The sequence below is a fragment of the Cyclobacterium plantarum genome (assembly GCF_011290685.1).
Classification (GTDB): Bacteria; Bacteroidota; Bacteroidia; order Cytophagales; family Cyclobacteriaceae; genus Cyclobacterium; species Cyclobacterium plantarum.
The window spans coordinates 57,672-115,342 of sequence record NZ_JAANYN010000010.1; the positions used below are offsets into that span (position 1 = coordinate 57,672).

Below are 57,671 nucleotides of genomic sequence, written 5' to 3' on the forward strand. Positions count from 1 at the left end.
GATGGATATGCATCCATAGCTGCGCTACGGGAAGTAACCAATGCCATTCTGGCCAGAAACAATGCCTATCTGGAGGACTGGGAAGGTGTTTTGGCCGCCTTGAACAATTCCTTTATGGATCTGGAAGGTGATTTAGATGTAGGACCGGCTCACCCCTACAATGGTCCACCTGATGAATTTAATCCTTTATTTTACATCAGGGATGCGGCTATCAATACCATTATCGTGGTTCACCCTTCCGTGCTGGAAGATGCGACCGAAGGTGATGCCAGGGTAGCTGAAAAATTCTATGAGCGTGAAGATCCTGTCGTGGTTACAACGGATGCCACTCCCCTGGTAGGTACGCACCAGGACAACCGCTGGCCAAACAATACCACGCCTATTCCATTTATCAGAAATGAGGAATTGGTATTGCTAAAAGCTGAAGCCCATGCCCAACTGGGAGAATCAGACCTGGCTGTTGCTGCCATCAATGTGATCCGAAACGCAGCCGAAATAGGTGATTATACCGGTGGAACTGATCTGGAGAGCCTGATAGATGAAATACTGTATCAAAGAAGGTATTCCTTATGGGCAGAACCCTGGGGACATCGTTGGATTGACGCCAGAAGGTATGACCGTTTGGATGAGATCAATACTTCTTTTGACCAGGGATCCGTATTCAGGCAGTTTCCGCATCCACAATCAGAAGTGAATTGGGACATATATGTTGAAGATTGATGTCAATAAATAAGTGCTAATGGATAGAAAGCCATTTCTGATAATCAGAAATGGCTTTTTTTTGTTAGGGTGAGAAAGTATTATTATGAATTACCGGAATGGATGTAGCAAAAACCTTATCTATTGAAGTACCCTGAAAAGATAGGCCAGTGAAAATTCCAATTGGGTGAAGTTAATGTCAAATATCCTTTCTTGGGATTCCGGCCTTCCGAATTCATAGGAATAGCGGACTTCTCCCTGAAGGGTATGCTTGCCAAATAATTTAGACAATCCTACGCCGGCAGTCAGCCCATACATGATTTTTCTGGGTTGGTCAGCTGCCTGCCCATAGGTGGGTATTACCAACTCACCTTCCACTACCCTGTTTACATCCCTGGCTTCAAGCAAATATCCCAAATGTGGTCCAAGCTTGATGTGAAACCTCCCCGAATTCCCCAAATAAAAATTAGATAAAATCGGGATTTTCAGGTAATCAAATTGGGTTTCATTTCCCATGTTGATGGTATCCGTGGCAGCATAACCTGTTGTCAGGAATTGGAATTCAATCTGGGCTCCCGCATTTTTTTCAAAAAATTGTTCAATGACCAGACTGTAGGAAGGAGCGGAAATTCCGGTCACACTTCTTGGAAAACTGCCCAAAGTAACCCTATAGGAGGCACTGGAGCTGGTATATCCCGCTTTTATCCCTACACTGGTTTGGGCACTGAGCCCGCTGCAGGACAAAAAAATAATACAAAATAGAAACCCCCAGATTTTCATAGAAAAAAAGAAAAATAGTTTTCGTTTTTTAACCTTCCTTTTTTTCCTCTTTTCCTTCCTCTCTATCCCTCAATTTTTTATCATCAACATTTTTATTAAGGAATTCATTGATCTTGTCAATAGAAAATGAACTGGAAATTTCACCAAAAGAATTGATATTCATATTGAATCCCTCCAATTCTTCATTCACCCTTGGTGTCTCTTTCTTTTTTGTCTTTTTAGCCATAACACTGTTCGTTTAATCATGATTTCATCATCGCCACAATAACCATTAGCTGGCTACTATATTGTCTAACGCAAAATCAATTCTTTTGATCAGTTCTTCTTTGCCTAATATCTCAAAAATCTGCATCAGATCAGGTCCTGCACCAACTCCGGTAATCGCCAGCCTTACAGCTTGCATCACCTTTCCCAATTTAATACCTTCAGCGGCAGCGGCTTCTCCCAGCATTTCTCTGGCCAGATCGGCTGTTAACACTGCATCAATTGCTGCCAACTTAACGCTAAAAGCTGTCAATACCTTAATGGCATCCTGGTTCCATTTTTTGGCAGCCACCTGCTCATCAAATTTTTTGGGTGCAAATACCATAAACCTCCCCTCCTGCCATAAATCTGAAGGAAAAGTAGCCCTTTCTTTCATTACAGCGACGATTTTCTCTGCTTTTTCCTGGGAAACGGAAATATTTTCTTTTTTCAGATCTGCCAACAGGTATTCAGCTAAAACTTTATCGCTCTTATTTCTCAGGTATTGCTCGTTGTACCATTTGGCTTTATTGATATCAAATTTGGTCCCGGATTTTCCAATTCTTTCAATGGAAAACGCTTCAACCAGCTCGTCCAAAGTAAAAAGCTCCCGTTGATCTCCCGGGTTCCAGCCCAAAAATGCAAGGAAATTAAGGAAAGCTTCCGGAAGGTAACCGGATTCTCTAAACCCATCTACCAATTCTCCCGAAATGGGATCGGTCCAGTTTAACGGAAAAATAGGAAAACCGTGCTTTTCTGCATCCCGCTTGGAAAGTTTACCGTTCCCGTCAGGTTTTAACAAAAGGGGCAGGTGAGCAAACTGGGGCATGCTGTCCTCCCATCCAAGATATTTGTATAAAAGCACGTGAAGGGGTGCCGAGGGCAACCATTCCTCGCCCCGGATCACATGGGTAATGCCCATCAGGTGATCATCCACTATGTTGGCCAGATGGTAAGTGGGCATACCGTCTGACTTCATCAACACCTTGTCATCCAATGAATTGGAATGTACCATCACCCATCCTCTGACCATATCGTTTAGCCGAACTTCCTCTTTTCGGGGTATCTTGATTCGAATCACATAGGGATCTCCGGAATCAAGCCTTGCTTTCACCTCATCTGCGGGTAAGGTGAGTGAATTCTTCATTTGCGTACGGGTAATGGAATTGTATTGGGGAGAAACCACCCTGGCCGCAGTCAGGCGTTGCCGCATGGCTTCCAGCTCCTCTGAAGTATCAAAGGCATAATAGGCATGACCCTGCTCCAAAAGATACCTGGCGTATTCCATGTACATGGGCTTTCGCTCGGACTGCCTGTAAGGACCACAATCACCTGGATTCCAAGGGCTTTCGTCCGGGGTAATTCCGATCCAATCCAAAGAACTTTTGATGTAAGCCTCCGCTCCGGGTACAAAACGGTTTTGATCTGTATCTTCGATTCTCAACAAAAACTTTCCACCCTTCTTGCGGGCAAAAAGGTAATTGTACAAAGCAGTTCTTACACCACCAATATGTAAAGCTCCCGTAGGGGAAGGGGCAAATCTTACGCGTACTTCTTTACTCATAAATAGGCATCAATTTCATTTAAGAGGGCAAAGATAAGCAATAAATAAGGAATTCGATGGTTTCCGGGACAAAGTCTTGGGCTTTTTAAGGCAAACCAAACGGGCCTGAATGCTGTTAAATATACCTGATGGTAAATGGTTCCCCAGCTAATAAAGACCAAATGGGTCAGGAAATGTTCCGGCTACTGAAAATATTCGGTCTGGCTTCCCTGGGATTGGTACTCCTGCTCTCTTTTTTTAACGAACGCAGGGCCAATAACACAGGAGAAGACCCCACATTCAGACTTAGTGATGCCGGCATGCTTTTTTTTAAAAATATACGGAGAATCGACTATGCCAAGAGGGGAATGGCTGAAGCCAATATCGACATCTATACCCATAAGGGTTTTGAAATAGACAGTAGTAAAAATGCCCTGATCCTGGAAATAATCGTCCACAAAAATAAAAATGCTGCCTCTCTATATCTGCTGCAACAGGGACAACTTGAAACGCAGCAACCCCTAATACTAAAATCAGTAACAAAGGAAAAAGTTAACGATAAGTTGGAAATTACTCCGGGCAACCGCTACGAACACCTGAATAAGGCAAAAAAATTATTTAATTGGCTGAGTAGCGAAATGATTACTATTGAGGCCAAAGTAAATGGGGCTTGGATCCCCATTCTGGAGGAGAAAAAAGAAAAGGAGGCATTTGTAAATACCTACGAGGACTTTCTCAAAATCACATCCGCTCAATAACCTTTATAAGAGAAAAATAAAGTAATAAATAATAACCGATGAAACAGCAGGCTACGATTCAATCTCCAGTTTATTACCCTTAAATTAAAATAATAAAACCTATATTGTCAGAGGTACCCGATAAAAATAGGTTTTAAATCCGATTGCACCCAAAATAATGCTGCCATGGAACTCAAAAGAATCGATACAATTTGGCATTTTTTTGCTACCCAGAACCATGTATTTCTAAAAAAGCAAGTTGAACAGGAAGTTCTTTATTCATTCACCAAAAACAATATCAAACTGATTCATTCCTTTAATCCCAAATTTACCGGGCAATCAAGCCTCAGTTTGGGGCCAGCCGATTTTGAAATGGCTGTTAAGACCTATGCTGCAGGTCAAAAGAAATTCGGAATCCCCTCTCCAATAATTAAAGTCCACCAAAAACTGTTTTTTCCGAGAGAATTACTCAAACTGACCGCTAACTTTACCCTTTACGTGGAAAAAGACAGGTTCAACCATTTTAGGGTGACACTGGAGGGTTTTATTCCCAGAACCATCCGGCAGACCTATCAACCCATCAATTTTATCAGCGAAACACTCTGGAAATTCAGGTATTTTTCCGAAACCATAAAAAATTAAATTCAACCAAACTTTTTTCAAGTCTATCTGATTGATAATTGTATGAAATCGACACGATTAAAATCATCATTAAACTCACAGGGCAATGATTATTTTAATCGTCAAAGATTCCACCCCGATAAATCGGGGCAAGTTATGACATCTAAGAAACAATTATTAACATATGAAAAAACAACCGGTAACGGAGACCTTTCCAAAATTCACCATGCCCCACAGAGGGCTATTGCTGCTTTCCGGAATATATGCGATCCTTTGGGGAGCTTTTTTCAGGTGGTTTGGCCCTGCTGTTCTGGGCTGGTTATCCATGGAAAATAGCTTTTCAGGTGGAACAGACACCTTGTTTTATGGAAGCATTGGCATGGTAACTGGGTTATTGCTGTTCTTATCTGCCTTTTATCCTATCAGCTGGATTTACCTGATTGGCATGGGTATCCTGGGAAAAATAGTTTCTCTGATAAGTTTTCTGGGCCTTTACATGGGAAGTTTAGAATGGAATAAGCGGGTTGCCTTTCATTTGCTTTTCAATGAAGGCATTTGGTTAGTTCCTCTGGCCATAATCCTCTGGAGAGCCCTGAAAGTAAAAAAGTTTTTAAAAACACAACCCTGATCGGCAGGTTAAGTAAAAAGGATTAATCCACAAGGCAATCTTACCCCATTTTGTTGCTTGTGGATCACCGCACGAAAATAAACAACCCCAATCCCTTTTTGAGAGATTGGGGTGATTTTTATTAAGTCAAAATGATTAGTAAAATCAGAATGACAATCAGGGCACCAGCGGAGATGTAAACACCACCTCCCAGCGCTTTTGCCTCTTTGTTGATTTCCCTCAGTTCGTTGCGGATCTCCTTTCGCTCTTCCTTGTCCATGGCCTTAAAATCCATGGCCTTTATTTCCAAAACCCGTTCATCCAATTGTTCTAAACGTGCCTGCTCTTCAGGACTGGGTTCTTTTTCTGCCGGTTTTTCTTTTGCCATGGCCGCAGGCGCAATGGCTGTCAATAACATCAGCATGGATAAAAAGTATGCGATCTTTTTCATAAGGATTAGAATTTAAGGTTAAACATATTGTTAAATTACTTCAAAATAAAGGTCAGAATTCAAACTGATAATTTCCCGAAATATACCAATAATCTTACCAAAAAATGGAAAAGGAAAGGAATCCAGGAAAAATAACCGACATAGGTACTTTCCTTGTACCTGAAAAATGGGTTCTTTCAATTGAAAAAAATATACACGTTCAAGGAGGTATACCTATAGGGATTTCTGCAATTTTCAAGCATGACTCTGGAAAATTACAGGAGAGATAATTAGACAATTATATTACTTTTAATTTTGATTTATTAATTTTAATTTCTACCTTATATTGTATTTTGCTACTTTTGCAATTAAAGAAATGGTTGAACTACGCAAGGAGTTATGGCTACTGAATTAAATGTGATTGCTCCCTACACAAAAGGTTGGGACTCACAAAATCAATACGATCATAATGAGGCCCGCATTGTCCGCAACGCACCGAATACCTGGGAAGTAATATTAGGTTACGATGATCTTCCGGATCTAATAAATAAAATCAATCAATTACTTACTATAGATCCCGATCATCCTTGTTTGAAAACTTTGGAGATTTACGCTCACGGCAACCCTACCGCAATCAATGACTTGTCACGGTCTGATGTCAATTCCTGGGCTAGCCAATTGAAAACCCTTACCTGGTGTGATGAGGCCAGTATTTATCTTTCAGGGTGCAACACTGGACTGAAGCGTACAACACGAATAACAAACCCTCTTGTTACGGGACCTATCGCTAAGCTGCTAGCTGATGCACTACAATTCAATGCTGCTTCGTTTGCCCATAAAATTTGGGTTTATGGATCCAAAGGATATTTATCCGGGTCCCATGTAGAAGGGAGTGAAAAAACTGTCGATACCTTCACCGAGCGAGAATTGGCCTGGTCAATCCCACCCTGGACGACAACGATTTGGGAAAAGTTTCCTGGAGGATCAAATGCGACTGGAAATGCTTGCTGGTTAGGATTTAAAAATGGGAATTGGTGATGGCTACTACTGTTAAAATAATTGAATATGGCACCCCAAACGAACTTACATTGGATTCGTTCCAACGCAAGTTGTTTTTAAACGAACTCAGGCGTGTACAGGGATCTGGTATTTCAGTTTTTTTTAAAAATCTCTTTGCCCAAATGCGTAAAAGCACAAGACCAATACTTATTCGACCGGACTGTCAGATCATAATAGACACCAACGGTCAGGTAACCGAATATTTTTTACAGGGAAAGTTTGTATTGTGCAAAAAAGGAAGCCGTTTAAACCATCAATTCTATATGGGAGTACTGCTGGAGCATTGGCTTGGAATGCTGCCATAATGTGATCGGGTTTGGTTGAAATATATCAATTGTAATCATTACAATTTAGAAACCGGATAAGCAACAGCGGTTGTCTGATAATTTTTCACAAAGATTCCGATTTAAAAAAACCAAGCCCAAAAGGGGTCAAACCATCGAACACATTTCCCCTGTTCTGTCCCTCCATTCTCATATGCTGCCATGAAAATAAATGCAAATGGGAATCGCTCTGCTAACAGGAGAGGGAATCCTGGAATTAATCTTTTGTTTTTTGTAGGCAATTACCTGAGGAGGTTTCAGGAATTAATGAAGCCAAAGATGTTTGGACAAATTCTTCTATTTTTCCATCCGAAGCATTGCTCAAAAATCACTAACTTGGGCTGAATTTAGCAGAAATAATCTGCGAGCAATTCCTATAAGTACCTCAAAAACCAGATCTACAAATGGCTAAAGGCAGTAAAAAACTTTTTCTTCTGGACGCAATGGCCCTGATTTACAGGGCTCATTTTGCCTTCAGCAAAAACCCCAGAATCAACAGCAAAGGGCTCAACACGGGAGTCATGCTGGGATTTACCAATACCTTGCTGGAGGTTCTGGAAAAGGAAAACCCCTCACACATCGCCGTGGTATTCGACACCAAGGCCCCCACTTTTCGCCACAAACAGTTTGAAGCCTACAAGGCCAACAGGCAGGAACAACCTGAAGACATTGAGGTGGGCATTCCCTGGGTCAAACAAATTGTACAGGCATTTAACATTCCCACTCTTGAGCTTGATGGTTACGAAGCCGATGATATCATAGGCACATTGGCCAAAAAAGCGGAGAGAACCAGTTTTACCGTGTACATGATGACTCCGGATAAAGACTACGGGCAGTTGGTGGAAGACCACATTTACCTGTATAAACCTGCCTTTATGGGCAATGCGGTAGATATTATGGGTCCGAAAGAGATATGTGAAAAATGGGACATAGAAAATGTAGATCAGGTAAGGGATATACTGGGCCTCATGGGAGATGCTGTGGACAACATCCCAGGAATACCCGGAATTGGTGCCAAAACCGCCGTTAAACTTTTGAAAGAATATGGGTCCGTTGAGGAACTGGTAAAAAACACCGATCAGCTGAAGGGCAAGCAAAAGGAAAATGTGGAAAATTATGCCCAACAAGGCATTTTATCCAAGGAGCTGGCCACGATCATGCAGGATGTCCCCATTGAATTCGATGAGAAATCCCTGACACGGGATCCTCCCAATGAAGAAAAACTGAAAGCACTTTTTGCTGAGCTGGAATTCAGGACATTGACCAAGAGAGTTTTTGGAGAAGCCCTCAAAAAGCCGGCATTGAAAGTGGATGAGCAATTGGGTTTATTTACCGGGCAGGACACTGCAGAAAGCAATGAAATTGCAACACCGGAACCCCCTATTCCAGCCACAAACAGTCTGGGCAGCCTTTTTACCCGGGACCATGATTACCATAAGGTGTCCGGAGAGCAGGCCATTAAAGATTTGGTGCGCTACTTACTGATGCAAAAAGAGATTTGTTTCGATACGGAAACTACCTCCATTAATCCCAATGAAGCAGAATTGGTGGGGATTTCCTTTGCCTACCTCCCCGGTGAAGCCTACTACATCCCTTTTCCGGGAGAAATGAAGGCTGCAAAAGAAATCCTATCCCTGTTAAAGCCGGTTTTTGAATCCGTTGAAATCCTGAAAATAGGTCAAAACATCAAATACGATATCCTGGTCTTGATGAATTACGGCATGGAAGTGAAAGGAAAGCTTTATGATACCATGCTGGCCCATTACCTGATCGAACCGGAAGGCAAACACTCCATGGATTGGATGGCAGAGCAGTACCTCAATTATAAGCCTGTATCCATAGAGACCCTTATTGGTAAAAAAGGTAAAAACCAGGGCAACATGAAGGATGTGGATCCAGATGAAGTGGTAGATTATGCCGCAGAAGATGCGGATATTACCCTCTTGTTGAAAAAATCCCTGGATCCCATCATTAAGGAAAACAAACTCGATCATTTACTTCATGAAGTGGAAAGTCCATTGATTGAAGTACTGGCAGCCATGGAATTTGAAGGTGTCAGGATCGATACGGATAGTTTGGCAGAGATGTCCAAAGAACTGGAAACAGAAAGCCGGGAAATAGAAAAAAAGGTTTACGAACTGGCGGGAGAACAGTTTAACCTCAGCTCCCCCAAGCAGCTGGGCGAGATCCTCTTTAACAAACTCCAACTGGATCCCAAGGCAAAGAAAACAAAAACGGGGCAATATGCTACCGGAGAAGAAGTACTGAGCAAGCTTGCCGTAGAACACGAGATAGCCCAGGCCATCCTGGATTTCAGGCAAATGGTCAAGCTCAAATCTACCTATGTGGATGCCCTTCCCAGCCTGATCAATCCAAAAACCGGCCGGATCCATACCACCTACAATCAATTTGTAGCTGCCACAGGCAGGCTCTCCTCCATCAATCCCAACCTGCAGAACATTCCAATCCGAACCGAAAGGGGAAGGGAAATAAGAAAGGCTTTTGTCCCCAGGGATGAAAACCATTTAATTCTTGCAGCAGATTATAGCCAGATAGAACTGCGAATCATGGCCGCATTCTCTCAGGACACTTCCATGATAGAGGCCTTTAAAAACGGCAGGGACATTCATGCCACCACGGCCGCAAAAATTTTCCAGGTTCCTTTGGCGGAAGTGACAGGGGATATGCGCCGAAAAGCCAAGACGGCCAATTTCGGGATCATCTATGGTATTTCTGCTTTCGGGCTATCCCAAAGGTTGAAAATCCCCAGGGGGGAAGCCAAAGACATCATCGAAGCCTATTTCAAAGAATTCCCCTCTGTTAAAGCCTATATGGATGAAAGCATAGAAAAAGCCCGGAAGAATGAATATGTGGAAACCATTTTGGGAAGAAGACGCTACTTGCGGGACATCAACAGCCGGAATGCCACCATGAGGGGATTCGCAGAACGAAATGCCATCAATGCGCCTATTCAGGGTTCAGCAGCCGATATGATCAAAGTGGCCATGATCCATGTTCACGAATGGATGCTCCAAAACAAGCTCAAATCCAAAATGATATTGCAGGTACACGATGAACTGGTATTTGATGCCTACAAGGAAGAAACGGAATTGTTAAAACAGGAAATCCCGAAACTCATGGGCGATGCCATCAAAATAGCGGTACCGCTGGAGGTGGAGATAGGCATGGGCAAAGATTGGCTGGAAGCCCATTGAGATTTCTGATCCTGACAAAACCAACGCCCGATTAATAGTTACATTCCTTAAAAAAGCATCCAAATATTTATCATGGCCAAAATTAAAACTGCTTATTTCTGTCAAAACTGTGGGGTGGAAAGTGCCAAATGGGTAGGAAAATGTCCTTCCTGTGGGGAGTGGAACACCTATATGGAGGAAGTGGTCCAGAAAGAAGATGGCCAAAGGGGTGCCTGGAAGTCTGGCAACTCAGACCCCAAAAAAGCCAATAAACCAAAAAAGTTGAAAGAAATCAACTATGAGGAACAATCCAGGCTGGTGACAGGGGATGAGGAACTGGATAGGGTTTTGGGAGGGGGTATCGTGCCCGGATCCCTTGTATTAATTGGCGGAGAACCGGGAATAGGGAAATCCACTTTAATGCTTCAGATCGCCCTGATGCTTGCCCAGACAAAAATCCTTTACGTTTCCGGAGAAGAAAGTGAAAATCAGATTAAAATGCGCAGTGAGCGCATGAAATACCAATCTGACCAATGCTATGTACTTTCAGAAACCAATACCCAACAGATTTTCCAACAGATAGAATTGTTAAAGCCAGAATTACTTGTCATAGACTCCATCCAAACCCTGCACAGCCAGTATGTGGCTTCAGCTGCCGGCTCGGTCAGCCAGGTCCGGGAATGCACGGCTGAATTGATGAAATTTGCCAAGCAAACAGGTACTCCGGTTTTTCTTATCGGTCATATCACCAAGGATGGCTCCATAGCAGGGCCGAAGATCCTCGAGCACATGGTGGATACGGTATTGCAATTTGAAGGTGACCGGCACCTGAGTTACCGTATTCTGCGAACCTCCAAAAATCGCTTTGGCTCCACCAATGAACTTGGAATCTACGAAATGCATGCCGATGGCCTGAAGGCGGTAAACAATCCATCTGAAATTCTACTGACCCAGCGGGAAGAACAGCTCAACGGGGTGGCCATAGGGGCCATGCTGGAAGGTAACCGCCCTCTTTTGATAGAAATCCAGTCTCTCGTCAGCCCTGCTACTTATGGAACACCTCAGAGAAGCAGCACCGGACATGATGCCAAAAGACTCAACATGCTGCTCGCAGTCCTGGAAAAACGAGGGGGAATGCGCTTGGGGCAACAGGATGTTTTCCTCAACGTAGCCGGTGGGCTTAGGGTAGATGACCCGGGACTAGACCTTTCTGTCTGCGCCTCTATCATTTCATCCCATGAAGACAGTCCCATCGATCCGGGTACTTGTTTTGCGGGGGAAATCGGCCTTGGAGGAGAAATCAGGGCTGTAAACCGCATTGAAAGCCGCATAGCCGAAGCCGCGAAAATGGGATTCAAAAGGATCATTTTGTCCAAGTATGCCATCAAAGGACTGGACCCGCGAAAATTTGCTATTGAAATTTTACCGGTTGGAAAATTGGAAGAAATGTACCGCCACCTGTTTTTATAAGTCCTTATTCCGAAAGGTCTTCCAATGGCTTTTTACCCCCGAAAGCAGCAAAACAACAATTCTTATGCAGGACATCCAATTGGGTAAAACCTACCTTCTCCATCAGCCTGAGCTGGAAGGTCATTGAACGGGGGCTGTCTTCCTTTTCAATATAATCGAATACTTTCTTCCTGTATTTGAGGCCTCCAATGCTCTCCAGGTAGCGGGCATACCTGTTCCACATCATTTCCTGGACTTTTGGATCATCATGCGCCACCAAATCAGAAACCCAAAATGATCCACCCGGTGCCAAAAGCTCGAAAATTTTTCTGAAAACATCTTCCCAGTCCTGCTCATCCCTAAGGTGATGCAATACGGCGGCAGCCACAATAACATCATATTTATTGGCAGTCAATTCAGCATCCCTGATATCTGCCTGGATCGTATTTACCTTACCGGTAGTCGCCCAGGAAACCCGATCCTGGGCCTTTACCAACATGGGTTTGCTCAGATCAAGTAAATCACAATCTATTTGTGGGAGGTATTGTAATATTTTTAAGGAAAGATTTCCTGCTCCGGAGCCAATATCCAATAAAGTCTTAGCTTGTGGACTGGAAACCACCACCGCATTGGCAATCAGCTCCATGGAAAGGGGGGCATCCATGGTGGCCTCCTGCCCGGTATCCAGGTTAGAAAAACGTTCCACATCCCGATCGAATCTTTTTCTGATTTCCTCAGTTGTCGATTTATTTTGCATAGGGTTATCTAAGGTTTAAATAAAAACAAATTCGATTTTAACCATTTTTCTGTACAAATACAATTATTAGGCATTCATACCGGAAAATAGCAGTGTAACACCAGGATGGTTTTTCTGTTTTTAAGGTGGTTTGGTTTTACTGTACCTTTTGCAAAAACGGAGCCGATGCTTGCTTTTCCAGATCAATCAAAAACCCATTAACCACCGCATACCGCAGTTTCCCGTCTTTTTCCAGGTAAAAATCAGGGTTGTTGTCTAATCCCGCCTTCATGGCTGGCTTCATGTCACCTGAATATAAAAGGAGTGGCCATTCATGAATTTTTCCTTTGTCGGCTTCTGTGGTTTTTACGGCCATATACCCATTTTTGAGCATACCCCAGGCCAGGCTATCTGTCAAATCCTCCAAAGCAACTTCTTCATCCCAAACTTTACCGGGGCTCAGTACCATCCCTTCAGCATCCAGTTCCTGATAGCCATAATAAACCGAAAGATCACCCCAATCCGAAACATTGCCCCTGGTATAACGGATGCCTTCCTGGTACAGGTCAGATCTCCGGATACCAATATCAGTCCGGTAGCTGTAGTCATTGGTTTCCGTGCCTACATTTTTAATCAGTAGATCCATCAATTTGGAATCATTATCAGGGATAGCGAAATAATCATCCTCATTAAAGTTTTCATATCCACCGCTTGCAATTTCATACAAGGCATTGAGAATAATCATGAAATTGAGCTTCCTGATATATTGCTTCTCCGGATCATCCGGATACCCTCCCGACTCTATCAAAATGGTGCTGGTTCCCCACTTTTGAAAATTATCTCCAAATGCCCGGGGTTCAAAAGTGTCGTTGTATTTGCCTACGTGCCCGGGGACCTCTTCCTGAAGCACCCTGTTCATTCCTGCAATCAGCTTCATGGCCCTGCTTCTGACAGGATTGATTTCCCTGGCTTCATTATAGGCCGGGGCCAATACGGAAATTGTGGCAGGCAGAGCAGTTCCCTGGGCATTGTAGTACACATTTTGGTCATGCAGGTTAAACCCAAATTCAGGCTCAAACTCATCTCTTGCCTCTTTCAGAATGATGCCTTCCGGACTGCTTTGTCTGATTGCATCCCTATTGAGATCAATGTCCTGCACATTCCTTCTCTGAAATCTTTCCGCGCCGTCAGGGTTGACCATGGGGATGAACCGCAGCAGTAAATTCTCCCGTATGGTGGAACGCAAATCGGCGAATTTGTCAGTTGATGATCCCTCCAAAAAATTAAAAAGATCGAATAATGCCATTGTGGCTGTGCTTTCATTGCCATGCATCTGGGACCAAAGCAATACCTTTATTTCCCCTTCCCCAAATGTCAGGGAATGAATGGGCCTCCCCTCTACGGAATATCCCAGCACCTGATTTTCAAAGGCAGAGCTACGGTTGTTGATTAATGGGGCTATTTTATTGTATCCAAACCTTCGTTCGGTAATGCTATTTTCCTGAAACCCGGCATAAGCCTCTGCCAAATCGGCGGTTTCCATCAAGGCTGTATTTTGAGGCTCCCGGCAAGCCTGGAAAAGAATCAAACAAATCAAAAGCATCAATCGGAATAGGTAGTAAGTGGTCATTTCCTGCTTGTAGGTTGGTTTTCCTGTAAATATGCGTAATTTAGATTAGATTTTTAATAAAGAAAATAAAAGCTTATTGGCTTTGCCTATCTTTGGGGCATAGAAAACACCACATTATTTTTATGAAACTTGAATTACTACCTTATAAGTTACCTCTTAAGCATACCTTTACTATAGCCCACCAAAGCCGGGATGTTCAGGATACCCTGATCGTAAAATTGATAGACAAAGATGGCCTTTATGGACTTGGGGAGTCCACAACCAATCCCTTTTATGGTATCAGCCTGGAAAATATGCAGGCTTGTCTGGGAGATGTTGCAGGGATGCTGGCTGAATTGGAGCCCATCCATCCGGAAGCCCTATGGGACAAAACCAGGTCGTATTTTAAAGGAAATCCCTTTGCCCAATGTGCCCTTGACATGGCAGCCTGGGATCTGTATGCGAAAAAACAGGGCAAAAAATTATACGAATTGCTTCATTTAAATCCTAACAATATCCCGCTCACCAACTTCACCATAGGCATAGCTCCCATCCCAAAAATGATCGAAAAAATGAAGGAGCTTGATTGGCCGATCTATAAAATAAAACTGGGAACGGACCATGACCTTGACATTGTCAAGGCACTGAGAAAACATACCGATGCCGTTTTCAGAATTGATGCCAATTGCGCCTGGACGGCAGATCAGGCCATTGCCTTTTCCAAAGAACTTGCAGCACTTAATGTAGCGTTTATGGAACAGCCATTACCAAAAGATGATTTTCAGGGAATGAAAAAAGTGTATGCCAATAGTGCCCTTCCTGTGATTGCAGATGAAAGTTGTATCATAGAAGCCGACGTAAAGAAATGTTATGGCCATTTTCATGGGATCAATGTAAAATTGGTAAAAGCAGGAGGCATCAGCCCCGGGTTGAGGATGCTTCAGGAGGCCAAAACCCTGGGCATGAAGACCATGGTGGGCTGCATGACAGAGTCATCGGTGGGGATTTCTGCCATTGCCCATATTGCGGGCATGCTTGATTACGTGGACATGGACGGAGCCATGCTGTTGGCCAGCGATATTGCAAAGGGAGTGACCATTTCTCCGGAACGGGTGACCTTTCCGGACAGGCCTGGAACAGGTGCCTTACTGATTTAATTGCCTTACTTATGAGCCACAAATACTTGACCCGGCAATTGGGTAGAGAAATCGTATATAACGAAAAAACCTACCTGCATTTCAGCGGAACGGCATATTTGGGAATTGGGGCCTTGCCGGAATTCAAAAACCTGCTCATAGAAGGCATCAAAAAGCATGGTCCCAACCACGGATCCAGCAGAACCAGTAATGTTCAGCTTCCCATATACGAGCAATTTGAAACCGAATTCGCTAAAAATGCCGGTGCACCGGAAGCCTTATTGCTCAGCAGCGGCTATATGGCAGGACAACTGGCCCTTGAAACCTTAAAAAAGCAAACAGACCTGACCTGGGTGGCACCGGACACGCATCCTGCCATATTACCGTCCCGGTTCAAGCCCTATAGCGATACCTTTTCAGCCTGGACCAGGCATTGTATACAGAAGTCCAGGGAATTGATGGGGCAAAATATATTGATGCTGTCCAATGCGGTAAACCCCCTGAAGCCGGAAGTTCACGACTTCCGGTGGACCAAAAACCTATCGCCTGCCAACAGATACTTTTTACTAGTGGATGATAGCCATGCCTTTGGGATTTTGGGTGAGAATCTGTTCGGCACTTATGCCAGCTGGAAGGACCTGCCCGTAAATCTAACGGTTTGCGGATCTCTGGGAAAAGCACTTTCTTTACCGGCAGGGATTATTCTGGGGGATGGTTTGTTAATGGAAAATGCAAAAAATAGTCCGGTTTTCAGGTCTTCCTCCCCCCCGGCACCGGCCTTTCTGGATGCTTTTTTACAAGGCATACCCATGTATTTGAAGCAAAGAAAAAAGCTTTTGGCCAATATGGATTATATGTACGGAAAACTGTCGGGCCAGGAAAGCTTTCAATTTTTACCTGACTATCCGGTCATTACTTTTGAGAATACCGCATGGGTAGACCAACTGCACCGTATGGGTTTTATTTTGTCTTCCTTCCCTTATCCAGGTCCTGAGGACAGGCCGGTCAACAGGATTGTGGTTTCGGCCTGGCATAAGAAGGAAGACCTGAATCTCCTGCTGCAAGCACTGATGAAGCTACAATAGAATTCACTCCACCTCTCCTGCCTGCTGGGTTTGTTTCTCATAAAGTTCCGCGTAGGTCCCTTTGGCTTGCATCAATTCCTCATGATTTCCTTTTTCCACTACCCTTCCATCGTCCAAAACAATGATCTGGTCTGCCAGCTTTGCAGAAGATACCCGGTGAGAAATGATAATGGAAGTCCTGCCTTTCATGATTTTTTCCAATGCATTCAATATGGCATTTTCGGTTTTGGTGTCTACAGCGGAAAGGCAGTCATCCAAAAGCAATATTCTTGGGGATTTGGCCACAGCTCTGGCAATGGAAACCCTTTGTTTTTGCCCTCCTGATAAGGTAATACCCCTTTCTCCAAGGCGGGTATCAAAGCCATTTGGAAACTCGATGATGTTTTGGTAAACATCCGCATCTTTTGCTGCCTGCTCAATGCTTTCCCTATCCAGTTCCCTTCCCAGGCCAAACCCAATATTATTGGTAATTGTATCACTAAAAAGGAAAACGTCCTGCGGCACATAGCCAATTTGCTCTCTTAGGTTTGCAATATCAAACGCGCGTATGTCATGACCATCAATCAACAGTTTGCCTTCCGTAGCATCATACATGCGCATGAGCAGGTTCGCCACTGTAGATTTTCCCGAACCTGTGGTACCGATAATTGCAAGAGACTGGCCAGCAGAAATTTTGAAGCTTACTTTATCCAGGGCTTTGATGCCTGAATCAGGATAGACAAAAGATAGGTTTTCTACTTCAATATCACCTTTAATGTCCAGACATAAATTTTCTGAACTGAGTATTTCGTTCTTCTGATCCATAAACTCATTGATTCTGGCCTGAGAAGCGGCTGCTCTTTGCACGATGCTGGTTACCCAACCCAGAGAGGTCACCGGCCAGGTGAGCATATTCACATATAAAATAAATTCCGCAATGACACCATAACCTATGGCACCTTCAATTACCTGAATTCCGCCAACATAAACTGTTATGATGGTACTCAGGCCAATCAATGCCAGTATCAATGGAAAAAAAAGGGATTGAACCCTGGTAAGGGAAATGGATTTTTCTTTGTAATCTTCGCTGGCATTTTCAAATTTCCTGGCACTGTCCTCCTCTCTAACGAAAGATTTGATCACCCGGATACCCGAAAAGGCTTCTTGTACAAAAGTACTTAAGCCTGAAAGGCTCCTTTGTATTTTTTCCGACCTTTCATTGATCATGTTGTTTACCACGTAAATACTCAAGGACAAAACGGGAAGCGGCAATAGGGAATAAAGGGTCAGCGGGACATTCACGGTAAGCATATAACCTATGACCATCGGAAATAAAATAACCAGGTTGATGCCGTACATCAGGGCCGGACCGAGGTACATCCTCACCTTGGAAACATCTTCGGTAATCCTGGCCATAAGGTCACCAGTGCTGTTTTGCCTGAAAAAACTTAAGGGCAAGCTTTGGTAATGCCTGAAAATTTCATTTTTGATGTCGTATTCTATTAACCTGGACATGGCAATGATGGTCTGCCGAATCAGGAAGAGAAAAAGACCACGCAATAAGGCCATTCCCAGGATCAGCAAGCCAAATATCAAAATGTATTTCAGAAAAAAACTCCTTGAGAGCTCTTTTACCAAACCACCTTCCTCAAATACCTGATAATAGCTAAAACTTTCCACCACATAATCAATGGCAATTCGAACCAGTTGGGCCGGAATAATGACAAAAATATTGGAAATAAAAGTGAAAACTATTCCTAAAAAAAGATATAGCTTATATTTATACAGATATTTATTTAATCTCCAGAGGGGCTTCACAAAATAAAAATCTTTAGAATTAACAATATCTTTTACAAGATATGTTACTTTGCGGTGTTTGAATGAATGAAATGTAATTAATTTTGCAGGGTTTTAAAATTACCTGGACTCAAATATAACGTTTTCTAAATGCCAAAGTTCAATGGCAGGTATCAAAACAGGAGAAAAAATGGGAATGACTGAAATCTAAGGGCTAATAGTAGCTAATAATGGACTTGAAAAATCCCCAGCGACGGCCGAACTGAGATGTCGCGTCCGGAAATCGGATACAAAAAAAGGTAAGCCCGCATATCATATGGCTTCAGAAAGAAACAGCTCTTTGGCCATGTGAATACTGTGCGGTAATCGTTAAAAAAAATTTTAAAGGCCTGAACAATTATTTATTTGCCCTTTGCAGGTACATTTATTAATTTGCAGGAATTTTCAGTATGATAAGCAAATTTACGTTGAATGCAACTGATAACGTTGAATTCATCACGTTCTTTAATTTTAGTTAATGTTAAACAGGAGAATCTTAAGAGTAAAAGCATTTCAGACACTTTATGCTTATCAGCAGTGTAAGTATTCCAACGCTAATCTGGCACAAGATTTTATTAAAGAATCTTTTCTGCCTGACCTCAACACCATGGAAATTCAGGACCGAGGTCAATTAAAAAAAGAGGCCGAGAGATGTGTCACCCTTTTTATAAAAAACCTTGATAAGGACGAATTAATTGCTGCAAATGAGAACAGCGAAAAAATAAGACATACTGCAATCAAAGCCATAGATCTTTACCACAAATACAATCAAAAAGACAGGGAATTTTTGAAGAACAATATGTTGACTGCTGTGGAGAATATTCCGGGGCTATACTTGTTTGCCATCAGCATGTTGTTGGGTTTCGGAACCCATGTCAGGAAGGAAAAAGCGAAAAAAAGGATTTTGGAAGATCAGCCTATCATCCAACCTCCTTCGGTTTATAACCTGGGAAACAATAAAGTCCTTGAAATCATTGCAGCGAACCACTCCTTTAAGCGAGAATGCCTTAGGTTTCAGGTTGATTTAGAAGATTTGGAACAGGAAATCAAAGAATGGTACAGGGAATTGGTAAAGCCTCAGGAGGATTACCAAAAATACATGCATACAGAAAACCCTACTTTTGAGCAAGACAAGGAGGTGCTTCAATCCATTTTGAAAAAAGTCTTGTTCAAAAGTGAAGCACCGCTCAGTTTTTTTCAGGACAGGGATTTGAATTGGTCCGAAAACAAACCAATTGTCAGAAGTTTGGCATCGAAAGTGCTTAAGAATCTTACAGGCAATGAAGAAAGTTCGGATGAAATACTTCCGGAGTTGGCACTTAACTGGGAAGAGGACAAGGAATTCTTCCAAAATATATTTAACTTGACCATTACATCAGGCCAGGATTTCAGCACCTTGATCGCTGAAAAAGCGAAAAATTGGGATGTGGAAAGGATAGCCTTAACGGACAGGGTGATACTTATTATGGCACTGACGGAAATGGTAAATTTTCCAAGTATTCCGACCAAGGTAACTATAAACGAGTACATAGATATATCCAAAACATACAGTACGCCCAAAAGCAAGCAGTTTGTGAATGGAATATTAGATACTTTGTCGAAAGAATTAACCGATAGCGGAAAAATCCGTAAAAGTGGTAGAGGACTTATTGATAATAAATGACACAGAAAATGAGCAAAAAAACAAATTCAATATTCGTTTTTGCCTTGGGAGCAGGTATCGGGGCTGTTCTGGGGGTGCTTTATGCACCTGATTCAGGTAACAACACCAGAGATAAATTATCTTACCGACTGGGTAAGTACAGAAATGAATTGGAAGATCTTATCGATGATCTGGTAGAAGGGAAAAGTCTGCCCGATAACCTGGCCAAATCCGAAGGGGACAAAGTGATCACTGAGGCCAAATCAAAAGCAGAAAACCTGCTCAATGATGTGAATAAGCTAATTGATCAAATCAATAAAGAAAACAATAACAATTAAAGTATTCATTTATGAATTATTCAAAAATTCCAGTTTGGCTTTTGGGGGCTTCCCTATTGTTTACTGCAGCTTGTAGCCAGAGCGAAAAGGATGACCGGATTGAGGCTTTAGAGCAAAAAATATCTCAGCTGGAGCAAAATCAGGTCGTAACACCCAGCAATACACAAAATGTAACACCTGCTGACCCCTCCTCCATTGCAGCCTTTAGCTTTGAGGAAGAGGTATTTGATTTCGGAACAATCCAGGAAGGCAAGGTAATTGAGCATCTTTTTACCTTTGAAAACTCAGGTCAGGCTCCCCTGGTAATTTCCAATATTCAGGCTTCCTGTGGCTGTACCACGCCTGAATGGACGAAAACCCCTATCAAGCCAGGAGAAGAAGGTTTTGTTAAAGTAGCTTTCAACTCAACAGGGAAATCAGGTGTTCAAAGTCCAACAGTAACAATTCAGGCCAATACCTCACCAAACGTAACTCGTTTAAGACTTAAAGGAACAGTAAATAGAAATTCGGCTTCAGCATCACAACCTGCTGCAGGCCCCGTTAAAAGATAAAAATGTACAACCAAATATTGCTTCAATTAGATGGTGCCGGATCTGGCATCATGGGTCAGGTATTTCTGTTCGGCAGTATCATTCTGATCATGTACTTTTTCATGATCAGGCCCCAACAAAAAAAACAAAAAGAAACCACCAGGTTTATCTCTGAAATTAAAAAAGGAGATCATGTTGTAACGGTAGGAGGAATCCATGGAAAAGTTTTTTCTGTGGAAGGTGACATCGTGCAGATAGAATTGGATAAAGGCATTAAATTGAAAGTAGAAAAATCTGCCCTATCGCTGGATTACTCTAAAAAGCTAAATAATGGTAAATAATTCCCTGTACAATTGAGTACATTAGGTAAATATTTCAGGAAGCTGAAACCTGAAAAAACATCAAACCTGAAAGTGGTAGTCCTATGTGTTTTCACGGCTTCCACTTTTTGGCTTTTGAATGCATTAAACAAAGACAACTACACGACAACAGTAACCCAACCCGTAGTCATTGACTATGATAAGGAAGAATACATGGCTGTTTCCGGGGTTCCCAGGGAAATCAGGATTTCTATAAACGGCAATGGATGGGACCTGCTAAAGAGACATTTTAAAATGGGTGTAACCGAATTTGAAATCTGGCTTGAGGAACCATCCAGACAACCCTACCTGCTTACATCCGATATTGAAAGCCAACTCTCAGAACATATTGCCAGCACAAACCTGGTAGATATTGTCCAGGATACCTTGTTTTATCAAATTGATAAAATTGTATCTAAACGAATTCAGTTGGTAGCTGACACGACTGAAAACACACTGGCTGAAAACCATGCCTTTGCCTCAGCCATTGAGATAGAACCTAAAACAGTTATGGTAACAGGACCCATTTCCATAATTGAACAATTGGAGGGCAAACTCAGGGTCCCTTTGGGTGAGCGGAATATTGAAGATGATTTTTCCAGGCTCCTTCCTCTGGAATTGGATAGGGAGTTGGACAGGTACCTTTCCCTCGATGAAGAAACAGCTCAGATATCCTTTATGGTGGAAGAATTCCTGGAAAATACCCTGCAATTGGAAATCAATAAACTTTATTTTCCAAATAATGTTGATATCAACAGTGACATCACTGAGGTGAGGGTGAATCTTTATGTCAAAGAAAGCCGTCTGGAGGATTTTCAAAACCTGGAACTTGCTGCAACGCTAAATTATAACAACAGAAACCGGGAAGACAGCACCATTTCAGTATCCTTGAATACCGCACCGGACTACATCCGGGACGTTTCCTTTGAACCTGAAAGTTTCAAGTTGACCTATGAATAACCCCAAACCAGTTTTGGTAGGAATCAGTGGGGGCATTGGAGCGGGAAAAACCTTGGTGACCAAAATTTTTACCCTCCTGGACATACCGGTATACAATGCCGACGAAAAGGCAAGGTGGCTTATGGCCCATCAAAAAGGGCTTAAATCAGCAATTAGTTCAGTATTTGGAGAGCAATCCTATTTTCAGGACGGAAGCCTGAATAGAAAGTTCCTGGCGGACAAGGTTTTTGCAGACCCCATCCTCACCAAAAAAATAAATTCCCTTGTTCATCCAGTAGTAAAAGCAGATTTCAGGGAATGGGCAGGCAAACAAAAATCAAGATACGTATTAAAGGAAGCCGCCCTTTTGTTTGAGACAGGGTCATTTAAAGAATTGGAATTCACCATCCATGTCACTGCGCCAAAGCAATTGAGGATGGAGCGGATCAAACAAAGGGACCCCCACAGATCCGAAACTCAAATCTTACAGATCATGGAAAAACAATGGGATGACCCTAAAAAAAACGAACTTTCTGATTTTATTTTATACAATGACAACAGCAAATTGGTAATCCCTCAGGTGCTTCAAATCCATAAAGCCCTGCAGTCAGGAAACCCCTAAAAAGGCAATCAGATTTCTGCCAGGCTGATTTGATCAAGGTAGAATTTCATTCTGGAATGCCTTTGGTTTAAAAATTCAATTTTGTCAATCCTGTCGTATTTGTGATTGTAAAAAACCTCAACATACTCTTTTCCTAAGAGATAAAGGTTTACTTTATAGGCATAATAACGAATGGCAACTACAAATGTACCTTCCGTATATAACTTTTGAATTTTCTTATGAAGTGTAAGCTTTCTAAAATCCTCTTTGCTCATATCAAATCTATTGGGCTTCCCGGTGAATCGAACATCCAGTTTGATGGGGCTATTTTCTTTAGGTAAACGACTAAGCGGAAATAAAAGTAAATAATTATTGTAAAAATTGCATCCCGAATTCAAAGTAATTTAACCTTACCCTGCAGCTTTTGCAAGATTGCGTTTTGAATGTTAGTTTTATGCTTTTTACGGGTAATCAAATCTCAATTCCCACATGGATATTAACAGTGTAATGAAAGTCAGGTTCCTGATCATGATATTTGGGCTATCAATGTTGCTGCTTGGCTCCTGTTCCTCTGCCCGTAAAATCCGGCAGCAAAACGTACAGCAGGTAATAGATACCGCAAAATCATTTCAGGGCACTCCGTACCGCTACGGGGGAAGCAGCAGAACAGGCATGGATTGTTCGGCACTGGTCTACTTATCGTTTAGAAGTGTGGGAGTTACCCTTCCCAGGGTTTCAGCAGATCAAAGCCGGATAGGAAAAAGGGTTTCCAAAAGAAAGCTTAAAAAAGGAGATGTGGTATTCTTCGCAACGGGAAGAAGGCGAAGGAGGGTAACCCATGCCGGCATCATTACCGAGAAAAGGCCGGGCAGAACCTATTTTATTCATGCCTCCACCTCTTTAGGGGTAACAGAAGACCATATTCAGTCGAAATACTGGTCGAAAAGGTGGGTGCGGGCCAGGAGGATTTTTTAGTTCGAATCTATTGAAATGCCGGAAGTGTATCCTTTTTTATCATTAAAAAGCTAGTAATATAAAAAAATCGGACAAAGTGTATTAATTTTTAAAACATCCTTTGGTATTCAGCAATATTAACTAATTTTGCACTCGAATTAAAAGTATTGTTCCTATTCATCTTAAAATATAACAATGGCGAATACTGGTAAGATAACTCAGGTAATTGGTCCTGTTGTGGATGTTTCCTTTGAGGGAAGTAAACTACCAAATATCCTTGATGCACTTGAAATCACAAAAGAAAATGGCCAGAAAGTAATCCTGGAAGTTCAGCAACACCTTGGTGAAGACCGGGTAAGAACTATAGCCATGGATTCCTCGGAAGGAATGGTACGGGGAATGGCTGTTTTGGATCTGGGAGCTCCGATTTCGGTACCCACTGGAGAAAGTATCAAAGGAAGGTTATTTAATGTAATAGGTGAAGCCATAGATGGATTGCCACAGCCTGAAACAAAAACCCGCCTCCCAATACACCGGTTACCTCCTAAATTTGAAGATCTAACTACCTCAGCTGAGGTTCTTTATACAGGAATAAAGGTAATCGACTTGATCGAACCTTATGCAAAAGGTGGAAAAATCGGCCTTTTCGGAGGTGCTGGTGTAGGTAAAACCGTACTGATCCAGGAATTGATCAACAATATCGCCAAAGCATACTCAGGCCTTTCAGTTTTTGCCGGAGTAGGCGAACGTACCCGTGAAGGAAACGACCTGTTGCGGGAAATGATTGAATCCGGAATTGTAACCTACGGAGATGATTTCGTCAAATCACTCGAAGAAGAAGGAGGCTGGGACTTGTCCAAAGTAAAACTGGATCAACTGCAGGACTCCAAAGCTACCTTTGTTTTCGGACAGATGAATGAGCCTCCTGGAGCACGTGCAAGGGTTGCCCTGACAGGGTTGACCCTGGCAGAATACTACCGGGATGGAGAAGGAGAAGGTGCCGGAAAAGACATCCTTTTCTTTATTGACAATATTTTCCGTTTTACCCAGGCAGGATCGGAAGTTTCTGCACTATTGGGAAGGATGCCTTCAGCTGTAGGTTACCAACCAACTCTGGCTACCGAAATGGGTGCCATGCAGGAAAGAATAACGTCAACAAAAAACGGATCCATTACTTCTGTACAGGCCGTATACGTACCTGCGGATGACTTGACAGATCCTGCTCCGGCTACTACTTTTGCCCACCTTGATGCACAAACGGTACTTTCACGAAAAATCGCCGAATTGGGTATTTACCCTGCGGTAGACCCTCTTGAGTCTACTTCCAGAATTCTGGAGCCAGGTGTTGTTGGTGAAGAGCATTACAATTGTGCGACCAAAATCAAAGAGCTGTTGCAGCGCTACAAGGAATTGCAGGACATTATCGCCATTCTGGGTATGGAAGAGCTTTCTGAGGAAGATAAAATGGTGGTACACCGTGCCAGAAGGGTACAGCGATTCTTGTCACAGCCCTTTCACGTGGCAGAACAATTTACCGGTCTGAAAGGGGTTTTGGTGGACATCAAAGATACCATCAAAGGCTTTAACATGATCATGGATGGTGAACTGGATCATTTGCCTGAAGCTGCTTTTAACCTGGTAGGAAGCATTGAAGATGCCATCGCCAAGGGAGAAAAAATGCTGGCAGAAGTGAAATAAGCAAAGGGTTGTTTTGAAGGGCTTTCACTTGCTCACCATAAATAAAAATCATGCACTTAGAAATTATTACGCCGGATAAAAAAGTATTTGAAGGAGAAGTCTCAGAAGCTACCTTCCCCGGAGCAAACGGTTCCTTTCAGGTATTGAAAAACCATGCATCCATCATATCTGCTTTGGATAAAGGAGCTGTATCCTATACCACTTCCAATGGGCGAAAATCCCTGGTAGTGGAAGGGGGAGTGGTGGAAGTAAACGATAATAAAATAATTGTCCTGGCCGAAAAAGTGATCGCCTGATCGGCAGGATATCAAAACAAAAAAGGGTTCCGGAGCTTTTCCGGAACCCTTTTTTTATTTTCCCAAATGATTTAAAGCCTTTTTCACAGAGCCCTTCTCTGTAAGCAGGGCTTTTGCTTTTTCATAATCGGTTATTCCGGATCTTTCCATTAACATTTTCACGCTGCGATCGATGATTTTGTCGTTGATCAGCAGTACATTGACCATTTTGTTATCCTCCACCCTTCCCAATCTGATCATGGCCGTGGTGGAAATCATATCAAAAATCATTTTCTGGGCAGTCCCGGATTTCATACGTGTACTTCCCGTCACAAACTCTGGACCAGTGATTACCTCCACAGGGAAGTCCGCCTGAGAAGCAATGGCAGATTCCGGATTACTAACAATACAACCGGTGGGTATACCATTTTGTCTGCAGGCCTTAAGTGAGGCCAATACAAAAGGGGTAGTTCCACTTGCCGAAATCCCCAATACAAAGTCTTTGGCGGATATGTCATGGCTTTGCAGAGCCAGCCATCCTGCCTCCCTGTTATCTTCTTCTTCTTCCCTGGCTTCTATCAGGTGCTCCACACCTCCGGCAAGGATGACGTTCACTATTCCCTTCGGAATACCATAGGTAGTGGGCAGTTCAATGGCATCTAAAACAGAAAGCCTGCCCCCACTTCCCGCACCGAGATAAAACAACCTACCCCCTGCTTCCAACTGCTTTACGATGCTGCCGATCAATAAATTAATTTCCGGAAGCACCTTTTCTATGGCCAGGGCTACCTTTTTGTCCTCATTGTTGATATGGGCCGTCAGTTCGGCAATTGACATTTTTTCCAGGTGCCTGTACAAGGAGTCCTGCTCTGTGATTCTGGTCATGGGGAATAAATTTTAACTTTTTAAATGATGTTTTTATCAAATGGAGTATCCTGCAGAAGACGCGCCTTCACCAAAGGAGTAATTCCCCTTCCCTTGTACGTTTGACAAATATAAGCAAGCTCATTTCGGGCAATGGGGATATGTTACGTATCAATAAAGACAAAATCAAGACCAGCCCATTGCAGGGCATTTGGCCATAATGGATTATGAGAAGTGATGCAGGTACCAAAAACCAATTTTTCAGCTTTGATTTCGCTCAATAAGCTCATCATACGATTGATTTATTCATTTACCGGTGAGGAGATTACATCCAGGTACCTTCCCATCCAATAGGGCAGCAACCAAATATCTCCTGCACTATTTTCCTGGGTACCGTTTCTTCCTCCATCCAGCCCAAAACGATTGGCATTGTGCCTTCGGATCTGCAATTCATCCGGAGGAAGTACCTCCCGGGTGCTTTGCCGCCTGAAATTTTCTTCCATCAGTTCAATGTCTTTTCTGTGGCTGTTTTTTACCGTCCAGTTGATCAGATCGAGCGGGTATTCCTGCAAGTACCAAATGGCTTCCTCCAAATCAAAATTTTCTGGTGAAACCATTGCCGAAAAGATATTCCAAAGCCCCTCTTTTTCGGGTCTCTCTGCCTCCCAATGATCCATTATAGCTATTTTGTATTTTTCTTTCAGTTCTTCATTAAAGGCATACCGGTACAGCCCCCAATAGCCCAAAAAGTACATCTCGTCATCAGAATGATTCCAGGACTCCGAAAGCATGGCGGCCCACTCGTCACTTCCTTCCTGAGCTTTACCAATCCCTTCCATAGGACGCATCAGGTTTTCCAGATAACCGTGATTTTCCATTAATTCAAAGGCTTTTTGCTTGTACAATTCCTTCCCGGTAAAATGATAAGCCGTCTGCAGCATGGCCACGATATTGGAGGAATTCAATTTCCGGTCGCCTACCATGGTGGGAAATCCGTTGACGTATTCCGGATTCCACCTTCCCCAAGTAGTGGGTTGTCCGTCATAATCGATCAAATACCAGTCATTTTCCACGATGTGTTCCATAAGTTCATCCAAAAGACGGACGGCCTTGGCCCGAATGGCCTCATCCTCCACCAATTCAGCGATGACACCAAATACAAAAACATGCCCAATGGCCTCGTCGCTACTGGTCGTTGCTTTCCAGTCCCACTCAGGGTCAGTTGCATGCTGCCAGCGCTCCGGATCAGAAAGACGCTCTATATATCCGCTTCTCTCATAAGACCTGGAAGGAAATCCGGCTACGGGATTTATGGTATAGAGCCGCTCCATGGCATCCAGAGATTCCCTTACATTTTGCAAAGCCGCAGCTGAGCCCGTCACCGCATAGCGAAAGGCCTCTCCGCCAAGGTACATGGAAGTCCAAAGGCCATCGTTGTCGGAATCGCCAAGTCTACCTGAATTTACATTTCCTTCTTCCATTCCAACCAGACTGGCATTAAAGCCATGTCGGATATGCCTTTGCCGTACTTGCTGATCGTAATATGCAGCCTTCTCTTCCAATGTGAAGGTGTCAAAAACCAATTTCCCTATTCCCTGATCAGTCATTATAAGCACTTCATTTTCATTCTTCTGGCTGATATGAATCACTTTTTCACCAGGAAGCCATCTTTTTCCGAAATAATAATTGAATTTGCCGTCTTCCCTGAGCATAAAAGCTCCCATTTGGGAACCAAACCATAGCATACCGTTGATCTCAGTTATTTCTGTTAATTCCGGCCAGGGCAAAGCTTTGTTCTTTTCTCCCACAACCCGGCCTTCGGTGAGATCCCATTCGAAAAAGCCATCCTGGGTACCAATTGCCAAAAGTTCCTTTCCACTGCGCAACTCGAAACAGGTAAATTCATTTCCACTGGTGAGGGTTTCAATACTTCTCTTATCCAAATTAAAGGACCGCACGGATTCTGAAGATAACAAATAAAATACCTTCCTCACATTATCGTATTTAATATCCAAAATTGCCGATCCGTTCACACTACCTTTCCACAACAGTCCTTCTTCTCCTATCAAATGAAGCTGCTTACCATCGGATACCAAAAAATTGAAACCATCTCCCTGGGCAAAAAGCCTGGCTTCCGGAAGTTGATGGGGCAAATAAAGGCTGCCTGCCCAGGCATTGCTGAACACGGCCTTGTCATCCAAATAAACAAACTGCTCGTCTACTAATGTTATATTCTTGATGGCTTTATCTTTCATGGGCAGGTAGGTCCTGTCCTGAATCAATTTGCCGGGATATAGAAATGCTCCTGCATGCGTTCTTAACAAACCATTTTCTGACAATACCTGAACGGTACCATTTCTGTCGGCAAAAGCCTTCTTAAAACCCTTTTCCTCATCGCCAACCAAATACTTGACGCTGAATTCCTGGACAAAAGAATGGTCCAAATGTACTTTCTTACTGTAAGCCGGCAAGTTTTGGGCTTGTAGCCTGACAATACCTAATATCAATCCCAGTAGTATCAGGGATTTAAAATGTGAATGCTTCATTGGTAAAAGGATAATTTAACTGGTGATAATAATAATTAATGCTGCGACAAGGCCAGCCTTTTTCAGCATAGAATAGCATGTGAATCATTAAACTAAAATGGGTAGAACTTCAAACAATCAGCATCAGGTTCTGGGTTTATCCTGTTCGTATCCCATTAAAAATAAATTTGTCCGCCCTGCCCAATGGACAGGAGCGGACAAAACTTACCTAACCTAACTACTAAAGTCAAATCAATTTTACCCTGTTAAGGCAATCAATCTACTCACCTGTAATACAGTACTACCACGTAGAAGGACTATTCCTAAAAAAAATTATTTGGATCAATTTTAACATATTTAATTGCCTTGTCCCCATTATTGAGGTGATAGGAATAAGTAGCGTGAATTATTCCATCTACATCCTGAATCAGGGAAGGGTAGGAAAATCCTCCAACATCCTTTTTTTCATCCTCCAGATAAATTTTTCCTCTCCAGGTTCTGCCTTCATCATCTGAAATATACATGGACAACTTGTACCTGCCATCATCCACATCATTTCCTAAAAACACCCAGAGCCCATTATCCAAAACCAATAATTCCACACTGGCGGTATTGGGAATGGTTGATTTTTCGGCTGCAGACCAGCTAACCCCCTCATCGGTTGAAAAGCTCCTTTGCAGCCTGTTTGGCGCATCTCCACTATCCCGCATCAGTGCCATGATTTCCCCATCCTTTCTTTGGGCAAGTGCAGGCTGAATCGGGCCCCTGCCTACTATTGGAAGACTAGAAGTCCAGGTCTCTCCATCATCATCCGAAATGGCCACCATGGAGAAATTAAATCCATCAGAATAAAGTGGCAATAGCAATCTCCCAGACTGCAAAACCAATGGCTTGATACGCGTCATCCACCCAATGCTTGTTTTTTTGCTATCCTTGCTTGCCTCTATAATCATTTCATCATAGGTAGGTGCATATTCTGACCAACCCGAAGTATTTTCAGGCAATTCCCCGAATTTCCTTACCACCTCTTCATGAAATTCCTCACCGGGTTTCAAAAGGATATTGTCCTGCCATCCCCAAATGGGTGCACCTGCATTATCATAGGCGGTACTGGTCCGTATCCTGAGTATTGACTGCTCCCACCGGTTTGCCTGTACAGCTATCCAGACCAAAAAAAGCTTTCCTTCCTGGTTGATAAACAGTACCGGATTGCAATCGGGAATGCCCGGGGTATCTGCCAACAAAAACGGGGCTCCCCATTGACTCTCTCTCCTCCTCAATCTTGCTCCCATAATCCGGACATCATCGGCTGTGCGTTCCCCGGAGCCTTCAAACCAGGCGGCCAGCAGGTCGCCATTGGGAAGGGCTACGATGCTGCTGCCATGTACATGATTTTTCTGCAGGGGAAAAATGAGGCTCTCAGATACAAGGACTTTTTCCCTGGGAATGTATTGACCAAATGCTGTCACACATGCCAATAGTAATAACAGGGTTGAAATTGATTTCTTCATTTGATATTCTTTCTTCTTTCCATCACTTCCTGCCAGGTGGTCAGCAGGATACCTTCCTCGGCAATAAATTTCTTCAACTCCGGATCTGTCATGGCCAACATATCTGCATACCTGGATCCACCAGAGGAGCTGATCCTGTCAAAAGTCTTCCGGTCTCCATTACTGTGGACAATGACCATGGCCAGCCCGGGTTCCATTTCTCTGAGAATGGATTTAAATTGTGCTACCTTGTATTCTCCCCATGCTTTATCATCCGGATTTCCTTCAGGTTTCCAATTCCCACTTACACTGTGTAAATCGTCCAACACAGGCAGTCCTGATTTCCAGATCTGCTGGCCGATTTCAGCAGCATTTTCCAACATTTCATTGCCTGGCAACTCCATTCCTTCCCTGAATTTCCCATCCTTTTTCAATTGCTTGATCAGGTTGTCCCTCATGGAAATTTTCAAAAGTTTATTGTTTCCCCCCGGAAACATGACCGGAATACCATAATCCACCCCGACCTTGATGTACCTTTCAAGAAAAGGGGGATGGTAAAACAAGGTCCCCATATGGCTGTCTAAATGGGTAGGTTTCAGGCCCATTTCCAGGGCCCGGTCTATTTGGGCGCGTATTTCCATTTCCACCTCATCTGCACTGGCATGTTGTACCACTTCCCTTACAGATGGCCACAAGGATCCCTCAGCATCAACCAGTCCAGGCACTGCTTTTTTCCCGGAAATAGGATGCCAGCGATAGTCTTTCCATTCAGATGTAAGTGTCAGGTGAATGCCCGCATCCATGGGCTCCTGCATGGCATACCGGACGAAACTGGCAGCCCAGGGACAGGGCATCATGATACTACAGGAGGTAGCAACACCGTTTTCTATGGATTTGATGGTACCTTCATTGGACTCATAAGACATCCCTGCATCATCCACGTGAAATATCACCACTTTTACCCCTGTGGGATAGCCAAGCATCTCAGCATAGGTAGCCGCCCTTTGGGCAATGGCTGACTCCAGCACAAGCAGGATTAAACAGCCGATCATCATATTGGTTTTAATATCCATTTCTCACTGTATTAAATACCTTCGATTTTACCTTTCCAAAATGCTACCCTTTCCCTGTTCCAGGTATAGCAGGCCACCAGGTGACCATCCTCATAAAACATGGCCGGATAAGACAACTCATCAGACTCCCTTTCTCCTTTTTCTATATCAAATTTAGAAGTCCAGCTATGTCCATTGTCCGTGGAAACAGCTATACTGATGGGAAACCTGTTTCCCCAGTTTTCTGATACAGGATTGTATATGACTGCCAACTTCTCACCACCCAAATGGGCCACATCGATGCCACTGTTGTTATTGGGAAGGGATGTTTCACTTACGGCAGACCAGGTTTTGCCATAATCCTCTGAATCTGACCTGCAGATCTTTCCGGAACTGCTTCTCATGAGCATGTGAACATGGCCTGGTTTTGATTCCCAGAGCGCAGGTTGGATTACACCCTCTCCTTTGATCACACCCCGGTCCATTTCCAATTTATCAGTCGCTTCCCAGCTTTTTCCTCCATCTTCCGAGCGGTCTATAAAAACTGTCCAAACCTTATCCTTTTCATCTGAAGCCGGGGCAAGCCAGGTTCCATTGGATAAAACCAACATGTGATTTCTTACCGGACCCCGACCACCTTTATCACCAGGAACCAATTCTTCTGCCACTGACCAGGTATCACCACCATCCTCTGTATGCTGTACCCAGGTCTCCCAATAGTCAATTTCCTTTCCTACCTTAAAATACAGATATACTTTTCCGTCCGGGGCATCGAATAGCACCGGATTCCAGTGGGGGTCATTCCTTACTTTTACCAATAGTTTTGGCGCTGACCAATTTCCCGGACTTCCTTTTGATGTCCAAATCCCCACATCATCGTTTTTTTCATGAGAACCTGCAAACCAGGCCATCAAATAGGTCCCATCTCCCAAGCCTACAATGGTAGAAGCATGGCATTGGGGAAAAGGCCGGTCATCTTCAAAAACATGATCGTATTCAACCGTCTCGACGGCTATTTCTGCCGGTTCTTCCCTAATTTCAGGATTTGAATCTGCTGTTTTTTCTTGTTTGCAAGACTGAACCAATACCATAAGTACAGTAGCCAACAGCCAATAATTGCTTTTCTTTTTCATAAATATCATCAAATTAATGCCATATCTGACAGTATACATTCCTGCCCAATTTTTGTTTTTTATTCCGAAGTCAGGTAAACCCCTAAAGATTTCACTTTAATATCTATTGGCCAAACAAATCTCTTTTCCTTCCTAAATGTTCAAAACAGTTGCTTAGCATAAATTCCTGTTGGCCTTAAGCGCAGACCAATGGCAAAGGTCTTTTTATATAACAGGCCAGTTCTGGGTTTAGCTTAAAGCCTGAAACAACAACATAGAGAATAATGGATCACCTTAAAGCTAAATGGCATAGGCAAGGGAAGGTACCTGCGCAGCTTCCAGCATTAAGTTATGCAATTTGTAATTCTCTATAAATGCAGGAAGGTTTTCGCTTCCCGGGCCATACATGGCCAGCTCTACGTAATCACTGGAATGGCCTGTGCCTGACCAGCCAATTCCTGTATGGTTTGCTTGAATACTGGCGAGCAAGTGGTTGGGCACCTCCCCTGATCCGTACATGCCATCCCCATCCGGCCCCTGGTATTTCTTAACTATTGCCTCGGCTTCCTCTGTTTTAAGTTGGAGGCCCTGGTAGGCTTCGATCAGGTCAGCAACCTGGGCTGGAGTATTGTCTCCGGAGAGTTGTTTCAGGATCCATTCGTTGGAGCGGGTAGCGGTGTAAAGTTTGGAAAATTTATTGCTGGAAAAAAGCCCCGGATTGGCATTGCCATGATCGGTGGTCATGATGACGAGCGTCTCACCATCTCTGGAGGCAAAATCCAGTGCAATACCTACCGCTGCATCAAAATCCAGCTGATCATACAGGAGCGCAGGGGCATCATTGGCATGTGCTGCCCAATCCACCTTTCCTCCTTCAATTTGCATGGCAAAACCATTCGGGTTTTGACTCAGTAACTCAATGGCCTTAGCGGACATCTCAGCCAGAGACGGAGTGGAATTTTTCAATTCAGGATCATTCTCCCTATCGATGGCATAAGGCATACCACCTTCACTAAACAACCCCAGCACCGGACTTTGTCCATTCAAGTTGCGCATTTCTTCTCTGTTTTGCGCCAGGGAAAATCCAGCTTTTCGAAAATCGCTCAACAGGTCCCGTTTATCCTCTCTGTATTCACTATCAAAGAGCGCCTTGCCTCCACCCATCATCACATCGAATTCCAGATCCAGGTATTTTACCGCTATTTCAGGCATGGCACTCCTGCTTTTTTCATTCACACAAAAAGAAGCCGGAGTAGCATGGGTAATGGGTACGGAGGTTACGCAGCCCACTGATTTACCCGCACTTTTGAATTTTTGCAATATCGGAACCGGCAATTCCCCGTTTGGGCCCACATTCAGGGATCCGTTGGGTACCCGCATACCACCACCCCAGGAACTTCCGGCGGCAGCGGAATCCGTCACCATTGAATTGGAAGAGGCAGTATCCATTAAACCCCTTTTGGCAAAGCTACTTTGGTAATAGCCCATCCAACGACTCCTTTTACCTTCCTTTTGTCTCAATAGCAGGTCGGCCATGTTTAAGGTGCCGGTACTCATTCCATCACTTACTAAAAAAATTATATTTTTTGCCGTTTTCGCTTTACTGTGCACACTGGGTTTGGCATAACCCAATTGGGTACCCATAGCTCCCAGACCCATAGAGGCCAAAAGTCCCTTATTAAAGAATTCCCGTCTTTTCATAACTGTCTATTTTTTACTGTAATTGAAATTCAAAATTAAGATGTGGACCGAATACATTAAATCCAGAAAAAGTGAAACATATCCTATCTCATAAATATAACATGATCTGTTATCAACAATACGCTATTTTTCACATTTGTACTATTAAAAAAAACCTACCTGGCCAATAGTACAAACCCCTAATTCAAAGTATAACTGCTGAAAACGGACACCTTACAGAACCTTTTATTCCTGACTTTCAAACAGTTCGAAAAAAGCATGGAAGGCAGGTAGGCTACCAATTCATTTGTATAATATTTAAATTAAGATATATTTGTTGTTTCATTTTTTATAAAACTCACCTGAATTAGCGCAATGAACATAGGAATAGATTTAGGAGGTACAAAAATCCAGGTCGGCATTGAGAAAGATGGGAAAATTATCCACAAAACCAAAGCCCTCTTACAAGAAAAAGACGATCTTCGTTCTACTTTGGAGCAGGTGATTCAATTTATCAAACCACTCACTATCCATAAAGTAGATGGCATTGGCATCGGTGTACCTTCGGTTGTAGATGTGGAAAAGGGAATTGTTTACAATGTTACCAATATACCTTCCTGGAAAAAGGTAGCACTCAAGGATATCCTGGAAAAAGAATTTAACCTGCCTGTATTTGTCAACAACGATGTCAACTGTTTTACCATTGGTGAACATAAGTTCGGTTTAGGGAAAAACTACAGCTGCATGGTGGGAATGTCCATAGGAACAGGTTTGGGATCGGGAGTGATTATTTGGAATAAACTTTATGCGGGTATCAATTGCGGTGCGGGCGAAATAGGACTTCTTCCCTATAAAGACCACAATATTGAATATTATGCCAGTGGAAATTTTTTCAATGCTTTTTACCAAACGACAGCTTTAGATGCTTTTACATCCGCTAAAAAAGGAGAAAAGGTGGCACTGGAGCAATGGAAAGCCTTCGGCCAACATTTCGGGGCTGCAGTTCAGGCGGTCATGTATACCTATGATCCCCAGGCCATCGTTATTGGGGGTTCAGTAGCCAATGCCTATCCCTATTTTGAAGCTAGCATGCGAGAAAGCTTCAGGGATTTTATTTATCCTGAGTCCATAAAGAAATTAAAAATTCACCTTACTGAAAATGAAGATATTGCGCTTTTGGGAGCCGCTGCCCTGGTAGATTTGTCTCTGGAGCATGCCAATGGGGTGGTACAGAAATAAGCTGGCACCATCAAACAGGTGAAGCCATTGATTTTAATTTGGATTTTCACCCTGTTTCCAGCAAAATTAAAAACCAATAGGACTGAATGTGTAGCATTGAGTTTTTTATCATTAACTTCATCTTCAACAATTAACGGGATATAAAATCGAGCATGAAGCAAACGAACTCAGAGAGATAATTTTGTAATATGCGAGATTCTACCTGACTGATAGCAGTCAGTTGTGGCCATTAAAAACAATAATAAACACATGAATCATAACAAACTCATCGTAGCACTGATTTTATTGATATTTTTTGTCATTTCCTTTTTGACCAATATTCTTGGCCCCATAATTCCTGATATCATTGATAGTTTTACCCTGAGTATTGGTCTGGCCGGATTTTTACCTTTTTCCTTTTTTGTGGCCTATGCGGTAATGTCTATTCCCTCAGGGATTTTAGTAGAAAAGTATAAGGAAAAAAAGATGCTGGTCCTGGCATTTACGCTGGCTTTTTTGGGTGCCATATTGTTTGCATTGATTCCCGGGTTTGCCATAGCTCTTACTTCCTTATTTATTATCGGAATAGGTATGGCCATTTTACAAGTAGTCATTAACCCCTTGCTCAGAACCGCAGGAGGAGAAGAGCATTTTGCCTTCAATTCAGTATTGGGCCAATTGGCTTTCGGTGCGGCTTCTTTTTTGAGCCCCATGTTGTACAGCTATCTGGTTACAAACATGCATACCGATGACATTTCTGTATTGTTTACATTTTTAAATGAAATGGTACCGGAAAACCTCAAATGGGTATCCCTTTACTGGGTATTTGCAGTCATTGCCTTTATCATGGTCATCGTAGTTTATCTGGCAAAATTTCCAAAGGTAGAGCTTAAGGAAGATGAAAAAATCGATATAGGGGTAGCATTTAAAGACTTGTTGTCCAACAGGATCGTCATCCTGTATTTTCTGGGGATTTTTTGTTATGTAGGTACAGAGCAGGGAATCGCCAACTGGATTTCCAAATTTTTACAAAGTTACCATGGGGTGGATCCTTCTACAACCGGCGCAACGGTCATTTCTTATTTTTGGGGATTACTGACCATCGGTTGTCTGCTGGGATTGCTGCTATTGAAATTTATGGATAGCCGAACAGTATTGATAGGCTTTACCGCGGGTGCCATCCTGGCCTTGCTTTCAGCACTTTTCGGTCCGGTATCCTGGGCTTTGGTGGCCTTCCCACTGACAGGTTTCTTTGCCTCGGTCATGTGGTCCATTATATTTTCCCTGGCCCTGAATTCCGTTCCCCATCATCATGGTACCTTTTCCGGAATCCTATGTACGGGCATCGCAGGTGGTGCCCTGGTGCCGCTGATTGTAGGCGGCATTGCCGAATTGGTCGGGTTAAAATTGGCCATGCTTTTTCTTTTGATCACTTTAGGTTATATCCTGAGTATTGGCATCTGGGCCAAACCTCTGGTAAGCAATGCCACTAAAAATTTCAAAGATATCTTCCGGTAAAGCATGTATAAAATCATTTTACTACTGGATTTTGCAGAAGAATATAGTAAAAGTTTACTCAAGGGAATTTCCAAGTATTCAACAGAAAACGGCCCATGGACCTACTGCCGCATGCCCTTGTATTACCGGGAGACCATCGGCATAAAGGGTATTTTAGATTGGGCAAAGGATTGGGGGGCCCACGGCATCATCGGACAGTTGTATAATGATATGGACCTGAAGCTGATCCTTGATTCCAAAATTCCGGTTATTGCTCAGGATTTTAAAGAACGTTTTTCTGAACTCCCCAATATTACCGGATCCTATCACGAAGCAGGAGAGATGGGTGCTGAGTACTTTTTAAGAAAAGGATTCAAAAATTTTGCTTTTTATGGGTTCAATGACATTGTTTGGTCCAGGGAAAGGGCTGAAGGATTTGAAAAGAAAATCAACTCTGTTGGGTCCAAAGTGCATTATTTTGAACACCGGAAATCACGTTCTACCGACCTCTGGTATTACAAGAGCAACTCCCTGAGCAAATGGCTGATTTCCCTCCCAAAGCCCATTGCCTTGATGACTTGTGATGACAACCAGGGCCTGCATATCACAGAAGCCTGTAAGCAAAACAAAATCCGCATACCTGAAGAGGTGGCCGTTTTAGGAGTGGACAATGATGAAATGCTTTGTGAATTATCAGACCCCCCCTTGTCCAGTATAGGGCTTGATATAGAAAAGGGGGGGTATGATACGGCCAGATTGATGGAGCACATGATCCAAAATGGTGCTGACCAGTTTTATGACATTCATGTTAAGCCCACACAGATCATTACCCGCCAATCCACAGATATCTATGCCACCAATGATGATCATATCGCCTCCACGCTAAAATACATCCACAAAAACATAGAGAAAAACCTGCAGGTAGATGAAGTGGTAAAGCAGGTTCCCCTTTCCAGAAGGAGTCTGGAAAAACGTTTCCACCAAATCACAGGCTACCCTATCTACAAGTATATTTTTAATTTACGGATAGAAAAATTCACACAAAAGCTTCTGGAAACAGACCAAACTGTTTTTGAGATCGCCTTGGATTTGGGCTTAAACGACAGCAAAAATATTGCGCGGCAGTTCAAACAGATAAAAGGCTGCAATCCAATTGAATACCGCAAAAGATACCTGGCTGGTAAATAAGAAATTTGCTCCCACTTTTTTTGTTCTCCTCCAATAAAACATGTACTTCCAAATGGTACAAAATAAGTCGTATCTGGTATATTAATCATATGAAGCACTTGAGTAAAAACACCATGCTATCCATGGTAATTGTAGGAATGGCTTTAGGCACGGCATGGGCCATCAGGGGGCAGTTTGGACATGAACAAGGAGCAGCCTGGGCAGGTGGCATTGGCAGCCTTTGTATCATCGTACTCTCCAGAAATAAGAGCTGGTACAATAAAGCCATGAAAGCAGCTTTTGCAGGAGCCGTGGGTTGGGGTCTGGGTGGCATGATGAGCTATGGGGCGGTGGTAGGCTATGGTAGAGGAGTGGACTTTGTCAATGTTTATTATGGATTGTCCATGTTGTTTATCATCGGAGGCCTTTACGGCTTAATTGGAGGGGGACTTTTTGGTCTGGTACTGGCCGATCATCCGGAGAAAAAAGTGAAATGGCACCAGGTCATCATCGAAATGACCACCGGAGGAGTCATTTTCTATTATTTCATCATTGAACAATTGGGCATTGCCATGACCCCACCCAGATCAGAAGCTTGGGGAGTCTGTGCTGGTATTGGAATCGCCATGATGTATTACCTGGCCAGGAAGAAACAGTACAGTGCCATGCGGGTAGCCGTATTTGCGGGCCTTGGTGGCGGCTTTGGCTTTGCTTTTGGCAATTTCCTCCAGGTATTGGGCAATGTAGGCCAGGTGCCCTTTAACATGTGGAATGTGATGGAGTATTCATTGGGTTTTTTTGGAGGGCTGGGCATGGCTTATGGAGCATATACCTCTCCCTGGCCAGAAGAAAAACCCACAACAAAGTACACTTACAGTAACCTGACCATACCTATGGTAGGGTTTCTTTTACTGATTCCATTTATTGTCTGGCAGCAATCCTTTGTGGAGAAAGACCTGGAACCTACCATAGGCAAACTGGTCAATGATCCCGGCATTTGGATCAGCATGGCCCAGTCAGTGGCTTTCGTGGCCTTTCTTATTCCAGCCATTTTCTGGATCTACTTCCTTTCCAACAAAAAAAACAAGCTCAGTCAGGAGCTGAGCTTTGCGGAAGTTCATGGTATTTTCATCTCTTACTTTGCCGTATACATCATTTTTACCATACTGATTACTGGATCTTTTCTGAGTTTTTACCGGATCGAACAGTTTTTATACATCCTCAATTTTGCTGTTATCCTAGCCCTGATCCCAAAAGCAACACCTCTATTTTCCAGTAGAAAGGCCCATCCCCAAAAATGGATCCTGATGGTATTGGGAATATTGGTATTTATTGCCTTGATCAGCTTGATTGCCATCAGCAGTCATGGGGAGATGCCGGGGATGAACAAGCGGTTTGATTGGTAGGATTTATTTACCAAACTGTCATTATCGTTTCAGGGGCTTTTGTCTGGAAGAACGGATGTTGATCAGTTCTATTTGCCCCTTCCGGAGCTTGATTCGGTAGGTTAGGATGGTAAGCTTGTTGATAGGCCTGCAATCCATTCTATCAACCGCAATTTCTCTTTCTGTATGTCCATAAAGCTGCCTTTTTTCAGAGATAGCATTTTTAGTCCTTTTTAAAGTTTCACCTTAATATTTCATTTTTTCCCACCTTTCCGGCTGTATCATCTGTTTAAAATGGTGATTTCAGCGGCCATAATTCCGCAATAATCCCTTCAAACCATGCATTACTTCTTTTCATTATCCACTCTGCCTGGTTAAAACCACCACTCGTGGCCGTCTGTGTCGCATAAAAGCTAACACCCGCCTTTTGCAGCAAGTTCGATCTGTCCTCCCCAGGCCTGAAAGTTAAACTGCCGACAGGAATGAGAAAAGAAGCACAATCTTAAATCTCTTTAATATTTGCATCGTTTAATAATTAAATCTTAAATTTTCATTATGAAGCAACTATTTGAAATAGAGAGCGATAAAATCGAAATACTGGAGAAGTTTAGGGAGCTTGCCAGAAGATACAACGTATCATTTCGAGAGAGGGAGTTGGCAAAAAACGAAAATCCTTCCCCAAGCGGAGATCCATATTTCGAAAATCCAAAAAATGTACAAGAAATACTTGAAGGTGTAAAACAGTCCAAGGAGGGGGAAATTATTGAAATGACCAAAAAAGAACGTAAAAAAATGCTCGGTCTGAGAGTTTTAAAATAGCTTTTTAAGCTTATGGACATTATTAGACCCCTATTTATGTAAGTGATTTTTTGTAGCGAAGCTTCTCCAACCTCCTCCCAAACTTTTTCCGGGCCAAAAAACAAAGAACGTTTCGCCCCTTTGAGCCACCTTTAAGATAGCTTTTTCAATTCAAAAGTTTTCCAAAAGAAAAAAGACACCCTCTCCCGAACCAAATAAGGCAGCCAAATTATAAGTTAATAGAATTATTGAACGGGAATTTAATACCCTGGTCTTTCAGGATTGGCATTAACAAGCGTATTATTCCCACCTGCATCCTTGTGCAATTCAAAAGCATCGTAAAGTTCGCCGGTTACGCTATAAGCGGCGTAAAGTAACCGATCGTCTTCTGTGCGGATGAGCTGATACATCTCTGTATTCGATGCCTTCCTATGCATCCAGGCAAATCAATTTCAAATTCGGAAAGTTGAACTGGTAACAGGTCTCATCCAGACCCAAAGAACCGTTTAGTGGTAGGTCAAGTTGTGGAGGTCACTTAGGTGAAAATAAAAAAGGTTCTTCGCCCCAAGCCGGAGCGAAGAACCTTTATCGTGATTTGAAAAAAATGAAATTATACCCTAAAATGGAACATTGGTGCCCTGATACAACCAGGGCTTGGACCATGGACTATCGGCACCGAAGTTTCCGGAATATGGAGTCACCTCAAGGCCTCCCGCATCCAGTGCAGCCTCAATGCTTTCTGAATTGTTATTGTATTCGTCGTTACCATATTGGAACCTGATGGCCACCTCTGGCTGAGGAGAAAGTGGACCTGCCTCCAGTGCAGGATATCCTGTTCTTCGGAAATCAGCAAAGGATTCAGCAGCAGCTGTCCAGCTGGCCACCCATTTTTGTTCCATTATTTGCTCCAATGAATTGTTAAAACTGATTTCTGGCTGACTGATGAAGGAATTGTACTCATCAGCCCTGTTCCAGGTTTCCAGCGACTGCTCTATGGCTTTATTGTAATGAGTTTCGGCATCTCCCACATTCCAGCCTTTCAAGGCAGCTTCTGCAAAGATAAAGCTCACTTCTGCTGCGGATATGATCCTGGCCTTCAAGATATCACCTGGGGATCCCTCGGTGCTGTAAATAGGAGCAAGCTGAGAAACATGCTGGTTTTGCGTTCCCTGACCCGGTGAAGGATTACCGTTATAAGATTCTGGAACGGTAATTCCAGGAGGAAGGCCTACATAAAGGTCATCGTTGTAATCCTCTTCTACCAGAGTAGGATTGTACCGCCTGGTAAATTTCACATCGGCATACAATTCTACAAAATCATCATAGGGGTATGTTTCCACACTCAAAGGCTCTCCATCCGCTCTGATAAAATCTTCTCTGGCTGTAGCAAGGGATTCATCAGCTACCCATTGTACCCGCACCGAATCAAACCATACAGTCAAACGGGGGTCGTTGGTACCCGTCAATTGGTCTATGAAAGTCTGGCAGGCCTGATACCGCTGAAAATCATCCGGATTGAGTCTCACATGCCTGGACAACCACTGATCATTGGCCCCTCCGGTGTAATCCAAAGTTGCATCCTGGGAAGGATCTTCAATATATATACCGCTGCTGTAAATGGCTTCGACTCCTGCCCTGGCCACATCAGGTTTTTTCTCCGAAAGGCGCATGTAATATCTCAGCAAGAGTGAATTGGCAAATCGCTGCCAGTTTTGGGTATTCCCACCGTAGTACAGGTCATTGCCACTTGTAACCCCTTCATTGGAGGCTGAGCCAAGAATCTGAACTGCCTGCTGAAGATCTGCTATGATCCCATCGTATATCACTTCCTGGCTATCAAATTCAGGGTATTGAAATTCCTCTCCTCCCTGGTCACCCTTCAGTGCATCCGTATAAGGCGCATCTCCCCAAAGGTCTGCTATATTACCAAATACAAAGGATTTCATGGTCAAACCCATCCCCTGAAAGAATTCATTTTCCAGATCCTGTCCCCTGCGGATCATCAGCTCATTGGTGCGTAATATATCGTACCAGCCTGTCCAGTTCCGGTTGCTCCATTCGTAATGGTTGTGTCCACCGTACCAGCCATTTTTTTGGGTATGTTGAACAGCACCTGCAAGGTCATTGTAACCCAGGTTTACATAATCCTGGGCTGCGGAAGACAATACCGTTGGCATCAACAAATTCGGATTGGCATTGGAAGGCTCTATTCCATAAGGATTGATATTCATCTCATCTAGTTTCTCGTCACAACCCGAGAATAGGACCAATCCGAATACGAATAAAGCTATTTTTCGAAAATCAAATAAATGCTTCATGATTTGTATATTAAAGGAATTTACAAATTAAAATTAAGTTTGAACCCTACCGGAACACTCCAGGGCATTACATTCTGCCTTTCAATTCCCTGACGGAACTGAGACGCTGTATCTCCCTGACTTCCCCCTCCGGCCCAGAAGGCCCTTTCCGGATCAATACCAATGTCAGCCTTGGTCCACAACATGATATTTCTTGTGTAGATGGCAAAGGTGGCATTTCTGAAAGCGCCGAAATCCGGGATGCGATAACCAAGAGAAAGTTCTCTCAGTTTAATGAAAGAGGCATCAAAGGTAACCTGCTCATTGAACCTCCAGGCATAAGTATTGGTAATGGGGTAGATATTGGTTTCTGGCCCTCCAAGATGTTCTTCATATACATCATCTGCATAGTTATCAGGCGTATCCTGGCCCGCAGTTTGAATCACACCTGGTACAAAGGCACCGTCATTTCCATTTTCATCCACAGGAAAACCTCCTGTCTCAGCAGTATGCCCACCCACTCTTGGGAAATTACCTGGTCGTGGAATGATGTACTTATCCGGATCTGATTTCAATAGCTCCACCAATTCGGCATCGGTATACAATCCACCAGGAATCAGGTTATCCAACTGACGCTGGGATTTCCAGTCTGACTCCCCGTATCGATACGTAAAGGACATGAACTCCCCACCACTTCTCCAATCGAAGCTGGCATTCAATACCAATCGTTTGTAGCTCAAACTGGTTTGGCCCCCCAGGATAAAGTCCGGATTGAAATTCCCTACTTTGCGAAGCTCCTCATCAACACCACGGAATGCTTGCCATTCGCCCGTACTGGTCAAAATTGGCCATTGATAGTAGGGAGAATTAGGATCCTCCACTTGAGCAAAGCCCGAGCTATACATATCTCCGATGTTCTCTCCAAGGAAGGTAATCGCTCCTGCATCATTTTCACCCCAAAGGATGATTCGGTCCAGGTTATCGCTCAGCTCCACCACTCTGGTTCGGTTTCTACTCCAGTTCAGGTTAATATCCCAATTCCAGCCATTCCTGCTCAATGGTGTGCCTCCCAGGGTAAATTCCAAACCCCGGCTTTGGATCAATCCGGCATTGATCAATCTGCTGCTAAATCCAGAGGAACGGGGAAGGTTTACTGCAAAGATCTGGTTTCGGTTATCTACAGTATAATAGGTACCTGTAAACCGCAATCTGTTTTGAAACATATTTAAATCCACACCTACTTCAATTGATGTGGCTTCCTCAGGCTTAAGATCTGGGTTTAACAAACCCGAGGGCATAGCAGCGGTATTGATATTGTTGTACAATCCGGTACTTAGATTCTGAACCAATCGGTAGGGGTCGGTATCATTACCTACCTGTGCCCATCCTATCCTACCTTTAAGCATGTCTATGCTCTCAGGCAAATTAAAGGTATAATTGGCCAACCAGCTTAAAGAGGCTGATGGATAAAAATACGAACGGTTTGCAGCGGGCAAAGTAGAAGACCAGTCATTTCGGGCCGTCAAATCCAGGTACAATTGGTCTGCAAATCCAAAAGAAGCCAAACCGTATATACTGTAGATGGATCTTTTGAAATACCCGCTATTCACCGAACGATTATCTGCAGGAATGTTTTGCACGTTATAAATACCGGGAACTACAAGGCCGTTATTTCGGTTTCCTCCTACGCCAACACTGTTGCTGGAGCCAAAACGCGTCATGATGTTTCCACCAGCAGAAGCATTGAAATCCAGTTTTCCAAAATCCTGCTTGTAACTGGCCAGAATATCCGCATTGGATTCCTGAGTCAACAAGTCAGTGGTGTAGTATCCACCTCTCTCCATTCGGCTGTAGCTGAAAGGGATCTTGGTCTCCCGGTTTTCATTTGACCTGTCAAGGGAATACCTGGCTGTAATGTTGAAATTATCATTGAATTTGTAATCCAAAGAGGTATTGCCAAATATGCGGTCCCGCCGGAATGAATTTTCAATTCCGTAGGCAATGAAATAAGGATTATCACCTGCAGTAGTTCGGATTTGTTGGATTCCCTCCTGTCCTTCTACCCAAATGTTTCTCATCTCTTCATAATTTACATAAGGGGAGGTATAAACTGCCTCCAGAGGATTCGCCCTGCGGTCTCCGGTACTTGGTCGGTCATTGGACATACTGTTACTGTAGTTGAAATTCGAACTGAAGGTCAACTTCTCCAGAATGTTGTAGGAAACCGAGGTGGAAATGTTGTTTCGGAATAAATCGGAGTTGGGGATCATTCCCTTGTGCAACATATTGGAATAGGAAACCCTGTAAGTGGCATCATCATTTCCTCCACTTACGGCCAGATTATTTGTTGAAGTCACCCCTGTTTGCATGAAATCCTTCATGGCATTTGGATAGGACCTTAGCTCAGTAGGAATTCTGTTCCCGTTCTCATCCACAGGACTGTTCCATTGAATGGCTGTATTTCCTGCATCAAGTTGGGGACCACCCCAATAAGCGGATCCTTCATTGAATACCCCTTCCCGGTTACCATTGGCATAGCGGTAATGAAAGTCCAGTAAGCGTGTAGGTCTTTCGAATACATTACTGGTAGAAAAGGAAACGCCCATGTCTTTTCGTTTGCTGCCAGATTTGGTGGTGATCAGTACCACACCATTACCTGCTCTGGTACCATACAGTGCGGCTGCACTTGGGCCCTTTAGTACACTGATATTGGCAATGTCATCCGGGTTGATATCAGATATGGCATTACCGTAATCAACCTGGTTGCCATCCCCATTCTGGGAAATGTTGTTCAGGGAATTGGACATCGGCACCCCATCCACTACAAAAAGGGGCTGGTTGTCCGTAGTCAGGGAAGTAGCTCCCCTGATCACCATACTCATGGATGATCCCGGACCACTTGTCTGATTGATGGTCACGCCCGGCATTCTACCTGCCAGGGAACTCAACACATTTTCCTGGGTTACCTGGGTAATGTCTTCTGCTTCTACACTGGAAACATCATAGCCCAGTGAACGTTGGTCCCTTTCGATTCCAAGGGCTGTCACCACCACTTCAGACATGTCGGTTGCTGTCTCCTCAAGAGAAACATCTAAGGTGGTTCGGTTGCCAACAGTCACTTCCTGACTTTCGAAACCGACAAATGAAAAAATCAAGACAGCATTTGGGCCTGCCACATCTATCCTGTAATCACCATCTGCATTGGTTACAGTGCCATTATTCGTTCCTTTTTCAAAAACGGTTACTCCGGGAATACCTACATTGTCTTCCTGAGAAGTCACTGTTCCTGTGACAGTAACAGCGATTTCATCTTCCAATAAGCCAGAGGCATGTATTGGATTTCCTAAACTGGTACCCGGAAGGTTGTTTGCCCCCGCAAGTAAGGTGCCGGTACAAACCAGTCCTACCGATAGAAGTGGTACCATCCACTTCAACATTTTTTTAGTACGGCGTTTTTTCATAACTCATTAAATTGATTTACAGTTTTAATTTAGCTTTCCTTTATTTTATTGGAATTTTTCATCCAAACCGGGCCCCTTCTGAACCTGAGGCTTATCTGGAACAACCAATCATTTTGATCATTATCCATTACCTTTATCCGTTGTGGCGGATACATTTACGACTTTTTTATTTTTTTTTTCCTTTTCATATTGAGTCAAAATCTCATCAAAATATTTTTTCATACTCGCCTCAAGAAGGGTTTTCATCTCTTGGTCTTCCATGCCCTGCAACAACTCCTCAAATTCCTCCCGGGAAATCGTATTATTTACAAGCCGCTGAAACAGAGCTTCTGGTTTTGTCTTTTTCATGTGTTTGCCCTCCACGGTATATACCAGGTCCTGGAAAAAAAGACTATTTATTATTTTCAAATTGTGATGAAAAAATTGTTAACCAACTTAACAATTCATTAAATGGCCTGTTTCCCCCATTTGCTGTATTAAAATAAAAATGAGTCTGGCAAAATGATATTGCCCTTTAACAATTTGAATCTCTATGAAAAAAATAACTTACGCAGTACTGTGGTTGAATCTAATCCTGGTTTCATGTAGTCCTGACGGAAGCATTCCCAATAATTTGCCCCCGGTATCTGAAACGATGGATGGGATTGTCTCAAGACTATATGCGGAGTGGGACAAAGAAACCCTGGACACCATCTCCCATGAATTCATTGAGCAATACCTCAGTGAGGAAGAGAAAGCTGCGCTGGCCACTCAGTATTGGAAAATGCGGGTAAATGTTCCGGTAACTGTTTCCTTGATGCGGGATAAAGCACAAAAAAAGATCCCATTCTGGCTGGAACCCTCGGGATTTACCCGGACGGATATGGAAGTCAAAAACGGGATTTATACCTATGAAGTATGGCAGAAAGACTATGATTCCGGGCGAATAAACCTGGGCATCAATGGCTTTGGCAAACACCGCCCCGTATATTTTGTAGCACTTGCCCCTCAAAACCAGGATGAGGATTTGGAGATCACCCCTATTTTTCCGGAAGACCAACACATAGAAATTTTTAAAACCGGTGCATTCACTTACCATGACTGGGATGGGCTTACACTTACGCAGGTACCAGAGGCTCTCGAAGGGCAGCAATTACTGACCACCATTCGGGGGAGAGCCAGGGAAGCACACCTGGTCAATGCTTTCCGTACCACTGATTTTCCTACTGGCCAAAAGCCTGACCAGGTAGTGTTGACCTGGAGCGGCGATCCTGCCAGTACCATGGACATTCAGTGGCGCGCCGATGAAACGGTTACTGAAGGATTTGTGAAATACTGGTCTGAAAAATCAACCGATACATTGACTTCTAAGGCAGAAAAATTTCTAATGGAGGATCGGCTTTTGCAAAATGACCGCTATATGCACCGTTTTACGGCAAATCTTCAAGCACTTAACCCAGATACAAAATACGAATATATGGTGGGAAATGATGCCGCAGGTTGGTCATCCGTTGAAACATTCTCCACTGCAGCCAGGGAGAAAAAAGCTTTCTCTTTCACCTGGTTTGGAGATATTCACAATTCAGCTATTTGGGGTGACCTGATCAAAAAATCTGAAAAACAACATCCCGGTGCAGCATTTTATTTTTCCTCCGGTGACCTGGTCGACACCGGGTTGAACAGGGATGATTGGGACAAACTTTTTGCCTATGCGGGAGGCCCCATTTCCAGAAAGCCTTTTTTGGCAGTTCCAGGCAATCATGACAGCCAGGACGGCCTGGGAGCCTGGATGTACGAAGAAATGCTGAGCCTTCCTTCCGATAGTCCAAATCCGGAAATGGCCGGAAGGACCTATGCTTTCAATTACCAAAACACGCTATTTCTCATGATTGATGCCACCCTTCCTTTGAGTCACCAAACCGCATGGATTGAAGAAAAACTGAGTGGATCGGAAGCTACCTGGAAAATCGCCGTTTTCCATTTCCCCCCTTACAATGCCGTGGAGCCTTACCCGGAAATTCAGGACCTCTGGGGGCCGCTTTTCGACGAATATCATGTTGACATGGTTCTTGGGGGGCATTTTCACTATTACATGCGCTCAAAACCCATTTATAAGGGTGAAGTCAAAAACTCACCTGAAGAGGGGACCATATATTGGATATCGATTGGCACTACAGGAAAGAATAAAGGAATAGACAAGGAATCTTATGCGGAAATTCAGTTTTCGGGAGAGCACCTTTACCAGTATGTCACCATTGATGGAGACCAGCTGAATGCAACAACCATAAACCTGGAAGGAGAAACGGTAGATCAATTTAGTATAAACAAATAATAGCAAACCTGTTATTTCATTTTAAAAAAGCCTACCCTGCTGACTGGCAGTGGGTGGGCTTTTTTTATGGATCATTTTTTTGACATTACTTGGAAGATCCCCATTATTCCATGTATTTTTAAAGTTGTGAACAGCATGGGATGTTGCGGAGTATTTTGTAACAATGAAGGGTCTGGCTATCTGGAAAACTACAATTCTGTAGCTCCATCCTGGTAAATTCTGTAAGGGATTCATGCTATCATAATTTAAGCCGCCAACCATAATATATGGTATAAGTGCCAGTAAAAACAAAGTCTGGTTCCAGACACAGAGATTTGATACACTGCCCCATCCTACAATAAAAAAAGAACTTGTATGTACCTCATTTTTGATACCGAGACCACTGGTTTACCCAGGAATTACAATGCACCCATGTCGGATTTGGAAAACTGGCCCCGCCTGGTCCAGTTGGCCTGGCAGCTTCACGATGAAAAAGGGGCACTGCTTTCCCAAAATAATTTTATCGTAAAACCTGATGGCTTCACCATCCCTTACAACACCGAGAAAATTCATGGTATTTCTACCCAAAGGGCACTTAAGGAAGGGCATGAGCTAAAAAATGTGCTGGAGGAATTTGAAAAAGACTTGCAAGGTTCTCAATACCTTGTGGGACACAATATTGGATTTGATATCAACATAGTAGGTGCCGAATTACTGCGAAGTAATCGTGCCATCTCGCCTTTGGAAAAAGGCTCGCTCGATACCAAAGATATTTCTACAGAATTCTGTGCTATACCCGGCGGTAAAGGCGGAAAGTACAAATGGCCTACCTTGCTGGAACTGCACACCAAACTTTTTGGAGAAGGATTTGGGGATGCCCATGATGCTGCCTATGATGTAGATGCGACAGCAAAATGCTTTTTTGGCCTGATCCAGAAAAGGGTGCAGGCGCCGGCAGCTGGTATAAGCCCTGAAGAGGTTGTCTATGAATCTCCCCAACTGGATGAAGCCAACTTCGCAGGTGCAAAAGATGAAAAAAAAGTAGCTGCAAAAGATATTCTGAGAGCAGCAGTGGAGGCGGATATCTCTGACCTGGCCGATACCACTTTTAGTCATTTACATGTTCATACCCAATTCTCCATCCTTCAAGCCACCTCCGAAATCCCTGTCATGATCCGAAGGGCCAAAGAACTGGGCATGCCGGCCCTGGCCATGACCGACCATGGCAACATGATGGGGGCATTTAATTTTGTAAAGGAGGCCTTTAATCAGGGCATCAAACCCATAATAGGTTGCGAATTCAATGTTTGCAGAGATCGGAATAATAAATCCAATAAAGATGATGGATTTCAAACTGTCCTGTTGGCCAAAAATAAAGCAGGCTACCACAACCTGGCCAAACTAGCCTCCTATGCCAATATTGAAGGTTTTTACTACCTGCCGAGAATAGACAAGGAACTGTTGGTTCAATATAAAGGGGACATCATTGCCACTACTGGAGGACTTTGGGGAGAGATTCCCTACCTGATCCTTAATGTGGGAGAAACACAGGCTGAAGAAGCCTTCGTCTGGTGGCTGGAACAGTTTGGAGAGGATTTTTATATAGAGCTTAACCGGCATGGAATACCTGAAGAGGAAAAAGTCAATGAGGTACTGTTACAATGGGCCAAGAAGTACAAAGTCAAATACTTTGCAGCCAACAATACCTATTACAATGCAAAAACCGATGCCAAGGCCCATGACATTTTGCTTTGTGTAAAAGATGGCGAGTTGGTCGCAAAACCAAAAAAATACATAGGAAAAAGAGGCCGGGAATTCAGGTATGGTTTCCCAAATGAGGAATTTTACCTCAAGAGTGCTGAGGAAATGAAAAAGCTTTTTGCAGACATTCCAGAAGCCATCAGCTGCACCGGTGAGATCATTGATAAAATTGAAGCTTTTAAATTGGAACGCGATGTTTTGCTGCCCAAATTTGACATCCCGCAGGAGTTCATTGATCCACAGGACGATATCGACGGAGGAAACAGGGGAGAGAATGCCTTCCTGAGACACCTGACCTATGCAGGTGCAGCAAAACGTTATGGCACCATTACTGAGGAAATTAAGGAAAGACTTGATTTCGAATTGGAGACCATAGAAAGGACCGGATATCCGGGTTATTTTCTGATTGTCCAGGATTTTACCAGGGCGGCCAGAGATATGGGGGTTTCGGTGGGGCCCGGACGGGGTTCCGCTGCTGGTTCAGCGGTAGCATTTTGCGTGGGAATCACCAATGTGGATCCCATTGCTTATGACTTACTTTTTGAGAGATTCCTGAATCCGGACAGGGTATCTCTACCTGATATTGATATTGATTTCGATGATGAAGGCCGTCAGCGGGTAATTGAATATGTCATCCAAAAGTATGGGGCCAACCAGGTAGCCCAAATCATCACTTATGGCACCATGGCCGCTAAATCTGCCATCAGAGATACAGCCAGGGTATTGAACCTGCCATTATCTGAGGCAGATCGCCTGGCCAAGCTGGTTCCGGACATCAAATTAAAAAACCTCTTTGAATTGGCCAATGACCGGGCAAAACTGGCAGCAAAATTAAAAAACAACAACGAAAACCTGGACAAAGCCCTGGAGCTTATCCGAATTTCAAAGGGAAATGATGACAGTTCAAAAACAGTCAACCAGGCCAAAGTATTGGAAGGATCCGTCAGAAACACCGGTATTCATGCCTGTGGTGTTATCATTACCCCAGATGATATTACCAATTTCGTCCCAGTAGCACTGGCCAAGGATTCTGATATGGTCTGTACCCAGTTTGACAACTCTGTGGTAGAAAGTGCCGGCCTTCTAAAAATGGATTTTTTAGGGTTGAAAACCTTAACCCTGATCAAAGACGCTGTCAGAATCATTAAGGAGCGGCACGGCATACTGCTGGATCCGGAAAACTTCCCCATTGATGATGAAAAGACCTATGAACTTTTTCAAAGAGGCGAAACAGTTGGGATTTTCCAGTATGAATCCGCTGGCATGCAAAAATACATGCGGGAACTTAAACCTACAGTTTTTGCGGATCTGATTGCCATGAATGCGCTTTACCGGCCCGGACCATTGGAGTACATTCCAAGCTTTATCAAAAGAAAGCATGGAACAGAGGAGATATCCTATGACCTGGAGGACATGAAGGAATACCTGGAAGAAACCTACGGTATTACGGTCTACCAGGAACAAGTGATGTTGCTCTCACAGAAATTGGCAGGTTTTACCAAAGGCGAAGCAGATGTATTGCGAAAGGCCATGGGTAAGAAGCAGAAAGACGTTTTGGATAAAATGAAGCCAAATTTTATCGACCAGGCCGTAAGTAGAGGCCACGATGCCAAAAAACTGGAAAAAATATGGAAAGACTGGGAAGCATTTGCTTCCTATGCCTTTAACAAATCGCATTCTACCTGCTATGCCTGGATTGCTTACCAGACTGCCTATCTGAAAGCCCACTATCCAGCGGAATATATGGCCTCTGTTTTGAGCAATAACATGAATGATATTACTCAGGTCACCTTTTTCATGGAAGAATGCAAAAGGATGGGCATACAGGTATTGGGACCTGATGTCAATGAATCCAAAAGTGACTTTACCGTAAATGTAGAAGGCCAGGTCAGATTTGGCATGGCAGCCATCAAAGGTGCGGGAAATGCCGCTGTTAACGCTATCATTGAGGAGCGTGAAAAAGAAGGTCTTTATAATAACATTTTTGATTTTACAAAGAGGGTAAACCTCAAAGCCGTCAACAAGAAGACCATGGAAGTACTAGCGATGGCAGGGGGCTTTGACTGTTTTACCGACTTTCACCGGAGACAATACCTGGAAGCCCCTGAAGGAGAAGCGAGTTTGCTGGAAAAAGCTGTAAAATATGCGCAAAAAGTATTGCAGGAAGAGGAAAGTGCACAAGTTTCGCTCTTTGGCGGGGGCGGGGGAACGGATATTCCAGTTCCGTCTATTTCAGACCTGGAACCCTTTAGCCAGTTGCAACAATTGAATATAGAAAAAGAAGTCGTGGGCCTTTACATCTCCGGTCACCCCCTGGACCAATTTAAAGTTGAAATCGAAGCCTTTACCAATGCTAAGTTACCTGAACTTGCCGACATTTCGTCTTTTAAGAACAAAGGTGAAATCAAATTGGCAGGTGCGGTAACCTCCTTTGCCCACAGGACCACCAAGAATGGAAAACCATTCGGTACCCTTACAATGGAGGATTACCATGGAGCCCATACCTTTTTCCTGTTTGGTGAAGATTATGTGAAATTCAAGGAATATTTTATGACCGGATGGTTTTTATTCCTTTCCGGAAGTGTCCATCCTAATAAATATAAACCCGGAGAGTACGAATTCAAGCTCAACCAAATATCCTTATTGAACGATATCCGGGGCAGAATGATCAAAGGGGTAAGGGTACATATTGATCTGGATGACCTGGGGTTAGAACTCATGGAAAAATTGGAGGCAATCACTCAAAAATACAAAGGGGAGGCAAAACTCTATATCAATGTCATCGATAGTAAGGAAAATATCACCCTAGACCTGATGTCTTCCAAATACCGGATAGACCCTTCCAACGATTTGATTCAGGCCCTGGAACAAATCCCTGAGGTAGCCTATAAAATCATTTAAACCCAATATGGAAAAAATTATAACAACATTCCGGAACTAATTGCGACAGAAACGGATTAGAATATATATTTTCAGAAAACCATAATTACAAGAAAATGGCTAAAGCAATTGAAATAACAGATACCAATTTTGATGAGATCATCAAATCAGAACAACCCGTATTGATGGATTTTTGGGCAGAATGGTGTGGACCATGTAAAATGATTGGACCAATTGTGGAAGAATTGGCAGCAGATTATGAGGGAAAGGCCACCATAACCAAGTTGGATGTAGATTCTAATCCTGATATCGCCTCTAAATTTGGTATTCGAAGCATCCCGACCCTGTTGATTTTCAAAGATGGTCAAGTGGTGGATAAAGTGATCGGAGCAGTGCCCAAGTCAGTACTTGCCGATAAGTTGGAGGCTCAGATTTAAAATTTAATTCCTGTTAGTATATTACAAAGGGCCTTTGATTAAGGGCCTTTTTTCTTCCTGTTTTTTTCTATTCCAACAATAGTCTTTCAAACTTTTCCTTTTCAAAATCAGCATAAAGAGGAAGCCTCAAAAGCCTGTTTTGGTATTTTTCTGCTTGGCTCAGGGGCTTACCTTTGTATTGATCCTGAAAATACGGGCTTTGGTGAAGGCACTGGTAGTGAAAAACCGATAAAATCCCTTTGCTTTTTAAATGATTGATCAAATCTCCTCTCTGAGCAGCATCAGTACAAAGCAGATAAAAAACATGATAATTATGCTGGGCATAATTTGGAACGATCGGTTTTTCCACATCAAAAGAACGAAATAATGAATGACAATTTTCAAAATACCAATTCCAGATCGCCCCTCGTTTTTTTTGACTATTATCCAATTGCTCCAATTGGGCCCAAAGCCAGGCTGCATTGATTTCGGAAGGGGCAAAAGCACTCCCTAAACTTACCCATTCATAGGCCTTGTGCATGCCTTGTTCAAAGGCACTTCTATTGGTCCCTCTATTCCAAACTTCCAAAGCCTTTTTGTGAAAAGAGGTATCATTCACAACCAACATACCTCCTTCCCCACAGCCGATGTTTTTTGTTTCATGAAAGGAAAAAGTGGCCATATGCCCCATACTTCCCAAAGGAATTTTTTTTTCATCCTCTCCCTGATAATAGGCATCTAAGGCAGCAGCAGCATCTTCTATCAAATAAATGTCATTTTCTTCGACCAATTTGCTGATCATCTCCATTTTGCAGGCCATGCCCCCATAATGCACAATAACCAGTGCCTTGGTCCTGGGGCTAATCAAATCTTGAAGTTTTGTTTCATCAATTACCGGATAATCCGGCCTGCTATCGGCAAAAACCAGTGTACAGCCCCTTAAGGCAAAGGCATTGGCAGTACTGACATAGGAATAACTGGGCAATATCACCTCATCCCCAGGTCCAAGCCCCATCAATATAGCGGCCATTTCAAGTGCCTGCGTACAGGAATGTGTCAAAAAGGTTTTCCCGAAGCCATATTTACTTTCAAAAAATTGCTGGCATTTTTCGGTATATTTTCCATTGCCCGATAACTTTCCATCCTTCATGGCATCCTGAATGTAGCTCCATTCATTTCCGGTAAAAAAAGGACGGTTAAACGGGATACTGTACATATCAATGAATATCTGAAGAAGGGTCAGGTTTGCCGGAAGGCTTTTTAATCCTGGCTTCCGGATGGTAATAATTCAGGTGTGAAACACCCCCTGATACGATAAATTTCATGATCTCGGTACTGTTCACATTTTTAAGGCGCTTAATATTGCTTCTCGGGACCAGGTAAAGGTTACCGCTGAAATTGTAAGAATGGGGGAAGTATACGGCTACCAGATCTTCCAAATCCAAAACCGATAAATCATCCTGGGTCATGAATCCCAGTCGGGACATATTTTCGGATAGCTTCACCACTATAGGGGTGTTAAATTTCTTTTTATCACCAACAAAAGCAGACATCAAATCCTTGATACTGGTATAAAGAATATTTACCAATGGAATCCTGAATACAAGTTTCTCCAATTGCTCAAAAATAGATTTGGTAATAAAAATACTGGTCAGGTACCCTACCAGGGTGATGAAAACCAACATCACCAAAATACCCAAACCTGGAATATTCACAGGGATAATATTATCCAAAAACCTTACGGTCAAAATGATAATATATGCCGTAAGAAAAAACGGCACCACAAAGAGCAAACCTCTTAGGAAATAGCCAAGAATTCTTTTTGATGTGAAATCAGACATTGCTGTAATGGGTTAAAATGTAAATATAAACACAAAAAAAACCCTGTTCAACAATGATTGTGAACAGGGTTTTATTCTTATTCAGAGTGAATATAAACCGAGTAATTACAAATCAATACCCATAAAGGACATGAAGGCAACTCCCATTAGCCCTGTTATGAGCATGGTGATTCCCAATCCTTTTAGCCCATTGGGCACATTTGAGTACTTTAATTTTTCCCTAATGGCAGCAAGAGCAACTATGGCCAGAAAAAACCCTGTACCTGAACCGAACCCATACACCGCTGATTCAGCCAGGGTATAATCCCTTTGAGCCATGAATAGCGAACCACCGAGGATCGCACAGTTAACAGCGATCAAAGGAAGAAATATACCCAGAGCACCATAAAGTGCCGGAGCAAATTTTTCAACCACCATTTCTACCAACTGAACCATGGCCGCAATAATGGCAATAAACATGATAAACCTGAGAAAGGTAAGATCTATGGTAGCAAAAGAAGCTCCTAAAAAGGACAATGCTCCTTCTTTTAGAATAAATTCATTCAATAGCCAGTTGAGGGGCACGGTAATGGTCAATACAAAGATAACCGCTGCGCCAAGCCCAAGAGCAGTACTTACTTTTTTGGATACTGCCAAAAAGGAACACATGCCAAGAAAGTAGGCAAATACCATGTTGTCAATAAATATTGACCGTATAGCTAAATTAAATAATTCCATTTTATCCCTTTATTAATGTTCTACATATCCTGTTTTGGTGCGTTGCACCCAAATCAGTAATCCCAAAATAATAAATGCTCCTACTGGAGAAACCATCAGCCCATTGGTAGCAAGCTGAAAATCCTCTCCAAACAAACTGGAGATGCCATCAAAAATGGGTATACCGAAAAGAGATCCAGAACCCCACAATTCCCGGAAAAAGGCAACCGTAAGGATAATCCATGAGTAACCCAAAGCACTTCCGAAACCATCTAATATGGAATCATAAGGTTTATTTCCCAATGCATAGGCTTCCAGTCTACCCATTACAATGCAATTGGTGATTATCAATCCAACAAAAACGGACAACTCCTTGTACATGTCATAGGCGAACGCCTTCAGTACTTCATTAACAAGGGTTACCAGGGAGGCAACCACCGCCAATTGTACAATGATCCTGACCCTGGTGGGTATTTTATTCCTTAGCAGAGAAATGGATAGGTTGGCCATCACCATTACAAAGATCACCGACAAGGCCATCACCAGGGTCGGTTGCATTTGTGTGGTAACTGCGAGTGCGGAGCAGATTCCCAAAACCTGAATGGTAATTGGGTTATCGTCTACCAAAGGATCCGTGATCAGCTTTTTTCTTCTTTTTGAGAAAAGGGCTTCAGTATCTTTTACCGCTGCTTCTTTTTCAGCTGTTTCTGTACTCATATCATTTTTCTATTGAGAATTTTCAAATTAATTGAACGCCATTTTTGGGGAACCTTCTTTTTTCTTTTCCATGTAGCCCTTATAATGCTCCAGGTAGTTTTTCAACATTTTATTTACCCCGTCAGCAGTGATGGTGGCCCCGGAAAGGCCATCCACTTTATGGGGTTCACCGGAATAGTCTTTTCCTTCGCCCTTCTGCATTACCACGGAAACCAGTTCTCCATTTTCATTGTAAATTGATTTTTCTTTGTAGCGTTGTTGCACTTCAGAAGAAGTAATTCTGGCACCAAGTCCCGGGGTTTCACCTGCATGAGAGAAGGTGATACCTTCGATAGTTGCCATGTCCGTTTGCAAAGCAAGGTAACCCCAAATATTGTCCCAAAGTCCACTTCCATATACCGGGAAAATAAAAGCATTCGCTGCATCTTCCTCCCCCTCTTCGTGAAAAATAAATACAGGATACAATCTTTCCTCTGGGGCTTTTTTATAATTTTTCGCCACATCAATGGTTTCTGCGGTCACCTGAACGCCATCCTGTTCTTCTATTTCTTCGCCTTCTATGTTCACCACTTTGGAAGAAATTCTGTTTTGGTAGAATTCATTTATTTCCTCGGCTTTCATTGCCGAAATTTCCTCAGCGGGCATTACTGCTCCCAAAATTTGTTTTTTGGTGTCCAGTTCTTCAGCCTTTTTCTGAATAGGCTTCAGTACTTCTGAAGTGCCAGAAAGCAATAACCCCAAAACAACTGTAAGGATTACTGAAAATGTAATGATGTATGCGTTAGACTGTTGCACGTTGTAACCTCCTTTTCTTATTTGCTTTTACTACATAATGATCAATCAATGGGGCAAATACATTCATAAACAGCACTGCCAACATGATTCCTTCGGGATATGCCGGATTGGTCACCCGGATAATGATAGTCAATACCCCAATCAAAAGACCGTAAACCCATTTTCCGGATTCGGTTTGGGCTGCTGATACGGGGTCAGTCGCCATAAAAACGATACCAAAAGCTATACCGCCCATTACCAGATGATAATGCGCTGGCATGGCCATGAATTCATTTACTGCCAGTAGTTGCATGACCGCTGCCATGATATAAGCACCTCCAAACGCAC

At 43.2% G+C, this 57,671-nt stretch carries 53 protein-coding genes (2 of these 53 cut by a window edge); 28 read left to right on the plus strand and 25 right to left on the minus strand.

From position 1 onward, the window contains the following. Positions 1 to 720, plus strand: partial view of a RagB/SusD family nutrient uptake outer membrane protein gene (locus G9Q97_RS19730; RefSeq protein ID WP_166150024.1) — the 3' portion only. It extends 657 nt beyond the left edge of the window; 720 of the gene's 1,377 nt are visible here — the last part of the coding sequence; its start codon lies beyond the left edge, outside the window; it ends in the stop codon at positions 718 to 720. Between the two features lie 120 nt (positions 721 to 840). On the opposite strand, the gene G9Q97_RS19735 is transcribed toward G9Q97_RS19730, so the two are convergent. The 3 genes from G9Q97_RS19735 to gltX are packed head-to-tail and all read right to left on the minus strand — an operon-like array spanning position 841 to position 3,286. Continuing rightward, positions 841 to 1,479 (minus strand): porin family protein, encoded by a 639-nt coding sequence (locus tag G9Q97_RS19735; protein ID WP_166150026.1) that lies wholly within the window; start codon positions 1,477 to 1,479, stop codon positions 841 to 843. A 28-nt stretch (positions 1,480 to 1,507) separates the two neighbouring features. Further along, the gene (locus G9Q97_RS19740; protein ID WP_166150028.1) at positions 1,508 to 1,705 is read right to left on the minus strand and encodes a hypothetical protein; all 198 of its coding nucleotides are present in this window, start codon (positions 1,703 to 1,705) and stop codon (positions 1,508 to 1,510) included. A gap of 45 nt (positions 1,706 to 1,750) precedes the next feature. After that, positions 1,751 to 3,286 (minus strand): glutamate--tRNA ligase, encoded by a 1,536-nt coding sequence (gltX, locus tag G9Q97_RS19745; RefSeq protein ID WP_166150030.1) that lies wholly within the window; start codon positions 3,284 to 3,286, stop codon positions 1,751 to 1,753. A gap of 128 nt (positions 3,287 to 3,414) precedes the next feature. Between gltX and G9Q97_RS19750 the strand changes: the two genes are divergently transcribed. The 3 genes from G9Q97_RS19750 to G9Q97_RS19760 all read left to right on the plus strand — a co-directional run bounded on the left by G9Q97_RS19750 (position 3,415) and on the right by G9Q97_RS19760 (position 5,251). Further along, positions 3,415 to 4,023: a hypothetical protein gene (locus G9Q97_RS19750; RefSeq protein ID WP_166150032.1), complete on the plus strand. Its 609-nt coding sequence runs from the start codon at positions 3,415 to 3,417 to the stop codon at positions 4,021 to 4,023. Positions 4,024 to 4,188: 165 nt separating this feature from the next. Next, the gene (locus tag G9Q97_RS19755; RefSeq protein WP_166150034.1) at positions 4,189 to 4,644 is read left to right on the plus strand and encodes a hypothetical protein; all 456 of its coding nucleotides are present in this window, start codon (positions 4,189 to 4,191) and stop codon (positions 4,642 to 4,644) included. A gap of 163 nt (positions 4,645 to 4,807) precedes the next feature. Beyond that, positions 4,808 to 5,251 carry a hypothetical protein gene (locus G9Q97_RS19760; RefSeq protein WP_166150036.1) on the plus strand — a complete coding sequence of 148 codons (444 nt, stop codon included), beginning with the start codon at positions 4,808 to 4,810 and terminating at the stop codon, positions 5,249 to 5,251. 121 nt (positions 5,252 to 5,372) lie between these two features. Here the strand turns inward: G9Q97_RS19760 and G9Q97_RS19765 are convergent, their stop codons facing one another. Continuing rightward, positions 5,373 to 5,681, minus strand: coding sequence for a hypothetical protein (locus G9Q97_RS19765; RefSeq protein ID WP_166150038.1), 309 nt, complete (start codon positions 5,679 to 5,681; stop codon positions 5,373 to 5,375). A gap of 104 nt (positions 5,682 to 5,785) precedes the next feature. On the opposite strand from G9Q97_RS19765, the gene G9Q97_RS19770 reads away from it, so the two are divergent. The 5 genes from G9Q97_RS19770 to radA all read left to right on the plus strand — a co-directional run bounded on the left by G9Q97_RS19770 (position 5,786) and on the right by radA (position 11,706). Next, positions 5,786 to 5,950: a hypothetical protein gene (locus G9Q97_RS19770; RefSeq protein WP_166150040.1), complete on the plus strand. Its 165-nt coding sequence runs from the start codon at positions 5,786 to 5,788 to the stop codon at positions 5,948 to 5,950. A 109-nt stretch (positions 5,951 to 6,059) separates the two neighbouring features. Then, the gene (locus G9Q97_RS19775) at positions 6,060 to 6,698 is read left to right on the plus strand and encodes a hypothetical protein (protein WP_166150042.1); all 639 of its coding nucleotides are present in this window, start codon (positions 6,060 to 6,062) and stop codon (positions 6,696 to 6,698) included. Then, positions 6,698 to 7,024, plus strand: a complete 327-nt coding sequence (locus G9Q97_RS19780) for a hypothetical protein (RefSeq protein WP_166150044.1) — start codon at positions 6,698 to 6,700, stop codon at positions 7,022 to 7,024. The genes G9Q97_RS19775 and G9Q97_RS19780 overlap by 1 nt, the downstream gene beginning before the upstream one ends. A gap of 422 nt (positions 7,025 to 7,446) precedes the next feature. Next, complete coding sequence (gene polA / locus G9Q97_RS19785) at positions 7,447 to 10,257, plus strand: DNA polymerase I (protein ID WP_166150046.1); 2,811 nt, start codon at positions 7,447 to 7,449, stop codon at positions 10,255 to 10,257. A 72-nt stretch (positions 10,258 to 10,329) separates the two neighbouring features. After that, positions 10,330 to 11,706: a DNA repair protein RadA gene (gene radA, locus G9Q97_RS19790; RefSeq protein ID WP_166150048.1), complete on the plus strand. Its 1,377-nt coding sequence runs from the start codon at positions 10,330 to 10,332 to the stop codon at positions 11,704 to 11,706. 4 nt (positions 11,707 to 11,710) lie between these two features. On the opposite strand, the gene G9Q97_RS19795 is transcribed toward radA, so the two are convergent. Together G9Q97_RS19795 and G9Q97_RS19800 are read right to left on the minus strand one after the other, a co-directional pair. Next, positions 11,711 to 12,442 carry a class I SAM-dependent methyltransferase gene (locus tag G9Q97_RS19795; RefSeq protein WP_166150050.1) on the minus strand — a complete coding sequence of 244 codons (732 nt, stop codon included), beginning with the start codon at positions 12,440 to 12,442 and terminating at the stop codon, positions 11,711 to 11,713. 136 nt (positions 12,443 to 12,578) lie between these two features. After that, entirely contained in the window at positions 12,579 to 14,051 is a 1,473-nt protein-coding gene (locus G9Q97_RS19800; RefSeq protein ID WP_166150052.1) for a M14 family metallopeptidase, read from the minus strand. Positions 14,052 to 14,173: 122 nt separating this feature from the next. Here G9Q97_RS19800 and G9Q97_RS19805 point away from each other — a divergent pair, with 122 nt between their 5' ends. Then, on the plus strand, positions 14,174 to 15,187 hold the full coding sequence (locus G9Q97_RS19805; protein WP_166150054.1) for a mandelate racemase/muconate lactonizing enzyme family protein: 1,014 nt from the start codon (positions 14,174 to 14,176) through the stop codon (positions 15,185 to 15,187). 11 nt (positions 15,188 to 15,198) lie between these two features. Continuing rightward, a complete protein-coding gene (locus tag G9Q97_RS19810) occupies positions 15,199 to 16,251 on the plus strand; it encodes an aminotransferase class I/II-fold pyridoxal phosphate-dependent enzyme (RefSeq protein WP_166150056.1) in 1,053 nt (350 codons plus the stop codon). Between the two features lie 3 nt (positions 16,252 to 16,254). Here G9Q97_RS19810 and G9Q97_RS19815 read toward each other — a convergent pair whose 3' ends face one another. After that, entirely contained in the window at positions 16,255 to 18,048 is a 1,794-nt protein-coding gene (locus tag G9Q97_RS19815) for an ABC transporter ATP-binding protein (RefSeq protein WP_166150058.1), read from the minus strand. A 496-nt stretch (positions 18,049 to 18,544) separates the two neighbouring features. Between G9Q97_RS19815 and nusB the strand changes: the two genes are divergently transcribed. Genes nusB through coaE form a run of 6 tightly spaced genes read left to right on the plus strand, consistent with a single transcriptional unit; the run spans position 18,545 to position 22,496 of the window. Then, a complete protein-coding gene (gene nusB, locus G9Q97_RS19820; RefSeq protein WP_166150060.1) occupies positions 18,545 to 19,729 on the plus strand; it encodes a transcription antitermination factor NusB in 1,185 nt (394 codons plus the stop codon). Positions 19,730 to 19,737: 8 nt separating this feature from the next. Further along, a complete protein-coding gene (locus tag G9Q97_RS19825) occupies positions 19,738 to 20,046 on the plus strand; it encodes a YtxH domain-containing protein (protein WP_166150062.1) in 309 nt (102 codons plus the stop codon). A gap of 11 nt (positions 20,047 to 20,057) precedes the next feature. Further along, positions 20,058 to 20,597, plus strand: coding sequence for a DUF1573 domain-containing protein (locus tag G9Q97_RS19830; protein WP_166150088.1), 540 nt, complete (start codon positions 20,058 to 20,060; stop codon positions 20,595 to 20,597). Positions 20,598 to 20,599: 2 nt separating this feature from the next. Further along, a complete protein-coding gene (gene yajC, locus G9Q97_RS19835; RefSeq protein WP_166150090.1) occupies positions 20,600 to 20,917 on the plus strand; it encodes a preprotein translocase subunit YajC in 318 nt (105 codons plus the stop codon). Between the two features lie 12 nt (positions 20,918 to 20,929). After that, the gene (locus G9Q97_RS19840) at positions 20,930 to 21,895 is read left to right on the plus strand and encodes a YbbR-like domain-containing protein (RefSeq protein ID WP_166150092.1); all 966 of its coding nucleotides are present in this window, start codon (positions 20,930 to 20,932) and stop codon (positions 21,893 to 21,895) included. Continuing rightward, positions 21,888 to 22,496, plus strand: coding sequence for a dephospho-CoA kinase (gene coaE / locus G9Q97_RS19845; protein WP_166150094.1), 609 nt, complete (start codon positions 21,888 to 21,890; stop codon positions 22,494 to 22,496). The genes G9Q97_RS19840 and coaE overlap by 8 nt, the downstream gene beginning before the upstream one ends. An 8-nt stretch (positions 22,497 to 22,504) precedes the next feature. Here the strand turns inward: coaE and G9Q97_RS19850 are convergent, their stop codons facing one another. Beyond that, on the minus strand, positions 22,505 to 22,750 hold the full coding sequence (locus tag G9Q97_RS19850; protein WP_166150096.1) for a hypothetical protein: 246 nt from the start codon (positions 22,748 to 22,750) through the stop codon (positions 22,505 to 22,507). A 214-nt stretch (positions 22,751 to 22,964) separates the two neighbouring features. On the opposite strand from G9Q97_RS19850, the gene G9Q97_RS19855 reads away from it, so the two are divergent. From G9Q97_RS19855 to atpC, 3 genes are all read left to right on the plus strand, one after another. Continuing rightward, positions 22,965 to 23,450 (plus strand): C40 family peptidase, encoded by a 486-nt coding sequence (locus G9Q97_RS19855; protein ID WP_166150098.1) that lies wholly within the window; start codon positions 22,965 to 22,967, stop codon positions 23,448 to 23,450. A 174-nt stretch (positions 23,451 to 23,624) separates the two neighbouring features. Then, positions 23,625 to 25,127, plus strand: coding sequence for a F0F1 ATP synthase subunit beta (gene atpD / locus G9Q97_RS19860; RefSeq protein ID WP_166150100.1), 1,503 nt, complete (start codon positions 23,625 to 23,627; stop codon positions 25,125 to 25,127). A gap of 50 nt (positions 25,128 to 25,177) precedes the next feature. Continuing rightward, positions 25,178 to 25,423, plus strand: coding sequence for an ATP synthase F1 subunit epsilon (gene atpC / locus G9Q97_RS19865; RefSeq protein ID WP_187357740.1), 246 nt, complete (start codon positions 25,178 to 25,180; stop codon positions 25,421 to 25,423). A 54-nt stretch (positions 25,424 to 25,477) separates the two neighbouring features. Here atpC and G9Q97_RS19870 read toward each other — a convergent pair whose 3' ends face one another. The 7 genes from G9Q97_RS19870 to G9Q97_RS19895 all read right to left on the minus strand — a co-directional run bounded on the left by G9Q97_RS19870 (position 25,478) and on the right by G9Q97_RS19895 (position 34,146). Continuing rightward, entirely contained in the window at positions 25,478 to 26,287 is an 810-nt protein-coding gene (locus tag G9Q97_RS19870) for an N-acetylmuramic acid 6-phosphate etherase (RefSeq protein ID WP_166150102.1), read from the minus strand. Positions 26,288 to 26,430: 143 nt separating this feature from the next. After that, positions 26,431 to 26,559 (minus strand): hypothetical protein, encoded by a 129-nt coding sequence (locus tag G9Q97_RS25250; RefSeq protein WP_262889484.1) that lies wholly within the window; start codon positions 26,557 to 26,559, stop codon positions 26,431 to 26,433. 9 nt (positions 26,560 to 26,568) lie between these two features. Beyond that, the gene (locus tag G9Q97_RS19875; protein ID WP_166150104.1) at positions 26,569 to 28,812 is read right to left on the minus strand and encodes a ligand-binding sensor domain-containing protein; all 2,244 of its coding nucleotides are present in this window, start codon (positions 28,810 to 28,812) and stop codon (positions 26,569 to 26,571) included. A 302-nt stretch (positions 28,813 to 29,114) separates the two neighbouring features. Further along, on the minus strand, positions 29,115 to 30,302 hold the full coding sequence (locus G9Q97_RS19880; RefSeq protein WP_166150106.1) for a sialidase family protein: 1,188 nt from the start codon (positions 30,300 to 30,302) through the stop codon (positions 29,115 to 29,117). Continuing rightward, on the minus strand, positions 30,299 to 31,354 hold the full coding sequence (locus G9Q97_RS19885) for a polysaccharide deacetylase family protein (RefSeq protein WP_246255791.1): 1,056 nt from the start codon (positions 31,352 to 31,354) through the stop codon (positions 30,299 to 30,301). The genes G9Q97_RS19880 and G9Q97_RS19885 overlap by 4 nt, the downstream gene beginning before the upstream one ends. An 11-nt stretch (positions 31,355 to 31,365) precedes the next feature. Further along, positions 31,366 to 32,466, minus strand: coding sequence for a sialidase family protein (locus G9Q97_RS19890; protein WP_246255792.1), 1,101 nt, complete (start codon positions 32,464 to 32,466; stop codon positions 31,366 to 31,368). Positions 32,467 to 32,745: 279 nt separating this feature from the next. Next, on the minus strand, positions 32,746 to 34,146 hold the full coding sequence (locus G9Q97_RS19895; RefSeq protein WP_166150108.1) for an alkaline phosphatase: 1,401 nt from the start codon (positions 34,144 to 34,146) through the stop codon (positions 32,746 to 32,748). A gap of 354 nt (positions 34,147 to 34,500) precedes the next feature. On the opposite strand from G9Q97_RS19895, the gene G9Q97_RS19900 reads away from it, so the two are divergent. From G9Q97_RS19900 to G9Q97_RS19920, 5 genes are all read left to right on the plus strand, one after another. After that, positions 34,501 to 35,364 (plus strand): ROK family protein, encoded by an 864-nt coding sequence (locus G9Q97_RS19900; protein ID WP_166150110.1) that lies wholly within the window; start codon positions 34,501 to 34,503, stop codon positions 35,362 to 35,364. Positions 35,365 to 35,613: 249 nt separating this feature from the next. Then, on the plus strand, positions 35,614 to 36,861 hold the full coding sequence (locus tag G9Q97_RS19905; protein ID WP_166150112.1) for an MFS transporter: 1,248 nt from the start codon (positions 35,614 to 35,616) through the stop codon (positions 36,859 to 36,861). A 3-nt stretch (positions 36,862 to 36,864) separates the two neighbouring features. Then, positions 36,865 to 38,028: a DNA-binding transcriptional regulator gene (locus tag G9Q97_RS19910; protein ID WP_166150114.1), complete on the plus strand. Its 1,164-nt coding sequence runs from the start codon at positions 36,865 to 36,867 to the stop codon at positions 38,026 to 38,028. A gap of 89 nt (positions 38,029 to 38,117) precedes the next feature. Next, complete coding sequence (locus G9Q97_RS19915; protein ID WP_166150116.1) at positions 38,118 to 39,413, plus strand: hypothetical protein; 1,296 nt, start codon at positions 38,118 to 38,120, stop codon at positions 39,411 to 39,413. A 534-nt stretch (positions 39,414 to 39,947) separates the two neighbouring features. Then, on the plus strand, positions 39,948 to 40,211 hold the full coding sequence (locus tag G9Q97_RS19920) for a hypothetical protein (RefSeq protein ID WP_166150118.1): 264 nt from the start codon (positions 39,948 to 39,950) through the stop codon (positions 40,209 to 40,211). A gap of 239 nt (positions 40,212 to 40,450) precedes the next feature. Here G9Q97_RS19920 and G9Q97_RS19925 read toward each other — a convergent pair whose 3' ends face one another. From G9Q97_RS19925 to G9Q97_RS19940, 4 genes are all read right to left on the minus strand, one after another. Continuing rightward, positions 40,451 to 40,627, minus strand: a complete 177-nt coding sequence (locus tag G9Q97_RS19925; RefSeq protein ID WP_166150120.1) for a hypothetical protein — start codon at positions 40,625 to 40,627, stop codon at positions 40,451 to 40,453. Positions 40,628 to 40,807: 180 nt separating this feature from the next. Continuing rightward, on the minus strand, positions 40,808 to 42,508 hold the full coding sequence (locus G9Q97_RS19930) for a SusD/RagB family nutrient-binding outer membrane lipoprotein (protein ID WP_166150122.1): 1,701 nt from the start codon (positions 42,506 to 42,508) through the stop codon (positions 40,808 to 40,810). Between the two features lie 20 nt (positions 42,509 to 42,528). Next, positions 42,529 to 45,948 (minus strand): SusC/RagA family TonB-linked outer membrane protein, encoded by a 3,420-nt coding sequence (locus G9Q97_RS19935; RefSeq protein WP_166150124.1) that lies wholly within the window; start codon positions 45,946 to 45,948, stop codon positions 42,529 to 42,531. 120 nt (positions 45,949 to 46,068) lie between these two features. Then, positions 46,069 to 46,296: a hypothetical protein gene (locus G9Q97_RS19940; RefSeq protein ID WP_166150125.1), complete on the minus strand. Its 228-nt coding sequence runs from the start codon at positions 46,294 to 46,296 to the stop codon at positions 46,069 to 46,071. Between the two features lie 184 nt (positions 46,297 to 46,480). On the opposite strand from G9Q97_RS19940, the gene G9Q97_RS19945 reads away from it, so the two are divergent. From G9Q97_RS19945 to trxA, 3 genes are all read left to right on the plus strand, one after another. Beyond that, entirely contained in the window at positions 46,481 to 48,259 is a 1,779-nt protein-coding gene (locus tag G9Q97_RS19945) for a purple acid phosphatase family protein (RefSeq protein ID WP_166150127.1), read from the plus strand. A 354-nt stretch (positions 48,260 to 48,613) separates the two neighbouring features. Continuing rightward, a complete protein-coding gene (dnaE, locus tag G9Q97_RS19950) occupies positions 48,614 to 52,900 on the plus strand; it encodes a DNA polymerase III subunit alpha (RefSeq protein ID WP_166150129.1) in 4,287 nt (1,428 codons plus the stop codon). Between the two features lie 65 nt (positions 52,901 to 52,965). Beyond that, positions 52,966 to 53,316 (plus strand): thioredoxin, encoded by a 351-nt coding sequence (gene trxA / locus G9Q97_RS19955; protein WP_291369299.1) that lies wholly within the window; start codon positions 52,966 to 52,968, stop codon positions 53,314 to 53,316. 67 nt (positions 53,317 to 53,383) lie between these two features. Here trxA and rffA read toward each other — a convergent pair whose 3' ends face one another. The 6 genes from rffA to G9Q97_RS19985 all read right to left on the minus strand — a co-directional run. After that, positions 53,384 to 54,511, minus strand: a complete 1,128-nt coding sequence (gene rffA / locus G9Q97_RS19960; protein WP_166150133.1) for a dTDP-4-amino-4,6-dideoxygalactose transaminase — start codon at positions 54,509 to 54,511, stop codon at positions 53,384 to 53,386. 1 nt (position 54,512) lies between these two features. Next, positions 54,513 to 55,136 (minus strand): DUF502 domain-containing protein, encoded by a 624-nt coding sequence (locus G9Q97_RS19965; protein ID WP_166150135.1) that lies wholly within the window; start codon positions 55,134 to 55,136, stop codon positions 54,513 to 54,515. Positions 55,137 to 55,241: 105 nt separating this feature from the next. Continuing rightward, positions 55,242 to 55,853, minus strand: a complete 612-nt coding sequence (gene nqrE, locus G9Q97_RS19970; RefSeq protein WP_166150137.1) for an NADH:ubiquinone reductase (Na(+)-transporting) subunit E — start codon at positions 55,851 to 55,853, stop codon at positions 55,242 to 55,244. Positions 55,854 to 55,865: 12 nt separating this feature from the next. After that, positions 55,866 to 56,549, minus strand: a complete 684-nt coding sequence (locus tag G9Q97_RS19975; protein WP_166150139.1) for an NADH:ubiquinone reductase (Na(+)-transporting) subunit D — start codon at positions 56,547 to 56,549, stop codon at positions 55,866 to 55,868. Positions 56,550 to 56,576: 27 nt separating this feature from the next. Next, positions 56,577 to 57,344: an NADH:ubiquinone reductase (Na(+)-transporting) subunit C gene (nqrC, locus tag G9Q97_RS19980; protein ID WP_166150141.1), complete on the minus strand. Its 768-nt coding sequence runs from the start codon at positions 57,342 to 57,344 to the stop codon at positions 56,577 to 56,579. Beyond that, positions 57,331 to 57,671, minus strand: partial view of an NADH:ubiquinone reductase (Na(+)-transporting) subunit B gene (locus tag G9Q97_RS19985; RefSeq protein WP_166150143.1) — the 3' end only. It continues 862 nt past the right edge of the window; 341 of the gene's 1,203 nt are visible here — the last part of the coding sequence; its start codon lies off the right edge, out of view; its stop codon occupies positions 57,331 to 57,333. Before G9Q97_RS19985 ends, nqrC begins: the two co-directional genes overlap by 14 nt.

What these genes read in the sequence shown, in the direction of transcription:
- G9Q97_RS19735 (WP_166150026.1), bottom strand. Translation starts at nt 1,479, where the DNA reads ATGAAAATCTGGGGGTTTCTATTTTGTATTATTTTTTTGTCCTGCAGC.
- G9Q97_RS19740 (WP_166150028.1), bottom strand. Translation starts at nt 1,705, where the DNA reads ATGGCTAAAAAGACAAAAAAGAAAGAGACACCAAGGGTGAATGAAGAA.
- gltX (WP_166150030.1), bottom strand. Translation starts at nt 3,286, where the DNA reads ATGAGTAAAGAAGTACGCGTAAGATTTGCCCCTTCCCCTACGGGAGCT.
- G9Q97_RS19750 (WP_166150032.1), top strand. Translation starts at nt 3,415, where the DNA reads ATGGTAAATGGTTCCCCAGCTAATAAAGACCAAATGGGTCAGGAAATG.
- G9Q97_RS19755 (WP_166150034.1), top strand. Translation starts at nt 4,189, where the DNA reads ATGGAACTCAAAAGAATCGATACAATTTGGCATTTTTTTGCTACCCAG.
- G9Q97_RS19760 (WP_166150036.1), top strand. Translation starts at nt 4,808, where the DNA reads ATGAAAAAACAACCGGTAACGGAGACCTTTCCAAAATTCACCATGCCC.
- G9Q97_RS19765 (WP_166150038.1), bottom strand. Translation starts at nt 5,681, where the DNA reads ATGAAAAAGATCGCATACTTTTTATCCATGCTGATGTTATTGACAGCC.
- G9Q97_RS19770 (WP_166150040.1), top strand. Translation starts at nt 5,786, where the DNA reads ATGGAAAAGGAAAGGAATCCAGGAAAAATAACCGACATAGGTACTTTC.
- G9Q97_RS19775 (WP_166150042.1), top strand. Translation starts at nt 6,060, where the DNA reads ATGGCTACTGAATTAAATGTGATTGCTCCCTACACAAAAGGTTGGGAC.
- G9Q97_RS19780 (WP_166150044.1), top strand. Translation starts at nt 6,698, where the DNA reads ATGGCTACTACTGTTAAAATAATTGAATATGGCACCCCAAACGAACTT.
- polA (WP_166150046.1), top strand. Translation starts at nt 7,447, where the DNA reads ATGGCTAAAGGCAGTAAAAAACTTTTTCTTCTGGACGCAATGGCCCTG.
- radA (WP_166150048.1), top strand. Translation starts at nt 10,330, where the DNA reads ATGGCCAAAATTAAAACTGCTTATTTCTGTCAAAACTGTGGGGTGGAA.
- G9Q97_RS19795 (WP_166150050.1), bottom strand. Translation starts at nt 12,442, where the DNA reads ATGCAAAATAAATCGACAACTGAGGAAATCAGAAAAAGATTCGATCGG.
- G9Q97_RS19800 (WP_166150052.1), bottom strand. Translation starts at nt 14,051, where the DNA reads ATGACCACTTACTACCTATTCCGATTGATGCTTTTGATTTGTTTGATT.
- G9Q97_RS19805 (WP_166150054.1), top strand. Translation starts at nt 14,174, where the DNA reads ATGAAACTTGAATTACTACCTTATAAGTTACCTCTTAAGCATACCTTT.
- G9Q97_RS19810 (WP_166150056.1), top strand. Translation starts at nt 15,199, where the DNA reads ATGAGCCACAAATACTTGACCCGGCAATTGGGTAGAGAAATCGTATAT.
- nusB (WP_166150060.1), top strand. Translation starts at nt 18,545, where the DNA reads ATGTTAAACAGGAGAATCTTAAGAGTAAAAGCATTTCAGACACTTTAT.
- G9Q97_RS19825 (WP_166150062.1), top strand. Translation starts at nt 19,738, where the DNA reads ATGAGCAAAAAAACAAATTCAATATTCGTTTTTGCCTTGGGAGCAGGT.
- G9Q97_RS19830 (WP_166150088.1), top strand. Translation starts at nt 20,058, where the DNA reads ATGAATTATTCAAAAATTCCAGTTTGGCTTTTGGGGGCTTCCCTATTG.
- yajC (WP_166150090.1), top strand. Translation starts at nt 20,600, where the DNA reads ATGTACAACCAAATATTGCTTCAATTAGATGGTGCCGGATCTGGCATC.
- coaE (WP_166150094.1), top strand. Translation starts at nt 21,888, where the DNA reads ATGAATAACCCCAAACCAGTTTTGGTAGGAATCAGTGGGGGCATTGGA.
- G9Q97_RS19850 (WP_166150096.1), bottom strand. Translation starts at nt 22,750, where the DNA reads ATGAGCAAAGAGGATTTTAGAAAGCTTACACTTCATAAGAAAATTCAA.
- G9Q97_RS19855 (WP_166150098.1), top strand. Translation starts at nt 22,965, where the DNA reads ATGGATATTAACAGTGTAATGAAAGTCAGGTTCCTGATCATGATATTT.
- atpD (WP_166150100.1), top strand. Translation starts at nt 23,625, where the DNA reads ATGGCGAATACTGGTAAGATAACTCAGGTAATTGGTCCTGTTGTGGAT.
- atpC (WP_187357740.1), top strand. Translation starts at nt 25,178, where the DNA reads ATGCACTTAGAAATTATTACGCCGGATAAAAAAGTATTTGAAGGAGAA.
- G9Q97_RS19870 (WP_166150102.1), bottom strand. Translation starts at nt 26,287, where the DNA reads ATGACCAGAATCACAGAGCAGGACTCCTTGTACAGGCACCTGGAAAAA.
- G9Q97_RS25250 (WP_262889484.1), bottom strand. Translation starts at nt 26,559, where the DNA reads ATGATGAGCTTATTGAGCGAAATCAAAGCTGAAAAATTGGTTTTTGGT.
- G9Q97_RS19875 (WP_166150104.1), bottom strand. Translation starts at nt 28,812, where the DNA reads ATGAAGCATTCACATTTTAAATCCCTGATACTACTGGGATTGATATTA.
- G9Q97_RS19880 (WP_166150106.1), bottom strand. Translation starts at nt 30,302, where the DNA reads ATGAAGAAATCAATTTCAACCCTGTTATTACTATTGGCATGTGTGACA.
- G9Q97_RS19885 (WP_246255791.1), bottom strand. Translation starts at nt 31,354, where the DNA reads ATGGATATTAAAACCAATATGATGATCGGCTGTTTAATCCTGCTTGTG.
- G9Q97_RS19890 (WP_246255792.1), bottom strand. Translation starts at nt 32,466, where the DNA reads ATGAAAAAGAAAAGCAATTATTGGCTGTTGGCTACTGTACTTATGGTA.
- G9Q97_RS19895 (WP_166150108.1), bottom strand. Translation starts at nt 34,146, where the DNA reads ATGAAAAGACGGGAATTCTTTAATAAGGGACTTTTGGCCTCTATGGGT.
- G9Q97_RS19900 (WP_166150110.1), top strand. Translation starts at nt 34,501, where the DNA reads ATGAACATAGGAATAGATTTAGGAGGTACAAAAATCCAGGTCGGCATT.
- G9Q97_RS19905 (WP_166150112.1), top strand. Translation starts at nt 35,614, where the DNA reads ATGAATCATAACAAACTCATCGTAGCACTGATTTTATTGATATTTTTT.
- G9Q97_RS19910 (WP_166150114.1), top strand. Translation starts at nt 36,865, where the DNA reads ATGTATAAAATCATTTTACTACTGGATTTTGCAGAAGAATATAGTAAA.
- G9Q97_RS19915 (WP_166150116.1), top strand. Translation starts at nt 38,118, where the DNA reads ATGAAGCACTTGAGTAAAAACACCATGCTATCCATGGTAATTGTAGGA.
- G9Q97_RS19920 (WP_166150118.1), top strand. Translation starts at nt 39,948, where the DNA reads ATGAAGCAACTATTTGAAATAGAGAGCGATAAAATCGAAATACTGGAG.
- G9Q97_RS19925 (WP_166150120.1), bottom strand. Translation starts at nt 40,627, where the DNA reads ATGCATAGGAAGGCATCGAATACAGAGATGTATCAGCTCATCCGCACA.
- G9Q97_RS19930 (WP_166150122.1), bottom strand. Translation starts at nt 42,508, where the DNA reads ATGAAGCATTTATTTGATTTTCGAAAAATAGCTTTATTCGTATTCGGA.
- G9Q97_RS19935 (WP_166150124.1), bottom strand. Translation starts at nt 45,948, where the DNA reads ATGAAAAAACGCCGTACTAAAAAAATGTTGAAGTGGATGGTACCACTT.
- G9Q97_RS19940 (WP_166150125.1), bottom strand. Translation starts at nt 46,296, where the DNA reads ATGAAAAAGACAAAACCAGAAGCTCTGTTTCAGCGGCTTGTAAATAAT.
- G9Q97_RS19945 (WP_166150127.1), top strand. Translation starts at nt 46,481, where the DNA reads ATGAAAAAAATAACTTACGCAGTACTGTGGTTGAATCTAATCCTGGTT.
- dnaE (WP_166150129.1), top strand. Translation starts at nt 48,614, where the DNA reads ATGTACCTCATTTTTGATACCGAGACCACTGGTTTACCCAGGAATTAC.
- rffA (WP_166150133.1), bottom strand. Translation starts at nt 54,511, where the DNA reads ATGTACAGTATCCCGTTTAACCGTCCTTTTTTTACCGGAAATGAATGG.
- G9Q97_RS19965 (WP_166150135.1), bottom strand. Translation starts at nt 55,136, where the DNA reads ATGTCTGATTTCACATCAAAAAGAATTCTTGGCTATTTCCTAAGAGGT.
- nqrE (WP_166150137.1), bottom strand. Translation starts at nt 55,853, where the DNA reads ATGGAATTATTTAATTTAGCTATACGGTCAATATTTATTGACAACATG.
- G9Q97_RS19975 (WP_166150139.1), bottom strand. Translation starts at nt 56,549, where the DNA reads ATGAGTACAGAAACAGCTGAAAAAGAAGCAGCGGTAAAAGATACTGAA.